This window comes from Streptomyces camelliae (genome assembly GCF_027625935.1).
In the GTDB taxonomy this organism is placed as follows: Bacteria; Actinomycetota; Actinomycetes; order Streptomycetales; family Streptomycetaceae; genus Streptomyces; species Streptomyces camelliae.
Genome location: NZ_CP115300.1, coordinates 7,742,478 through 7,797,921, shown reverse-complemented (window position 1 = coordinate 7,797,921; position 55,444 = coordinate 7,742,478). Strand labels below are relative to the sequence as shown.

Annotated in this window: 58 protein-coding genes (1 of these 58 running past the window's edge); 37 read left to right on the top strand and 21 right to left on the bottom strand. The window is 71.9% G+C overall.

What is annotated here, in order from left to right:
* Nucleotides 1-94: 94 nt before the first annotated feature.
* Genes O1G22_RS35770 through O1G22_RS35760 form a run of 3 tightly spaced genes read left to right on the top strand, consistent with a single transcriptional unit; the run spans nt 95 to nt 2,958 of the window.
* Nucleotides 95-1,207 carry a type III polyketide synthase gene (locus tag O1G22_RS35770; protein WP_270086631.1) on the top strand — a complete coding sequence of 371 codons (1,113 nt, stop codon included), beginning with the start codon at nt 95-97 and terminating at the stop codon, nt 1,205-1,207.
* Nucleotides 1,208-1,214: 7 nt separating this feature from the next.
* Entirely contained in the window at nt 1,215-2,429 is a 1,215-nt protein-coding gene (locus O1G22_RS35765; RefSeq protein WP_225098916.1) for a cytochrome P450, read from the top strand.
* Between the two features lie 7 nt (nt 2,430-2,436).
* Nucleotides 2,437-2,958: a cupin domain-containing protein gene (locus O1G22_RS35760; protein WP_270085081.1), complete on the top strand. Its 522-nt coding sequence runs from the start codon at nt 2,437-2,439 to the stop codon at nt 2,956-2,958.
* Here O1G22_RS35760 and O1G22_RS35755 read toward each other — a convergent pair.
* Complete coding sequence (locus O1G22_RS35755; RefSeq protein WP_270085080.1) at nt 2,955-4,184, bottom strand: acyl-CoA dehydrogenase family protein; 1,230 nt, start codon at nt 4,182-4,184, stop codon at nt 2,955-2,957. The genes O1G22_RS35760 and O1G22_RS35755 overlap by 4 nt on opposite strands.
* A 170-nt stretch (nt 4,185-4,354) precedes the next feature.
* On the opposite strand from O1G22_RS35755, the gene O1G22_RS35750 reads away from it, so the two are divergent.
* Nucleotides 4,355-4,999 (top strand): TetR/AcrR family transcriptional regulator, encoded by a 645-nt coding sequence (locus O1G22_RS35750; protein WP_270085079.1) that lies wholly within the window; start codon nt 4,355-4,357, stop codon nt 4,997-4,999.
* 4 nt (nt 5,000-5,003) lie between these two features.
* Here O1G22_RS35750 and def read toward each other — a convergent pair whose 3' ends face one another.
* Entirely contained in the window at nt 5,004-5,549 is a 546-nt protein-coding gene (def, locus tag O1G22_RS35745; protein WP_270085078.1) for a peptide deformylase, read from the bottom strand.
* Between the two features lie 149 nt (nt 5,550-5,698).
* On the opposite strand from def, the gene O1G22_RS35740 reads away from it, so the two are divergent.
* The 11 genes from O1G22_RS35740 to O1G22_RS35690 all read left to right on the top strand — a co-directional run bounded on the left by O1G22_RS35740 (nt 5,699) and on the right by O1G22_RS35690 (nt 17,718).
* Entirely contained in the window at nt 5,699-6,937 is a 1,239-nt protein-coding gene (locus tag O1G22_RS35740; RefSeq protein ID WP_225098911.1) for a MurT ligase domain-containing protein, read from the top strand.
* Between the two features lie 29 nt (nt 6,938-6,966).
* Complete coding sequence (locus O1G22_RS35735) at nt 6,967-7,695, top strand: type 1 glutamine amidotransferase (protein ID WP_225098910.1); 729 nt, start codon at nt 6,967-6,969, stop codon at nt 7,693-7,695.
* Between the two features lie 212 nt (nt 7,696-7,907).
* Entirely contained in the window at nt 7,908-8,933 is a 1,026-nt protein-coding gene (locus O1G22_RS35730) for a 6-phosphofructokinase (protein ID WP_225098909.1), read from the top strand.
* Between the two features lie 102 nt (nt 8,934-9,035).
* Entirely contained in the window at nt 9,036-9,986 is a 951-nt protein-coding gene (locus O1G22_RS35725; RefSeq protein WP_270085077.1) for a cytochrome c oxidase assembly protein, read from the top strand.
* Between the two features lie 70 nt (nt 9,987-10,056).
* On the top strand, nt 10,057-10,257 hold the full coding sequence (locus tag O1G22_RS35720; RefSeq protein ID WP_270085076.1) for a hypothetical protein: 201 nt from the start codon (nt 10,057-10,059) through the stop codon (nt 10,255-10,257).
* Nucleotides 10,258-10,295: 38 nt separating this feature from the next.
* The gene (locus O1G22_RS35715) at nt 10,296-10,781 is read left to right on the top strand and encodes an Lrp/AsnC family transcriptional regulator (protein WP_225098906.1); all 486 of its coding nucleotides are present in this window, start codon (nt 10,296-10,298) and stop codon (nt 10,779-10,781) included.
* 157 nt (nt 10,782-10,938) lie between these two features.
* Nucleotides 10,939-11,748: a dimethylargininase gene (gene ddaH / locus O1G22_RS35710; protein WP_270085075.1), complete on the top strand. Its 810-nt coding sequence runs from the start codon at nt 10,939-10,941 to the stop codon at nt 11,746-11,748.
* A complete protein-coding gene (gene rocD, locus O1G22_RS35705; protein ID WP_270085074.1) occupies nt 11,748-12,980 on the top strand; it encodes an ornithine--oxo-acid transaminase in 1,233 nt (410 codons plus the stop codon). The genes ddaH and rocD overlap by 1 nt, the downstream gene beginning before the upstream one ends.
* Before the next feature lie 143 nt (nt 12,981-13,123).
* On the top strand, nt 13,124-15,580 hold the full coding sequence (locus O1G22_RS35700) for a SpoIIE family protein phosphatase (RefSeq protein WP_270085073.1): 2,457 nt from the start codon (nt 13,124-13,126) through the stop codon (nt 15,578-15,580).
* Between the two features lie 96 nt (nt 15,581-15,676).
* Entirely contained in the window at nt 15,677-16,906 is a 1,230-nt protein-coding gene (locus tag O1G22_RS35695) for a PP2C family protein-serine/threonine phosphatase (protein WP_270085072.1), read from the top strand.
* 86 nt (nt 16,907-16,992) lie between these two features.
* Nucleotides 16,993-17,718, top strand: a complete 726-nt coding sequence (locus O1G22_RS35690; RefSeq protein WP_270085071.1) for a lysophospholipid acyltransferase family protein — start codon at nt 16,993-16,995, stop codon at nt 17,716-17,718.
* Between the two features lie 66 nt (nt 17,719-17,784).
* Here O1G22_RS35690 and O1G22_RS35685 read toward each other — a convergent pair whose 3' ends face one another.
* The 8 genes from O1G22_RS35685 to O1G22_RS35650 all read right to left on the bottom strand — a co-directional run bounded on the left by O1G22_RS35685 (nt 17,785) and on the right by O1G22_RS35650 (nt 24,537).
* Nucleotides 17,785-19,383 carry an alpha/beta hydrolase gene (locus O1G22_RS35685; RefSeq protein WP_270085070.1) on the bottom strand — a complete coding sequence of 533 codons (1,599 nt, stop codon included), beginning with the start codon at nt 19,381-19,383 and terminating at the stop codon, nt 17,785-17,787.
* A 143-nt stretch (nt 19,384-19,526) separates the two neighbouring features.
* Nucleotides 19,527-20,285 (bottom strand): urease accessory protein UreD, encoded by a 759-nt coding sequence (locus tag O1G22_RS35680; RefSeq protein WP_428986527.1) that lies wholly within the window; start codon nt 20,283-20,285, stop codon nt 19,527-19,529.
* The gene (gene ureG / locus O1G22_RS35675) at nt 20,282-20,959 is read right to left on the bottom strand and encodes an urease accessory protein UreG (protein ID WP_270085068.1); all 678 of its coding nucleotides are present in this window, start codon (nt 20,957-20,959) and stop codon (nt 20,282-20,284) included. Before ureG ends, O1G22_RS35680 begins: the two co-directional genes overlap by 4 nt.
* A gap of 42 nt (nt 20,960-21,001) precedes the next feature.
* Nucleotides 21,002-21,676, bottom strand: a complete 675-nt coding sequence (locus O1G22_RS35670) for an urease accessory protein UreF (protein ID WP_270085067.1) — start codon at nt 21,674-21,676, stop codon at nt 21,002-21,004.
* A complete protein-coding gene (locus O1G22_RS35665) occupies nt 21,676-23,397 on the bottom strand; it encodes an urease subunit alpha (RefSeq protein WP_270085066.1) in 1,722 nt (573 codons plus the stop codon). The genes O1G22_RS35670 and O1G22_RS35665 overlap by 1 nt, the downstream gene beginning before the upstream one ends.
* On the bottom strand, nt 23,390-23,701 hold the full coding sequence (locus O1G22_RS35660; protein WP_270085065.1) for an urease subunit beta: 312 nt from the start codon (nt 23,699-23,701) through the stop codon (nt 23,390-23,392). The genes O1G22_RS35665 and O1G22_RS35660 overlap by 8 nt, the downstream gene beginning before the upstream one ends.
* Nucleotides 23,702-23,712: 11 nt before the next feature.
* Complete coding sequence (locus tag O1G22_RS35655; RefSeq protein WP_225098894.1) at nt 23,713-24,015, bottom strand: urease subunit gamma; 303 nt, start codon at nt 24,013-24,015, stop codon at nt 23,713-23,715.
* 234 nt (nt 24,016-24,249) lie between these two features.
* Entirely contained in the window at nt 24,250-24,537 is a 288-nt protein-coding gene (locus O1G22_RS35650) for a type II toxin-antitoxin system Phd/YefM family antitoxin (protein WP_225098893.1), read from the bottom strand.
* Nucleotides 24,538-24,625: 88 nt separating this feature from the next.
* Here O1G22_RS35650 and O1G22_RS35645 point away from each other — a divergent pair, with 88 nt between their 5' ends.
* The 3 genes from O1G22_RS35645 (at nt 24,626) to O1G22_RS35635 (ending at nt 26,637) form a co-directional block, all read left to right on the top strand.
* Nucleotides 24,626-25,270, top strand: coding sequence for an ATP-dependent Clp protease proteolytic subunit (locus O1G22_RS35645; RefSeq protein ID WP_270085064.1), 645 nt, complete (start codon nt 24,626-24,628; stop codon nt 25,268-25,270).
* 7 nt (nt 25,271-25,277) lie between these two features.
* The gene (locus O1G22_RS35640) at nt 25,278-25,583 is read left to right on the top strand and encodes a hypothetical protein (RefSeq protein WP_225098891.1); all 306 of its coding nucleotides are present in this window, start codon (nt 25,278-25,280) and stop codon (nt 25,581-25,583) included.
* Between the two features lie 580 nt (nt 25,584-26,163).
* A complete protein-coding gene (locus O1G22_RS35635; protein WP_270085063.1) occupies nt 26,164-26,637 on the top strand; it encodes a C40 family peptidase in 474 nt (157 codons plus the stop codon).
* Nucleotides 26,638-26,685: 48 nt separating this feature from the next.
* Here the strand turns inward: O1G22_RS35635 and O1G22_RS35630 are convergent, their stop codons facing one another.
* Nucleotides 26,686-27,123, bottom strand: coding sequence for an ATP-binding protein (locus tag O1G22_RS35630; RefSeq protein ID WP_225098889.1), 438 nt, complete (start codon nt 27,121-27,123; stop codon nt 26,686-26,688).
* Nucleotides 27,124-27,336: 213 nt separating this feature from the next.
* Here O1G22_RS35630 and O1G22_RS35625 point away from each other — a divergent pair, with 213 nt between their 5' ends.
* Both O1G22_RS35625 and O1G22_RS35620 read left to right on the top strand, forming a co-directional pair.
* Nucleotides 27,337-28,197, top strand: coding sequence for a helix-turn-helix domain-containing protein (locus O1G22_RS35625; protein WP_270085062.1), 861 nt, complete (start codon nt 27,337-27,339; stop codon nt 28,195-28,197).
* 15 nt (nt 28,198-28,212) lie between these two features.
* Nucleotides 28,213-28,434 carry a DUF397 domain-containing protein gene (locus tag O1G22_RS35620; protein ID WP_270085061.1) on the top strand — a complete coding sequence of 74 codons (222 nt, stop codon included), beginning with the start codon at nt 28,213-28,215 and terminating at the stop codon, nt 28,432-28,434.
* Between the two features lie 35 nt (nt 28,435-28,469).
* Here the strand turns inward: O1G22_RS35620 and O1G22_RS35615 are convergent, their stop codons facing one another.
* Nucleotides 28,470-29,597, bottom strand: a complete 1,128-nt coding sequence (locus O1G22_RS35615; RefSeq protein ID WP_270085060.1) for an 8-amino-7-oxononanoate synthase — start codon at nt 29,595-29,597, stop codon at nt 28,470-28,472.
* A 147-nt stretch (nt 29,598-29,744) separates the two neighbouring features.
* Here O1G22_RS35615 and bioB point away from each other — a divergent pair, with 147 nt between their 5' ends.
* The 4 genes from bioB to O1G22_RS35595 are packed head-to-tail and all read left to right on the top strand — an operon-like array spanning nt 29,745 to nt 33,713.
* The gene (gene bioB, locus O1G22_RS35610) at nt 29,745-30,962 is read left to right on the top strand and encodes a biotin synthase BioB (RefSeq protein ID WP_270085059.1); all 1,218 of its coding nucleotides are present in this window, start codon (nt 29,745-29,747) and stop codon (nt 30,960-30,962) included.
* Nucleotides 30,955-32,244, top strand: coding sequence for an adenosylmethionine--8-amino-7-oxononanoate transaminase (locus O1G22_RS35605; protein ID WP_270085058.1), 1,290 nt, complete (start codon nt 30,955-30,957; stop codon nt 32,242-32,244). Before bioB ends, O1G22_RS35605 begins: the two co-directional genes overlap by 8 nt.
* A 1-nt stretch (nt 32,245) precedes the next feature.
* Entirely contained in the window at nt 32,246-32,962 is a 717-nt protein-coding gene (bioD, locus tag O1G22_RS35600) for a dethiobiotin synthase (protein WP_270085057.1), read from the top strand.
* A 58-nt stretch (nt 32,963-33,020) separates the two neighbouring features.
* A complete protein-coding gene (locus tag O1G22_RS35595; protein ID WP_270085056.1) occupies nt 33,021-33,713 on the top strand; it encodes a class I SAM-dependent methyltransferase in 693 nt (230 codons plus the stop codon).
* A gap of 25 nt (nt 33,714-33,738) precedes the next feature.
* On the opposite strand, the gene O1G22_RS35590 is transcribed toward O1G22_RS35595, so the two are convergent.
* A complete protein-coding gene (locus O1G22_RS35590) occupies nt 33,739-34,113 on the bottom strand; it encodes a fic family toxin-antitoxin system, toxin component (RefSeq protein WP_225098881.1) in 375 nt (124 codons plus the stop codon).
* Between the two features lie 4 nt (nt 34,114-34,117).
* On the bottom strand, nt 34,118-34,363 hold the full coding sequence (locus tag O1G22_RS35585) for a toxin-antitoxin system HicB family antitoxin (RefSeq protein WP_270085055.1): 246 nt from the start codon (nt 34,361-34,363) through the stop codon (nt 34,118-34,120).
* A gap of 118 nt (nt 34,364-34,481) precedes the next feature.
* On the opposite strand from O1G22_RS35585, the gene O1G22_RS35580 reads away from it, so the two are divergent.
* The 8 genes from O1G22_RS35580 to O1G22_RS35545 all read left to right on the top strand — a co-directional run bounded on the left by O1G22_RS35580 (nt 34,482) and on the right by O1G22_RS35545 (nt 43,865).
* The gene (locus O1G22_RS35580; RefSeq protein WP_270085054.1) at nt 34,482-35,327 is read left to right on the top strand and encodes an ABC transporter ATP-binding protein; all 846 of its coding nucleotides are present in this window, start codon (nt 34,482-34,484) and stop codon (nt 35,325-35,327) included.
* Between the two features lie 4 nt (nt 35,328-35,331).
* Complete coding sequence (locus O1G22_RS35575; protein ID WP_270085053.1) at nt 35,332-37,899, top strand: ABC transporter permease; 2,568 nt, start codon at nt 35,332-35,334, stop codon at nt 37,897-37,899.
* A gap of 165 nt (nt 37,900-38,064) precedes the next feature.
* Nucleotides 38,065-38,952: an LLM class F420-dependent oxidoreductase gene (locus tag O1G22_RS35570; protein ID WP_270085052.1), complete on the top strand. Its 888-nt coding sequence runs from the start codon at nt 38,065-38,067 to the stop codon at nt 38,950-38,952.
* Between the two features lie 45 nt (nt 38,953-38,997).
* Nucleotides 38,998-39,423, top strand: coding sequence for a GNAT family N-acetyltransferase (locus O1G22_RS35565; protein WP_270085051.1), 426 nt, complete (start codon nt 38,998-39,000; stop codon nt 39,421-39,423).
* Nucleotides 39,424-39,582: 159 nt separating this feature from the next.
* Nucleotides 39,583-40,926 carry a hemolysin family protein gene (locus O1G22_RS35560; protein WP_270085050.1) on the top strand — a complete coding sequence of 448 codons (1,344 nt, stop codon included), beginning with the start codon at nt 39,583-39,585 and terminating at the stop codon, nt 40,924-40,926.
* The gene (locus O1G22_RS35555; protein WP_270085049.1) at nt 40,923-41,936 is read left to right on the top strand and encodes a hemolysin family protein; all 1,014 of its coding nucleotides are present in this window, start codon (nt 40,923-40,925) and stop codon (nt 41,934-41,936) included. Before O1G22_RS35560 ends, O1G22_RS35555 begins: the two co-directional genes overlap by 4 nt.
* Before the next feature lie 547 nt (nt 41,937-42,483).
* Nucleotides 42,484-42,762 (top strand): hypothetical protein, encoded by a 279-nt coding sequence (locus O1G22_RS35550; protein ID WP_270085048.1) that lies wholly within the window; start codon nt 42,484-42,486, stop codon nt 42,760-42,762.
* Between the two features lie 254 nt (nt 42,763-43,016).
* Nucleotides 43,017-43,865, top strand: a complete 849-nt coding sequence (locus O1G22_RS35545) for an SGNH/GDSL hydrolase family protein (RefSeq protein WP_270085047.1) — start codon at nt 43,017-43,019, stop codon at nt 43,863-43,865.
* Nucleotides 43,866-44,515: 650 nt separating this feature from the next.
* On the opposite strand, the gene O1G22_RS35540 is transcribed toward O1G22_RS35545, so the two are convergent.
* The 3 genes from O1G22_RS35540 to O1G22_RS35530 form a co-directional block, all read right to left on the bottom strand.
* Nucleotides 44,516-45,208: a hypothetical protein gene (locus O1G22_RS35540; RefSeq protein WP_270085046.1), complete on the bottom strand. Its 693-nt coding sequence runs from the start codon at nt 45,206-45,208 to the stop codon at nt 44,516-44,518.
* Nucleotides 45,208-45,816: a hypothetical protein gene (locus O1G22_RS35535; RefSeq protein ID WP_270085045.1), complete on the bottom strand. Its 609-nt coding sequence runs from the start codon at nt 45,814-45,816 to the stop codon at nt 45,208-45,210. Before O1G22_RS35535 ends, O1G22_RS35540 begins: the two co-directional genes overlap by 1 nt.
* A 364-nt stretch (nt 45,817-46,180) precedes the next feature.
* The gene (locus O1G22_RS35530) at nt 46,181-46,354 is read right to left on the bottom strand and encodes a hypothetical protein (protein WP_270085044.1); all 174 of its coding nucleotides are present in this window, start codon (nt 46,352-46,354) and stop codon (nt 46,181-46,183) included.
* A 655-nt stretch (nt 46,355-47,009) separates the two neighbouring features.
* On the opposite strand from O1G22_RS35530, the gene purB reads away from it, so the two are divergent.
* Nucleotides 47,010-48,461, top strand: coding sequence for an adenylosuccinate lyase (purB, locus tag O1G22_RS35525; protein ID WP_270086630.1), 1,452 nt, complete (start codon nt 47,010-47,012; stop codon nt 48,459-48,461).
* A 44-nt stretch (nt 48,462-48,505) separates the two neighbouring features.
* Nucleotides 48,506-49,003, top strand: coding sequence for a G/U mismatch-specific DNA glycosylase (mug, locus tag O1G22_RS35520; protein ID WP_270085043.1), 498 nt, complete (start codon nt 48,506-48,508; stop codon nt 49,001-49,003).
* A 405-nt stretch (nt 49,004-49,408) separates the two neighbouring features.
* On the opposite strand, the gene O1G22_RS35515 is transcribed toward mug, so the two are convergent.
* The 3 genes from O1G22_RS35515 to O1G22_RS35505 are packed head-to-tail and all read right to left on the bottom strand — an operon-like array spanning nt 49,409 to nt 51,527.
* Nucleotides 49,409-49,852, bottom strand: a complete 444-nt coding sequence (locus O1G22_RS35515; protein ID WP_270085042.1) for a hypothetical protein — start codon at nt 49,850-49,852, stop codon at nt 49,409-49,411.
* A gap of 41 nt (nt 49,853-49,893) precedes the next feature.
* Nucleotides 49,894-50,604, bottom strand: coding sequence for an ABC transporter permease (locus O1G22_RS35510; RefSeq protein ID WP_270085041.1), 711 nt, complete (start codon nt 50,602-50,604; stop codon nt 49,894-49,896).
* 2 nt (nt 50,605-50,606) lie between these two features.
* Nucleotides 50,607-51,527 carry an ATP-binding cassette domain-containing protein gene (locus tag O1G22_RS35505; protein WP_270085040.1) on the bottom strand — a complete coding sequence of 307 codons (921 nt, stop codon included), beginning with the start codon at nt 51,525-51,527 and terminating at the stop codon, nt 50,607-50,609.
* A 117-nt stretch (nt 51,528-51,644) separates the two neighbouring features.
* Here O1G22_RS35505 and O1G22_RS35500 point away from each other — a divergent pair, with 117 nt between their 5' ends.
* The 3 genes from O1G22_RS35500 (at nt 51,645) to O1G22_RS35490 (ending at nt 54,730) form a co-directional block, all read left to right on the top strand.
* The gene (locus O1G22_RS35500; RefSeq protein WP_270086629.1) at nt 51,645-52,802 is read left to right on the top strand and encodes a sensor histidine kinase; all 1,158 of its coding nucleotides are present in this window, start codon (nt 51,645-51,647) and stop codon (nt 52,800-52,802) included.
* Nucleotides 52,803-52,816: 14 nt separating this feature from the next.
* Nucleotides 52,817-53,473 (top strand): response regulator, encoded by a 657-nt coding sequence (locus tag O1G22_RS35495; protein ID WP_270085039.1) that lies wholly within the window; start codon nt 52,817-52,819, stop codon nt 53,471-53,473.
* 102 nt (nt 53,474-53,575) lie between these two features.
* On the top strand, nt 53,576-54,730 hold the full coding sequence (locus O1G22_RS35490; RefSeq protein WP_270085038.1) for an ROK family transcriptional regulator: 1,155 nt from the start codon (nt 53,576-53,578) through the stop codon (nt 54,728-54,730).
* Between the two features lie 187 nt (nt 54,731-54,917).
* Here the strand turns inward: O1G22_RS35490 and O1G22_RS35485 are convergent, their stop codons facing one another.
* Nucleotides 54,918-55,444 carry the 3' portion of a GntR family transcriptional regulator gene (locus O1G22_RS35485; RefSeq protein ID WP_270085037.1) on the bottom strand. 235 nt of this gene lie beyond the right edge of the window, so the window shows 527 of its 762 coding nt (coding positions 236-762); its start codon lies off the right edge, out of view — the gene reads right to left on this strand; it ends in the stop codon at nt 54,918-54,920.

The window sequence follows — 55,444 nt, the reverse complement described above, 5'->3', positions numbered from 1 at the left end:
CCGACAGGGTGTCCCCGGTCTGGAGTAGTCCGGCGAGAGATCGCCGCCCTGACGGGTGATCGTGGGTGGACCACCTCCTGAGGTGAACCACCTTCTGACCGGCGGGCGAAGGCCTTCCGGACGGCGAAAGCAGGCACGGTTCATGGCGACTTTGTGCAGACCGGCGGTGTCGGTTCCGGAACACGTGATCACGATGGAGGAGACGCTGGAGCTGGCGCGCTCCCGCCACGCGGATCATCCACAACTGCCGCTCGCGCTACGGCTGATCGCGAACACGGGCGTCAAGACCCGGCACATCGTGCAGCCCATCGAGGAGACCCTCAAGCACCCCGGCTTCGAGGAGCGCAACAAGCTCTACGAGGCCGAGGCGAAGGCCCGGGTCCCCGCGGTGATCCAGCGGGCGCTCGACGACGCGGAACTCCTCACCACCGACATCGACGTGATCATCTACGTCTCGTGCACGGGCTTCATGATGCCCTCGCTCACGGCGTGGCTGATCAACGAAATGGACTTCGACCCCACCACACGACAGCTGCCCATAGCCCAGCTGGGCTGCGCGGCCGGCGGCGCGGCGATCAACCGCGCCCACGACTTCTGCTCGGCCTACCCCGACAGCAACGCGCTCATCGTGGCCTGCGAGTTCTGCTCGCTGTGCTACCAGCCCACCGACCTGGGCGTCGGCTCGCTGCTCTCCAACGGCCTGTTCGGTGACGGCATAGCCGCCGCCGTGGTCCGCGGCACGGGCGGCACCGGCATCGAGCTGGAGCGCAACGGCTCGTACCTGATCCCGAAGACCGAAGAGTGGATCATGTACGACGTCCGTGCGACCGGCTTCCACTTCCTGCTCGACAAGCGGGTGCCGGCCACCATGGAGCCGCTCGCCCCGGCGCTGCAGGACCTCGCGGGCCTGCACGGCTGGGACGCGTCCGACCTGGACTTCTACATCGTCCACGCGGGCGGGCCGCGCATCCTCGACGACCTGAGCAAGTTCCTCCAGGTCGACCCGCACGCGTTCCGGTTCAGCCGGGCCACCCTCACCGAGTACGGCAACATCGCCTCCGGCGTCGTGCTGGACGCGCTGCGCCGGATGTTCGACGAGGGCGGCGCCGAGCACCGGGCACGCGGGCTGCTCGCCGGGTTCGGACCCGGCATCACCGCGGAAATGGCGCTGGGCCGCTGGCGCGGCTCCGACCGAGAAACGGCATGAGTACGGCATGACGGAAGAGACGCTCACCGAGACCCTGCCCCCGATCCGGCACTGGCCGGCGCTCGATCTGACCGGGACGGACTTCGACCCGGTGCTGAGAGAGCTGATGAGCGAGGGACCGGTCACCCGCATCCAGTTGCCCAACGGCGAGGGCTGGGCGTGGCTGGTGACCCGGTACGACGACGTACGCATGGTGACCAACGACGCCCGCTTCAGCCGCGAGGCCGTCATGGACAAGCCGGTCACCCGGCTGGCCCCGCACTTCATCCCGGACCCGGGAGCGGTCGGCTTCCTCGACCCGCCCGACCACACCCGGCTGCGCCGCTCGGTGGCGCCCGCGTTCACCACCAAGGGCGTGGAGCGGGTCCGGGAGAAGGCCCGGGCCATGCTGGACGAGCTGATCGACGAACTCCTCCAGGACGGCCCGCCGGCCGATCTCACGGCCACGATCCTCAGCCCGTTCCCGATCGCGGTGATCTGCGAGATGATGGGCGTCCCGGCCGCCGACCGGCACGTCATGCACACCTGGACGCAGCTCATCCTGTCCTCCTCGAACGGCAAGGAGGTCAGCGAGAAGGCCAAGCGGGAGATGGCCGCCTACTTCTCCGACCTGATCGGGCTGCGCGAGAACAGCACGGGCGAGGATGTCACCTCGCTGCTCGGCGCCGCGGTCGGCCGGGGTGAGATCACCCTGGAGGAGGCGGTCGGGCTGGCCGGGCTGCTCCAGATCGGCGGCGAGGCGGTCACCAACAACAGCGGCCAGATGTTCTATCTGCTGCTGACCCGCCCCGACCTGGTGGACCGGCTGCGCGCGGAGCCGGAGATCCGCCCGAAGGCGATCGACGAGCTCCTGCGCTGGATCCCGCACCGCAACGCGGTCGGCCTGTCCCGCATCGCCCTGGTGGACGTGGAGATCCGGGGCGTGCGGATCCGCGCGGGCGACGCGGTGTACAACTCCTACCTGGCCGCCAACCGCGACCCGGACGTCTTCCCCGACCCGGAGACGATCGACTTCTCGCGCAGTCCCAACCCCCATGTCTCCTTCGGTTTCGGCCCGCACTTCTGCCCCGGCAACATGCTGGCCCGGCTGGAGGAGGAACTCATGGTGGACGCCCTGCTGGACCGGATTCCGGGCCTCAGACTGGCCGTCCCGCCGGAGCAGGTGCCCTTCAAGAAGGGCGCGCTGATCCGGGGTCCCGAGGCCGTACCGGTGACCTGGTGAGCGGGCGATGACCGGGACCGAGGGACTCCTCGTACCGCCGGGCCACGGCCGTGTCGTCGAGACACCGGCCCAGCGGGTGACGTTCAAGGTCACCGGCATGCACTCGCGGATGGCCTCCACCTTCGAGGTGGAGGTCCCGCCGGGTTTCGACGTGGGTGCGCATGTGCACACGCGCAGCGAGGAGCTGTTCTACGTCCTGGAGGGCGAGCTCGACGTCCTCGCCTTCGAGCCGCTCGTCCGCACACCCGACAACTGGCAGAAGTGGCAGTCGAGTTCGGGCAACAGGGTGGTCCGGGCGACCCAGGGTACGGTGATCGTCGTACCGCCCGGTTGCCCCCATGCGTTCGCGAACCCGACGGACACGCCGGCGAAGATGTTCTTCCAGGCGAGTCCGCCGCCGGATCACGAACGCTACTTCGAGGAGCTGCTGGAGATCCTGGGGAACGGGGGCCCGCCGGACCAGGAGGCGATCGAGGCGCTGCGGGCCACGTACGACATCGAGCAGCTGACGCCGCTCAAGCACCGTTAGCGCAGAGGCATGCCCGAGAGGGTGCGGGCGATGACCAGGCGCTGGATCTCACTCGTGCCCTCGAAGATGGTGTAGATGGCCGCGTCCCGGTGCATGCGCTCGACGGGGTATTCACGGGTGTAACCGTTGCCGCCGAGGATCTGGATGGCCTGGGCGGTGACCTTCTTGGCCGTCTCGCTGGCGAACAGCTTCGACATGGAGCCCTCGGCGGCGGTGAACGGCTTGCCGTTGACCGCCATCCAGGAGGCGCGCCAGACCAGCAGCCGGGCCGCGTCGATCTGGGTCCGCATGTCGGCGAGCTGGAAGGCGACGCCCTGGTTGTCGATGATCGGCCGGCCGAACTGCTCGCGGGTCTTCGCGTAGTCCAGGGCGACCTCGTACGCGGCGCGCGCCGTGCCGACCGCCATCGCGCCGACGGCCGGGCGGGACGCCTCGAACGTCGCCATCGCCGCGTTCTTCACACGCTCCCCTCCGCCGGCCTTCGCCCTCTCGCGGGCGCGGGCGAGGCGCTCGTCCAGCTTCTCCTTGCCGCCGAGCAGGCAGGAGCCGGGGACCCGGACGTTGTCGAGGATGACCTCGGCGGTGTGCGAGGCGCGGATGCCGTGCTTCTTGAACTTCTGGCCCTGCGCGAGACCGGGGGTGCCCGGCGGGACGATGAAGGAGGCGTGGCCCTTGGAGCCCAGCTCCGGGTCGACGACGGCGACGACGACATGGACGTTGGCAATGCCACCGTTGGTCGCCCAGGTCTTCGTGCCGTTGATCACCCACTCGTCCTTCGTCTCGTCGTACACGGCACGCGTGCGCATGGAGGCGACGTCGGAACCGGCGTCGGGCTCGGAGGAGCAGAACGCGGCGACCTTGACATCGTTCTGGTCGCCGTACATCTGCGGGATCCAGGTGCCGATCTGCTCCTCGGTTCCGTTGGCGAGCACGCCCACGGCGGCGAGGCCCGTGCCCACAATGGAGAGGGCGATGCCCGCGTCGCCCCAGAACAGCTCCTCCATCGCCATCGGGATACCGAGCCCGGTGGGGTCGAAGTACTGCTGCGCGTAGAAGTCGAGGGAGTAGATGCCCACCTTCGCGGCCTCCTGGATGACCGGCCAGGGAGTCTCCTCGCGCTCGTCCCACTCGGCGGCCGCGGGGCGGATCACGTCGGCGGCGAAGCCATGGAGCCAGTCCCGGACTTCCCTTTGTTCGTCGTTCAGCTCCATGGTGAACTCGGCCATGTCCCCTCCAGCGGCGGCAGTGCGATGTTACTAGCGGTAACCCGAGTCTGTTACCCACGGGTAGGAAAAGTCAACCGGCGATGACGCCTCGGCATCCCGTTCGATGTCAGGGGCACAGTCAGTGTTAGTTTGCGCAGGCGTCACCGAATCAGCACGGGTGGGGAGAAGACATGGACACCACACAGCGGACCGAGCAGCAGCGGTCCGCCGACCGCCGACGGCGCGAGCTGCTGGAGGCCGCGGACCGGGTGGTGCTCCGGGACGGCCCGCAGGCGTCGATGAACGCGATCGCGGCCGAGGCCGGGATCACCAAGCCGATCCTGTACCGCCACTTCGGCGACAAGGGCGGGCTGTACGCGGCCCTCGCCAAGCGGCACACGGACGCGCTGCTCGCTTCCCTGCGGGCGGCGCTGGACGCTCCCGCGGACCGGCGCGAGCGGGTCGAGTCCACGCTGGACACCTACCTCGCCGCGATCGAGGCGCGTCCTCAGGTGTACCGGTTCCTGATGCACCCGGCGGAGGGCAGCACGGGCGGCGACCAGGGCTTCGACGTCGGCAAGCACTCCGCTCCGCTGCTGCGGCGGATGGGCGAGGAGCTGGCCCAGGTCATCGAGGAGCGGGTGGACCTCGGTCCGGACAGCCAGCAGCTCGCGCGGGTGTGGGGGCACGGGATCGTCGGGATGATGCACGCGGCCGGGGACTGGTGGTTGGGGGAACGGCCCTGCGCCCGGGCCGAGTTGGTGCGGTCTTTGGCGGACCTGCTGTGGGGCCGTCTGGCGGCGGCCGGGGACAGGATCGGCGGTCCCGGGTTCTAGGCGGTCAGGCCTGCCCGCTCCAGGAAGCCCGGGAGATCTGCCGCAGCAGTCTGCGCTTGCGCCACCCCGTCACCTGATCCGCGTACACCCGGCCCTCCAGGTGGTCGCACTCGTGCTGCAGGCACCGCGCGAAGAACCCCGTGCCGTGCACGGTGACCGGCTCCCCCGTCGCCGTGACACCCTCGACCACCGCGTGGTCATACCGCTGCGTCCCCGCCTCCAGCCCCGGCAGGGACAGGCAGCCCTCGGGGCCGCGGATCACGACACCGTCCGTCTCCACCAGGCGGGGGTTCACGATGTGACCCAGGTGACGTACGTCATCGTCGTCGGGGCAGTCGTACACGAACACCCGCAGCGGCACTCCCACCTGATTCGCCGCCAGACCGACCCCCTGCGCCGCGTACATCGTGGCGAACAGATCCTCCACGAGGTCCGCCAGCTCGGCGCCGAATTCGGTGACTTCCCGGCATTGCTCGCGCAGCGCCGCGTCGCCGAGCAGGGTGAGGGGCCGGACTCGCCCGCGGGCGCCCGGAATGGAACCGTGTCGCATGGCCGCAAGGGTACGGTTCGTTCGACCCACGCCCTCGCCCAGGTGTGGGCGCGATTCGGGTGTGCGAAGGGATCTCGATAGGCTGAGGTCCACACCACGCTGCCGGATGGCCCCAGGCGCGGCGCGTACGCAAGGAGGATCGAGAACTGATGGCAGGCAACTCGGACCCGCTCACGCCGCGGGCCAAGCTGGCCGTGACCGCGGGCAAGGCGGTCGCTGCGGCATCGCGCGCCGCGGGACGCGGCAGCGGGTCGGTGATCGGTGGCCGGGTCGCGCTGAGACTCGACCCCGACCTGCTCGCCCGGCTCGCCCAGAACCTGGACGTCGTCCTGGTCTCCGCCACCAACGGCAAGACCACGACGACCCGGCTGATCGCCGAGGCACTGCGCGCCGCCGGCCCGGTCGTGTCCAACGCGCTCGGCGCCAACATGCCGGCCGGCATCACCTCCGCGCTCGCGGGCGGCTCGGACGCGAAGTTCGCGGTCATCGAGGTCGACGAGAAGTACCTGGCCGGGGTGGCCCGGGACACCGACCCGAAGTGCATCGCCCTGCTCAACCTCTCCCGCGACCAGCTCGACCGCGCCGCCGAGACCCGGATGCTCGCCGAGAACTGGCGCGAGGGCCTCGCCGGCTCCAAGGCCGTCGTCGTCGCCAACTGCGACGACCCGCTGGTGGTGTGGGCCGCCTCCTCCTCCCCGAACGTGGTCTGGGTCGCCGCCGGGCAGATGTGGAAGGACGACGCCTGGTCCTGCCCGTCCTGCGGTGGCGTGATGCAGCGCCCCGGCGACGACTGGTACTGCGGCGAGTGCGGGTTCCGCCGGCCCCAGCCGACCTGGGCGCTGTCCGGGGACCACGTCCTCGACCCGCACGGCTCCGCGTGGCCGATCCATCTGCAGCTCCCGGGGCGCGCCAACAAGGCGAACGCGGCCAGCTCCGCCGCCGTGGCCGCCGTCTTCGGGGTGCCGCCGCAGGTCGCCCTGGAGCGGATGTACCAGGTGCAGGCCGTGGCCGGCCGCTACGACGTCGTGCAGTTCCTGAACCGTGATCTGCGGCTGCTGCTGGCCAAGAACCCGGCCGGCTGGCTGGAGACGTTCTCCCTGATCGACCAGCCGCCCGCGCCGGTCATCCTCTCCGTGAACGCCCGCGGGGCCGACGGCACCGACACCTCCTGGCTGTGGGACGTCGACTACACCCGGCTCACCGGCCACCCGATCTTCGTGATCGGCGATCGCAAGCTGGACCTCGCCGTCCGTCTGGAGGTCGCGAACCAGCACTTCCAGGTCTGCGACACCCTCGACCAGGCCGTGCAGATGTGCCCGCCCGGCCGGATCGAGGTCATCGCGAACTACACCGCTTTCCAGGACCTGCGCCGCCGCGTCGGCAACTGATCTTCTGATCCTCGAAGGGCGATCACCTCATGAGCGACAACCAACTGCGGCTGGTGTGGGTCTACCCGGACCTGCTGAGCACCTACGGCGACCAGGGCAACGCGCTCGTCGTGGAGCGCCGGGCCCGGCAGCGCGGCCTGGACGTGGCCCGCCTGGACGTGCGCAGCGACCAGCCGATCCCGACCTCCGGCGACATCTACCTGATCGGCGGCGGCGAGGACCGCCCGCAGCGGCTCGCGGCCGAGCGGCTGCGCCGGGACGGACATCTGTACCAGGCCGTGCAGAACGGCGCGATCGTCTTCTCGGTGTGCGCCGGCTACCAGATCCTCGGCCACGAGTTCATCAACGACCTCGGCCAGCGCGAGCCGGGCCTCGGTCTGCTCGACGTGGTGTCGGTGCGCGGCGAGGGCGAGCGGTGCGTCGGTGACGTGCTCGCCGACATCGACCCGCAGCTCGGCCTGCCCCAGCTGACCGGCTTCGAGAACCACCAGGGTGTCACCCACGTCGGCCCGAACGCCCGCCCGTTCGCCCGGGTGCAGATCGGCAAGGGCAACGGCACCGGGGACGGCACGGAGGGCGCGTACAACGGGACCGTCTTCGGTACGTACATGCACGGCCCGGTCCTCGCCCGCAACCCGCTGATCGCCGACCTGCTGCTGAAGCTGGCGCTCGACGTCAACGCGCTGCCGCCGATCGACGACCGCTGGTACGAGGCTCTGCGGGGCGAGCGCATCGCGGCCGCTCAGCAGCCTGCGTAAGGCTCCTTCCAGGGACACTGGAGGGCCTTTCCAGCGCCTGTCGGCACGATGGTTCCGAGCCCGCCTGACGGACCGTCCGCTCATATGCGCGGGCGCGTCCAGCAGGCGGACGCCTGCTACGGAGCGACCCCCTCACGCCGGTAGGGTGGCCGGGAATCCGCCGGACAACGTGGTCCGGTCACCCGGCCCACGTTGAGAAGGTATTTCGGGCTATGCGCATTGGTGTCCTCACGTCCGGCGGCGACTGCCCCGGCCTGAACGCCGTCATCCGGTCCGTCGTGCACCGTGCCGTCGCCGACCACGGCGACGAGGTCATCGGTTTCCGGGACGGCTGGAAAGGCCTCCTGGAGTGCGACTATCTGAAGCTCGACCTCGATGCCGTGGGCGGCATCCTGGCACGCGGCGGCACCATCCTCGGCTCCTCCCGGGTCCGCCCGGAGCACTTGCGCGACGGGGTGGAGCGGGCCAAGGGCCATGTCCAGGAGCTCGGCCTGGACGCGATCATCCCGATCGGCGGTGAGGGCACGCTGAAGGCGGCCCGGCTGCTGTCGGACAACGGGCTGCCGATCGTGGGCGTGCCCAAGACCATCGACAACGACATCGCCGTCACCGATGTCACCTTCGGCTTCGACACGGCCGTGACCGTGGCGACGGAGGCCCTGGACCGGCTGAAGACCACCGCCGAGTCGCACCAGCGGGTGCTGATCGTGGAGGTCATGGGCCGGCACACCGGCTGGATCGCGCTGCACTCCGGCATGGCGGCCGGCGCCCACGCCGTCGTCGTACCGGAACGGCCCTTCGACATCGAGGAGTTGACGAAGAAGGTCGGCGAGCGGTTCGCGGCGGGCAAGCGGTTCGCCATCGTGGTCGCAGCCGAGGGCGCCAAGCCGAAGACCGGCACGATGGAGTTCGACGAGGGCGGCAAGGACATCTACGGCCACGAGCGCTTCGCCGGCATCGCCCGGCAGCTGTCGATCGAGCTGGAGCAGCGGCTCGGCAAGGAGGCGCGGCCGGTCATCCTCGGGCACGTCCAGCGGGGCGGCACGCCGACCGCGTACGACCGGGTCCTCGCCACGCGCTTCGGCTGGCACGCGGTGGAGGCCGTGCACCGGGGCGAGTTCGGCCGGATGACGGCGCTGCGCGGGACCGACATCGTGATGGTGTCGCTGGCGGAGGCCGTGGAGACGCTGAAGACCGTTCCGGTGGAGCGGTACGACGAGGCGGAGTGCGTGCTGTAGTTCGCCTGCGGACAACCTGCCCCCGGTCACGGCCGTGACCGGGGGCAGTTCTACTCTGGGGGCGGACAACTCGCACAACCCCCACGAAACAGGAGCCGCCGGATGGATCACAGCGGGCACGGCATGATGATGGATCTGCCGCCGTTCACGCTGGGGCGGGGGCTGGAGTGGTCCACCGACCCGTTCTTCCTCATCGCGTGCCTGCTCGGGCTCGGGCTGTACGGATGGGGTGTCGTACGGCTGCGGCGGCGCGGGGACGCGTGGCCGGCCGGCCGTACGGTGTCGTACGCCGTCGGTGTGCTGACCGTCGCGGTGGTGATGTGCACCAAGCTCAACGACTACGGCATGGTCATGTTCAGCGTGCACATGGTGCAGCACATGATCATCAGCATGCTGTCGCCCATCCTGATCCTGCTCGGCGCCCCGGTCACGCTGGCGCTGCGCGCGCTGCCCGTCGCCGGCAAGGGCCGCAAGGGGCCGCGCGAGCTGCTGCTGGCGCTGCTGCACAGCCGCTACATGCGGATCGTCACGCACCCGGCGTTCACGATCCCGATGTTCATCGCGAGCCTGTACGTGCTGTACTTCACCCCGCTGTTCGACTTCCTGATGGGGTCGAAGGCCGGGCACATCGCGATGATGGTGCACTTCTTCGCCGTGGGCATGGTGTTCTTCTGGCCGATCATGGGCGTCGACCCGGGCCCGCACCGGCCCGGGTACGTGATGCGCATGCTGGAGCTGTTCGCGGGCATGCCGTTCCACGCGTTCTTCGGCATCGCGCTGATGATGGCGTCGGCGCCGATGGTGAGCACCTTCGAGCACCCGCCCGCCTCGCTCGGCATCGACGCGCTGTCCGACCAGAACGCCGCGGGCGGTATCGCCTGGGCGTTCAGCGAGGTCCCGTCCGTGCTGGTGCTGATCGCGCTGCTGTTCCAGTGGTATCGCTCCGAGCAGCGGCAGGCCAGGCGCACGGACCGGGCCGCGGACCGGGACGGCGACAAGGAGCTGGAGGCGTACAACGCCTACCTGGCCTCGCTGAACGCGCGCAAGGGCTAGGCGGAGCCATCCCCTCCGGGCGGGATCCGGGGCACCATGGTCGAGGACGGACCATGAGGAGGGTGTCGCGATGCCCGGTTCCACGAACGGTACGAACGGCTCGACGAACGGCTCCACCAGCGGCTCCACCAAGGCGATGGGGGCGCTCACGGTCGGCGGGCTCGTCGCCGTGACCGCCTACACGGTCGCGCTCGGCAGCAACGGCTGGCTGTGGTTCGGCTGGGTGGTGCTGGGTCTGCTGACCCTCGCCATGGTCATCACGCCGTCCTAGGCCGTCTCGCGGCGGGCGTGGCTGATTACAGTGCCCGCATGAACAGCAGGACCGCCTCCTTCGACGATCTCGACCGCAAGATCATCACCGCGCTGATGGCGAACGCCCGGACCAGCTTCGCCGAGATCGGCGCGGACGTAGGGCTGTCGTCCACCGCCGTCAAACGACGCGTGGACCGGCTGCGCGAGACCGGGGTGATCACCGGGTTCACGGCCACGGTCAAGCCGTCGGCGCTGGGCTGGCGCACGGAGGCGTACGTCGAGGTGTACTGCGAGGGCGCGGCCCCGCCCCGGCGGCTCGCGGAGGTCGTACGGAACCATCCGGAGATCACGGCGGCCATGACGGTCACCGGCGGCGCGGACGCGCTGCTGCATGTCCGGGCCCGGGACGTGGAGCACTTCGAGGAGGTGCTGGAGCGCATCCGCACCGAGCCGTTCATCCGGAAGACGATCAGCGTGATGGTGCTGTCCCACCTCCTCCCGGAGAGCCCGGAAGCGGGCGCCACCCAGCCGGCCCCGGAATGAGGCGCGCGGAAGTATGCGCAGCACTTGTGCGTGAAGGCGGGCGACGACGCATCGATGCTGCACATGCACGCAGCTTTTCGCACTTGTCGGCCGTGGATCTCCGTTCCTACCGTTGTGTCACCCGTCAGTGACACACAGGAACCGGAGGAAACCCTCTGTGCCCGAAAGCCGTGTGCCGCGTTCCCGGCGCTTTCTCGTCTGTGAACCCAGACATTTCGCCGTCAGTTACGCGATCAATCCCTGGATGCATCCCGACCGACCGGTCGACGTGGATCTCGCCCAGGAGCAGTGGCAGGCGCTGATCCGCGCCTACCGCACCCACGGCCACACCGTCGAGTCGGTCGAGCCGGTGCCCGGCCTGCCCGACATGGTCTTCGCCGCCAACGCGGCCTTCGTCGTCGGCGGCCGGGTCTTCGGCTCGCTGTTCCACGCACCCGAGCGCCGCCCCGAGTCGGTGCACTACGACACCTGGTTCAAGACGGCGGGCTACGACGTGTACCGCCCGGAGGCGGTGACCGAGGGCGAGGGGGACCTGGTGTGGACGGGCCGGTACGTGCTCGCCGGCACCGGGTTCCGCACCACCCGCGAGGCGCACCAGGAGGCGCAGGAGTTCCTCGGCCACCCGGTGATCGGCCTGACTCTGGTGGACCCGTACTTCTACCACCTGGACACCGCGCTGTTCGTCCTCGACGACGACAACATCTGCTACTACCCCGAGGCGTTCTCGGCGGGGAGCCGCGAGGTGCTGCGCCGCCTGTATCCGGACGCGGTGCTCGCCGGCCGCGACGACGCGATGGCGTTCGGCCTGAACTCCGTGTCCGACGGCCGCAATGTCTTCATCGCCCCGCAGGCCGAGGCGCTCGCAGACAGCCTCGCCGGCCACGGTTACGTCCCCGTCCCCGTCGACCTTTCGGAGTTCCACAAGGCCGGCGGTGGCATCAAGTGCTGCACCCAGGAGATCCGCTGATGACCGCGCCCACCCGTGTGTCCGCGCCGACGCGTACGTCCGCCGACCTGATCCGCGCCGAGGAACCGGTCCTCGCGCAGAACTACCACCCGCTGCCCGTGGTCGTCGCCCGGGCCGAGGGCGCCTGGGTCGAGGACGTCGAGGGCCGGCGTTACCTCGACATGCTCGCCGGTTACTCGGCGCTGAACTTCGGCCACCGTCACCCGGCGCTGATCGAGGCCGCGCACCGCCAGCTGGACCAGCTCACGCTGACCTCCCGCGCCTTCCACAACGACCGGCTCGCCGAGTTCGCCGAGCGGCTCGCGGCGCTGACCGGGCTGGACATGGTGCTGCCGATGAACACGGGCGCGGAGGCCGTGGAGAGCGCCGTGAAGGTGGCCCGCAAATGGGCGTACGACGTCAAGGGCGTCCCGGACGGACAGGCGACGATCGTCGTCGCGGCGGAGAACTTCCACGGCCGTACGACGACCATCGTCAGCTTCTCCACCGACGAGACGGCCCGCGGCGGCTTCGGCCCGTTCACGCCCGGCTTCCGGATCGTGCCGTACGACGACCTGGCCGCGCTGGAGGAGGCGGTCGACGACACGACGGCTGCGGTGCTGATCGAGCCCATCCAGGGCGAGGCCGGCGTCGTCATCCCCTCCGCCGGCTATCTCGCCGGGGTGCGCGAGCTGACCCGGCGCAAGGGCTGCCTGTTCATCGCCGACGAGATCCAGTCGGGCCTCGGCCGCACCGGCCGCACCCTCGCCGTCGAGCACGAGGACGTCGTGCCGGACGTGCTGACGCTCGGCAAGGCGCTCGGCGGCGGCATCGTGCCGGTGTCGGCGGTGGTGGCCCGGCGCGAGGTGCTGGGCGTGCTGCACCCGGGCGAGCACGGCTCCACCTTCGGCGGCAACCCGCTCGCGGCGGCCGTCGGCACGGCCGTGATCGGCCTGCTGGAGACCGGCGAGTTCCAGCGGCGGGCCGCCGAGCTGGGCGTGGTCCTGCGCGACGGACTGGCCGAGCTGGCCGGCGGTGGCGTGGTCGGCTTCCGGGCGCGCGGGCTGTGGGCGGGCGTCGACATCGACCCGGCGATCGGCACCGGCCGTGAGATCAGCGAGCGGCTGATGCGGGAGGGGATCCTGGTCAAGGACACCCACGGCTCCACCATCCGGCTGGCGCCCCCGCTGACCGTCACCGCGGAGGAGCTGCGCTCGGCGCTGGCGGCGCTGGCCAAGGTGCTGGGTTCGTGACCTGAGGGGCGGAGGGCGGGGCCTGTCATGCTCCGGCCCCGCCCGCCGTCCCACGCGGCCCACTGCCCGTCCCGCCCGGCGCCCCGAGGGTGAAGATTGAGCCAGGAAGGGGTAGACCACTCTCAGCGACAGAGAGGCCGACCGTGGGCACTCACGAGAAGCGGGACGCTGCCCGGCAGCGGTTCGACGTGGCCGATGCCGCGCCCCTGCTGCTCGACGCGCGGGGCGTGGTGACGAGTTGGACCCGCGATGCCCAGCGGCTGCTGGCGTACCCGGCGGCCGAGGTGGTGGGCACCGAGGTGACCGGTCTGCTGTCCGCCGAGGACGCCACGCGGGTGCCCGAACTGGCCGCGCGGTGCCGCAGGGACGGCGGCTGGGCGGGGCTGCTGACCGCGCGGCGCAAGGACGGGCAGCCGGTCCGGGTGATGGTGCGGGTCACTCCCGCGATGGAACCCGGCGGCGCGCCGCACTGGCTGGTTCTGCTCTCCGACGTCTCCGGGGCACGCGGCTGGGACATGAGCCGTGCGGTGCTGGAGCAGATGGTGACCGACTCCCCCGTCGGCATCGCCATCGTGGACACGGATCTGCGGTGCGTGTGGTCGAACGCGGCCCTGGAGCGGTACGGCGGCGGCTCCCCGCGGGAGCGGCTGGGGCGGCGGCTGGCGGAGATCCAGCCGGGCATCGACTTCGGCGGCATCGAGACCCAGATGCGGCGCGTGCTGGAGACCGGCCGGCCGGTGGTCGGGTACGAGCATGTGGGCCAGGTGCGGTCCGCGCCGCACCGGGAGACGGCGCACATGATGTCGTTCACCCGCCTGGACGACGACCAGGGCCACCCGATGGGCGTGTACTACACCGTCGTCGACATCACCGACCGGCACCGGGCCCGGCAGCGCCTCGCCCTGCTCGACCGGGCCGGCGAGCAGATCGGCCGCAGCCTGGACATCGTGCGCACCGCGCAGGAACTGGCCGACGTGGCCGTGCAGGACTTCGCCGACTTCGTCAGCGTGGACCTGCTGGAGTCCGTGCTGCGGGGCGCGGAGCCCGAGCAGCCGGGCGACACGGACCGGGTGCCGCTGCGGCGCGCCGGGCAACAGTCGGTGAACCCGGGGGTCCCGGAGTCCGTCGTCGGGATCGGCGAGGTGGCCACCTATTTCGCCGGCTCGCCCCCGATCCGCTGTCTGACCACGGGCCGCTCCTGGCGCGAGGCACGGCTCGATCCGCTGGCCAGGGAGTGGGCCACGGACATCCCGGACGGCCGGGCGGCGACCTTCCTGGACCTGGGCCTGCACAGCGTGCTGATCGTGCCCGTCAGCGCGCGGGGCGTCACGATGGGGGTCACGACCTTCTTCCGGGGCCACCGGCAGGACCCGTTCGACGAGGACGACCTGAGTCTCGCCGAGGACCTGGTGTCCCGGGCGGCGGTGTGCGTGGACAACGCCCGCCGCTACACCCGCGAACGGGACGCAGCCCTGGTCCTGCAGCGCAGCCTGCTGCCGCAGCGACTGCCCGAGCAGGCTGCGGTGGAGGTGGCCGCCTGCTACCGGCCGGCCGACGAGCTGACCGGCCTCGGCGGCGACTGGTACGACCTGATCCCGCTGTCCGGTGCGCGCGTCGCCCTCGTCGTGGGCGAGGTGCCGGGGCACGGGATCGACGCCGCCGCGGCCATGGGGCGGCTGCGCACCGCCGTACGCACCCTCGCGGCGCTCGATCTGCCGCCCGAGGAGGTCCTCGCCCATCTCGACGACCTGGTGGCGCGCACGGCCGACGAGGAAGGCCTGCCGCTTGCGGACACGACGGCCGGCGGCGCGGAGTCGGTGGGCTCGGGGTGTCTGTACGTCGTCTACGACCCCGTCGCCGGGCAGTGCGCGATGGCCGCCGCAGGCCATCCGGCGCCCGCCGTCGTCCTGCCCGACGGCGCCGTCAGCTTCGTCGATCTGCCGCAGGGGCCGCCGCTCGGGGTGGGCGGTGCCCCCTTCGAGGCGGTCGAGCTGTCCCTGGCCGAGGGCAGCACGCTGGCCCTGCACACCGACGGCCTGCTGGCCCACGCGTACGACAACGGAACGGCCGACGCTGACCGCGGCCGGCTGCGCCGCGCCCTGGAGCGGTACGGCTCCTCGCTCGATCAGGCCTGCCGGACCGTGATCGACGCCCTGGTCCCGGCCCGGCCGCACGACGACGTGGCCCTCCTGCTGGCCCGCACCAGGCTGCTCGGCACGGACCGGGTCGCCGACTGGGAGCTGCCCCCCGACCCGGCCGCGGTCTCCGACGCCCGCAAGGACGCCGCCCGGCAACTGGACGAGTGGGGCCTGGAGGAACTGGCGTTCACGACCGAACTGGTCGTGAGCGAGCTGGTCACCAACGCCATCCGGCACGCCGAGGGCCCCATCCGGCTCCGGCTGATCAGGAACCGGACCCTGATCTGCGAGGTCAGCGACGGCAGTGCCACCGCGCCCCATCTGCGCCATCCGCGCGTCACGGACGAGGGCGGCCGCGGGCTGCTGCTGGTCTCCCAGTTCTCCCAGCGCTGGGGAACCCGCTTCGTACCCGGCGGAAAGGTCATCTGGGCCGAGCAGTCCCTGACGGAGCCGCCGGTCTGACGTGCGCGGCACGCGGGGACGTCGTATGACAGAGAACAACGGCTGGCAGAGGAAGACGGCGGGAACCGGCGTGATTCCGGCGGATGGGTGGCAGCCATGGACGACACGGCCATCGACTACGCGGCAGTGTTCCAGGCGCTGCCGGGCATGGTGGCGCTGCTGACGCCCGGTCTGGTCTTCGCGGATGCCAACACGGAGTTCCTGAAGGCGGCCCGGCGCACCCGCGATCAGGTGGTGGGGCGCTATCTCTTCGACGTCTTCCCGGACAATCCGAACGACCCCGGCGCGTCGGGCATGCGCAATCTGGCCGCTTCGCTGACGCGGGTCGCGGCCACCGGCGAGCGCGACGCCATGGCCCTGCAGCGCTACGACGTCGAGAACCCCGACCGGCCCGGGGAGTGGGAGGAGCGCTACTGGAGCCCGGTCAACGCCCCGGTGTTCGGCCCGGAGGGGAAGGTGAGGCTGCTGGTGCACCGGGTGGAGGAGGTCACCGAGCTGATCCGGGCCCGCGGCGGTCCCACCGGGGGCCGGACCCGGGTCCTGGAGGCCGAGCTGTACACGCGCGCCCGCGAACTGCAGGAGCTCAACGAGCGGCTGCGCCGGGCCCACGCCCGCGAGCGCGAGGTGGCCCTCGCCCTGCAGGAGGCCATGCTGCCCGCCTGCCGGCAGGTCGGCCACCATCGTGTCGCCGTGCGGTACCGGCCCGCGGTCGGCGCGCTGAACGTGTGCGGGGACTGGTACGACCTCGTCGACCTGGTCGGCGGCAACCGCATCGGGGTGTCCGTGGGCGACGTGGTCGGCCACGGCCTGGCGGCCGCCGGGGTCATGGGCCAGCTGCGCAGCGCGCTGAGCGCCGCCTCCCGGGTGGCCATGGGGCCGGGCGAGGCCCTGAACATCCTGGGGCGGTACGCGAGCGTCGTCGACGGCGCCGAATCGGCCACCGCCGTCACGACGTTCATCGACTTCGACGACCACACGATCAGCTACAGCAGCGCCGGACATCCGCCGCCCGTCCTCGTCCACCCCGACGGCCGCACGGAGTTCCTCGACCAGGCCACCGACCCGCCGCTCGACGCCTGCCCCGACCCGATACCCCGCCCCCAGGCCATGACGGACTTCGCCGAGGGCGCCACCCTCGTCCTCTACACCGACGGCCTGGTCGAGCGTCGCGGTGAGGACATCGACGCCGGTCTGGCCCGCCTCGCCGACTCCCTCGCACGCCACCGCGAGGAGGACCCCGAGAGTCTCGCGGACGCCGTTCTGCTGGAGCTGCTGCCGCCCGGGGGCGCCACCGACGACACGGCACTGGTCATCGTGCGGTTGTGACGGACGCGCGGACGGGCATGAGGGAGGTGCGAGGCGGTTACGTATGACTCACATATGACTGCGCCTGGCGGAGTGAGGGGCGAGCCGTGTTCTACTACCTGCTCAAGTACGTGCTGCTGGGCCCCCTGCTGAGACTGGTCTTCCGGCCCCGCATCGAAGGCCTGGAGCACGTGCCGGCATCGGGCCCGGCCATCGTCGCGGGGAACCATCTGTCCTTCTCCGACCACTTCCTGATGCCGGCGATCCTCAAGCGCCGGATCACGTTCCTGGCGAAGGCGGAGTACTTCACCGGCCCGGGGCTCAAGGGCCGGCTGACCGCGTTCTTCTTCCGCAGCGCCGGCCAGATCCCGGTGGACCGCTCGGGCAAGGAGGCCGGCCAGGCGGCGATCCGCGAGGGGCTCAAGGTGCTGGGCAAGGACGAGTTGCTCGGCATCTACCCGGAGGGGACGCGGTCGCACGACGGGCGGCTGTACAAGGGCAAGGTCGGTGTCGCCGTGATGGCGCTGACGGCCGGCGTGCCGGTCGTGCCCTGCGCGATGATCGGCACGTTCGAGGCCCAGCCGCCCGGCAAGGTCATCCCGAACGTCCACCCCGTCACCATCCGCTTCGGCAAGCCCCTCGACTTCTCCCGCTACGCCGGCATGGAACAGCAGAAGGCGATCCTGCGGGCCGTCACCGACGAGATCATGTACGCGATCCTGACGCTCTCCGAGCAGGAGTACGTCGACGAGTACGCGGCCGTCGTCAAGGTCCGGCAGACCGCGGAGACGGGCGGAAAGGGGCGCAAGTTCCCGCGGGCGCCGCTCAGTTGACGGCCGTTGCACGAGTGAGGGGCGGCCGGAAGATCCCGGCCGCCCCTGGTCACCGTACGGAACCGGTCACGGCTTGGGCGTGGCGTGCGGGCCGCAGGTCACGTCCGCGCCGTCCAGCTTGCCGTCGATCAGGTAGGCGTCGACACGCTGGTTGATGCAGGGGTTGACCAGGCTGGTCACACCGTGGGAGCCCGCGTCCTTCTCGGTGATCAGACGGGAGCCCGCGAAGCGCCGGTGCAGCGTGACGGCGCCCTCGTACGGGGTGGCGGCGTCCCGGGTGGACTGCACGATCAGCACCTGCGGCAGCCCCTTGTGGGTCGTGACGTCGACCGGGTTCTGCTGCTTGACCGGCCAGGTGGCACACGGCAGGTTCATCCACGCGTTGGCCCAGGTCATGAACGGGTACTGCGTGTTCAGCCGGGTGTTGTCCCGGTCCCACTTCTTCCAGCTGGTGGGCCACTTGGCGTCGGTGCACTCGACGGCCGTGTAGACGGCGTTGCTGTTCTCCGCGGAGATGTTGCCCGCGGTGTTCGACAGGTCGGGGGCGGCCGCGTCGACCAGTGCCTTGGTGTCACCGGCGACGTACTTGCTGAACACCGTCGCGACCGGCACCCACGAGGAGTCGTAGTACGGGGCGCTCTGGAAGAAGGAGATCAGCTCGGCCGGGCCGACGACCCCGCCGATGGGGCTCTTCTTGGCGGTGGCGCGCAGCTGGAGCCACTCGGCCTGGACGGCGGCGCGGGTGGTGCCGAGGTGGAAGGCGGCGTCGTTCGCGGCGATCCAGTCCTCCCAGTCCTTCCAGCGGCCCTCGAAGGCGATGTCCTGGTTCAGGTTGGCCTGGTACCAGATGTTCTCGCGGGCCGGGTCGACCACGCTGTCCACGATCATGCGGCGCAGGTGGCCCGGGAAGAGGGTGCCGTAGACGGCGCCGAGGTAGGTGCCGTAGGAGACACCGAGGTAGTTGAGCTTCTTCTCACCCAGGGCCGCGCGGATGACGTCCAGGTCGCGGGCGGTGTTGGGCGTGGTCATCTGCTGGAGCATCGCAGGGCCGGTGCGCTCCAGGCAGCCGTCCGCGTACTGGCGGGCCAGCTTGCGCTGGGCCAGCTTGTCCGCCTCGGAGTCCGGCACCGGATCCATCTTCGGCGCCTTGACGAACTCCTGCGGGTCCTCGCAGGAGATGGGCGCGGAGTGGCCGACGCCGCGCGGGTCGAAGCCGACGAAGTCGTAGGCCTTGGCCACGTTCGCCCACAAGGGGTTCTTGGTGGTGACGCGGCGCGGGAACCGCATACCCGAGCCGCCGGGGCCGCCCGGGTTGTAGACGAGCGCGCCCTGGCGCTCGGCCTTGGTCCCCGTGTTGCCGATGCGGTCGACGGCGAGCTTGATCTGCTTGCCGTACGGGTGGGCGTAGTCGACGGGCACACTGACCCAGCCGCACTGGATGGGCTTCTCCAGCCCCCAGTCGGCCGGGCAGTCCTGCCAGTCGATGCCCGCCTCGGCCGCGCGGGCGGCGGCGATCGCGGCGCCCTTGGCCTCCCGGTCCTGGCTGGGCCGGCCGGCGGCGCTGGCCGCGGGCGCGGACACGGCGCCGGCGATCAGGGTGGCGGTGACGAGTGCTCCGGCCGAACCGAGCGCCAGCAGGCGGCTCTTCGGTCTGTTGTCCCTCAAGTGGGCCCCTCCCCCTACATGCAGGATCACTGCGAGTGGTCAGTTCGAGGGATCCTCTCGGCTGTGAGCAGCCTGAGAACAGGGGGGCGTCGGTCATCTTTACCAATCCGATAACCGGATGATCATGTTCGAGCCGCGAACTGTCAGTCGAACCTGGCCAGTGCCTCGTCCAGGAGTCGTCGCAGGCGCAGGGCGTCCGGGGCCACCGCGCTGAGCAGTGCTGCCGGGCCCGCCAGCGGTATCAGCGCGGCACACTCCCCCAAGGCCTGCGCCCGGACCGGTTCCTGCGCGAACTCCGGCCGTACGACGACCAGTTGCCCCACCGCGCGCTGCCCCGCAAGCACGGCCGGACCGTCCCAGCCGCCCGGCGCCCCGGGTCCGCAGGCCAGCTCCTGGTCCAGCACCGTCCGGCCCGCGATCCGTACCGTCAGGCGGCTGGTGAGCCGACCGGGTTCTTCGCCGGAGCGGCCCAGCACCTGTTCCTCGCGCAGCACCAGACGTGCGCCTGCGGTGAGTTCGGCGTGGGTGGTGACGTACAGGTCGCTGCCGCCGGCCGAGATCAACTGCTCGGGCAGCCAGCGCAGTTCGGCGTCGTCGGCCACGTCGAGCCGGACGTCGTAGCGGGCCTCGGCCTTGGTCTGGCCCGGCAGGGCGATGGTGGCGGCGGCCGATCCGACGTGCAGCCGGGCGCCCTCCGCGACGCTCGCCGTGAGCGCGAGGCGGTCGCCGCCGAGCGGGCCGCTCATCGCGCCGACGACCAGCACCCTGGCCTCGCCGCCGGCGGCCCGGGTGCGGCGCAGGGCCAGTGGCCCCTCGCCGTCCAGCACGGGCAGCGCGGTGCCGCCGCGACCGTCGGGCCGGGCGACGATCCGCGCGTGCGCCCGGACGCCGGTGGCGGTCACGCCGTCCACGTGGCGAGCCGCTCCCGCACCCAGGCGGCGACGTCGGCGGCCCCGCGCTCCGCGCGCAACGACTGGAAGACCACCGGGAGTTCGGCCCGCTGCGCCTTGGCGTCGGCGGCCATCCGGGTCAGGTCGGAGCCGACGTACGGGGCGAGGTCGGTCTTGTTGACGACGAGCAGGTCGGCGGTGGTGACGCCGGGGCCGCCCTTGCGCGGGATGTCGTCGCCGCCGGCCACGTCGATCACGAAGATCTGCGCGTCCACGAGCCCCTTGGAGAAGGTCGCGGTGAGATTGTCGCCGCCGGACTCGACGAGGATCAGGTCCAGCGGTCCGACCGCGTCCTCCAGGTCCTCCACGGCTTCGAGGTTGGCGGAGATGTCGTCGCGGATCGCGGTGTGCGGGCAGGCGCCGGTCTCCACGGCGGTGATCCGCTCGGGCGGCAGCACGGCCTCACGGAGCAGGAACTCGGCGTCCTCGCGGGTGTAGATGTCGTTGGTGACGACGGCGAGGGACAGCTCGTCGCGCAGCGCCCGGCACAGCGCGGCGACGGTCGCGGTCTTCCCGGACCCGACGGGCCCGCCGAGCCCGATGCGCAGGGCGCGGCGCGAGCCGTCGGGCCGGTGCGCGTCCGCGCTGACGGCGGCGGGGCCGGAGTGGGTGTGATCGAGGTGCATGTACGGCTCCGTTGTTCCGTGTGCCTGGTACGGGTGGGAAAGTCAGGAAGCGAAGAGGCGGACGGGCCAGCCGGCGTGCCATTCCGCCCCCACCTCCAGCAGCGGTGCCGATGCGGCGGGCAGCGCGTCGGTTCCCTCCTCGGTCACCCTCCTCGCCGCCTCCACCGCCCGGTCGGCGACCCGGTCCAGCTCGGGGGCCAGCCTCGCCAGGACGCCCGTCGCGTCGAACGGGTCCAGGCTGAGCAGTCGTACCGTGGCCGTGGCCGGTCCGCTGACGCTCTCGTAGAGCGCGCAGTGGGCCGCGTCCCGCGGGGCGAGTCCGGCGGCCCGTGCGGCGAGTCCGAGCACGACCGGCTGGTGGGCGCCCTTGGGGAACTGCCGTGCCAACGCATCGAGTTCGGGGGACGGCCAGCTCGCCCGGGCGGCCCGCAGCAGTTGCCGGCCGAGCCGGCGGGCAGCGGCGCGCAGGGCGGGGGACGGGGTGCGGGCGTCCGCCGCCGCGTCCAGCTCACTGGGGTCGGTGCCGAGTGCGGCGGCGGCCGCCAGCGCGGCCGCGACCAGCCCGGCGGTGTGCAGCCGGCCCCGGCAGAAGTCCTCCAGGCTCGCGGCGGAGGTGATCCGGCCCGCCTTGACGGCGGCCTCCGCCCCGCCGGAGTGCGCGTGCCCTCCGGCGGGGAAGCGGCCGTCGGCCAGGACGAGCAGTGCGGCCCTGCTCATCAGAAGAGGAAGTAACGCTGGGCCATGGGCAGTTCGGCGGCCGGTGTCGCCTCGACCAGTTCGCCGTCGATGTGCACGGCGAAGCTGTCGGGGTCGATCCGGACGTCGGGCCGGGCGTCGTTCTCGCGCATGTCGGCCTTGGTGACCTGGCGCGTGGACGCGATCGGCACGAAGCGCTTGCCGAGCCGCAGCCGCTCCGGGAGGCCGTCCTCGATCGCCAACTGGGCCACGAAATTGACCGAGTTGGCGGCGGGGGCGCGGCCGATCGCGCCGTACATCGGGCGGGGCAGGATCGGCTGCGGGGTGGGGATGGAGGCGTTGGCGTCGCCCATCTGCGCGTACGCGATCTGCCCGCCCTTGATGACGAGATGCGGCTTGACCCCGAAGAACGCCGGTTCCCACAGCACGAGGTCGGCGAGCTTGCCGGTCTCGACGGAGCCGATCTCGGCGGCGAGGCCCTGGGCGAGCGCCGGGTTGATCGTGTACTTGGCGACATAGCGCCGTACCCGGCGGTTGTCCGCGCGCCCGTCACCCGGAAGCGCCCCACGCCTGCGCTTCATCACATGGGCCGTCTGCCAGGTGCGCAGGATCACCTCGCCCACCCGGCCCATCGCCTGGGAGTCGGAGGAGATGATCGAGATCGCGCCGAGGTCGTGGAGGATGTCCTCCGCGCCGATGGTGGACGGCCGGATCCGGGACTCGGCGAACGCCAGGTCCTCCGGGACGGCGGGGTTGAGGTGGTGGCAGACCATCAGCATGTCGAGGTGTTCCTCGGCGGTGTTGACGGTGAACGGCCGGGTCGGGTTGGTCGAGCTGGGCAGCACGTTGGGCTGCGAGACCACGCTCATGATGTCCGGTGCGTGCCCGCCGCCGGCGCCCTCGGTGTGGTACGAGTGGATGCCCCGGCCCGCGATCGCGGCGAGGGTGTCACCGACGAAGCCGGCCTCGTTCAGCGTGTCCGTGTGGATGGCGACCTGGATGCCGGTGCGGTCCGCCACGGTGAGCGCGGCGTCGATGACGGCCGGGGTGGAGCCCCAGTCCTCGTGCAGCTTCAGGCCGGCCGCGCCGCCGCGGATCTGGGAGAGCATCGCCTCGTGCGAGACGGTGTTGCCCTTGCCGAGGAACCCGACGTTGACCGGGTAGGCCTCCATCGCCTCGAACATCCGGGCGAGGTGCCAGGGTCCGGGCGTGACAGTGGTCGCCTTGGAGCCCTCGGCCGGGCCGGTGCCGCCGCCGACCAGGGTGGTGATCCCGGAGGCCAGCGCCTCGTCGGCGATCTGCGGGCAGATGAAGTGGACGTGGGCGTCGATGGCGCCGGCGGTGAGGATCCGCCCGTTGCCCGCGATGATCTCGGTCTCGGGGCCGATGACCAGGTCCGGGTGCACCCCGTCCATGGTGTCGGGGTTGCCCGCCTTGCCGATCGCGGTGATCCGGCCGTCGCGGATGCCGACATCGGCCTTGACGACGCCCCAGTGGTCGACGATGACGACCCCGGTGAGCACGGTGTCGGGGGTGCCCTCGGCGCGGGTGGCGCGGGACTGGCCCATGGACTCGCGGATGACCTTGCCGCCGCCGAAGACCGCCTCGTCGCCGGAGATTCCGGGTCCGCCGGAGCGGTCCTCCTCGATCTCGATCAGCAGATCGGTGTCGGCGAGCCGGATACGGTCACCGGTGGTCGGGCCGAACAGGTCGGCGTAGGCACCGCGGGAGAGCTCAGGCATCGAGGGCACCTCCGGTCTCCCCGCGCAGCCCCGGCACGATCCGGGCGCCGGTGAGGGGGACGAGTTCGACGTCGACGGGGATGCCGGGCTCGAAGCGCACGGCGGTGCCGGCGGCGATGCTCAGCCGCTTGCCGCGCGCCGCGGCGCGGTCGAACTCCAGACCGGGGTTGGCCTCGGCGAAGTGGTAGTGGGAGCCGACCTGGACGGGCCGGTCGGCGGCGTTGAGGACGGTCAGCCGGGTGACCTCACGGCCCTCGTTGTAGACGATCGGGCCCTCGGCGAACAGGATCTCTCCGGGAATCACGGCAGCCCCCGTCAGATGATCGGTTCGTGGACGGTGACGAGCTTGGTGCCGTCCGGGAAGGTGGCCTCCACCTGGACGTCGTGGATCATCTCGGGGACGCCTTCCATGACGTCGTCCCGGGTGAGCAGCTTGCGGCCGGAGGACATCAGCTCGGCGACCGTACGGCCGTCACGCGCGCCTTCGAGGATGTGCGACGTGATGAGCGCGACCGCCTCCGGGTGGTTGAGCCTCAGCCCGCGGGCCCGGCGCTTCTCGGCGACGTCGGCCGCCACGTGGATGAGCAGCCTCTCTTGCTCGTGCGGGGTCAGTTGCACGTCCCACCTCACAGTCCTCGCTCCGGACCGTGCGGGGTCCGGTTGCCGCAGCCACCACGACGGGGTCAGGTCTAACAGACGGACATTTCCCAAGATCAAGGAGAATCCGGGCAGAAAAACCCCTGGTGGCGTGGATCGGCAGGCTAGTTCGTCGGCGTTTCAACGACGTTAACCAGACCTTGATCCACCGATGACTGCACGATGGGACGGGCCTTACCGGTTCACCCGCACGGGTCAGGACACCCCGGGTCCGCGATGCTCGGCGGCGATCCCGAACCGGCGCTGTTCACGCGGAGCGGAACCGGCCTCGCGGACGCCCGAGACAGAGCTGATGATCTGCTCCTCGGCCGCACCGGCCGCCTCGTCCAGCGCGTCCAGCCGCTCCAGATCGGCGGCCGAGACCAGCGCGACCAGCGGCTTTCCATGCCGCGTCACGACGACGCGCTCACCGCCGTACACCACCCGGTTGATCAGGTCGGCGAGCTCAGCCCTGGCTTGTGTCACCGGAATCTCGTAGGCCATACCCCCATTCTAACGTCACGTACATCCTGTACATTTTTTACAGAAGCAGCGCCGCATCGTCGGCCGCGCCACGAGAAGGGGTATGTCCATGTCCCGGCAATTCGCCGCCCACGCCCGCTATGTCCTGCCGGAATTCACCGAGCGCACCAGCAGCGGCGCGCGCACCCTCGATCCCTACGGCAAGCTCTTCGAGGACCGGATCGTCTTCCTCGGCACCCCGCTCGACGACACGGCGGCCAACGACGTGATGGCGCAGCTCATGTACCTCGAACACGCGGCCCCCGAGCGGGACATCACGCTGTACATCAACTCCCCCGGCGGCACCTTCCATGCGATGACGGCGCTCTACGACACGCTGCGCTACGTCAGCTGCGACGTGGCCACCTACTGCCTGGGCCAGGCCGCCTCCTACGCGGCGCTGCTGCTCGCGGCCGGCACCCCGGGCAAGCGGTTCGCGCTGCCCGGCGCGCGCATGGTGATCGCGCAGCCCCAGCTGGCCGCGCCGGTGCAGGGTCAGCCCAGCGACCTCTTCATCCAGGCCGAGGAGTTGGGCCGAATGCGGGCGCTGGCGGAGGAGATGCTCGTCCGGCACACCGGGCGCACGGCGGAGCAGGTGCACGCCGACCTGGAACGGGACTTGGTGCTGGACGCCCCGGCGGCACTGGCCTACGGTCTGGTGGACGGCATCGTGCCCAGCCGGCGGAGCACGCCCGGCGCACCGGACGCGAGGTGAGCCGACGATGCTTCCGGAGCTGCCGCCGCTGCCCGCGCTGACGCGTGCCGAGGGCGATCTGATCGACCGTTACCTGGAGGCGGTCGACCTGCTGGGCAGGATCAACCCGGCCCTCGACGGCGACACCTACCGGGGTCTGCGCGCGGCCCAGGCCCTGGTGCGCAAGGCCGCAGAGCTGCGGGACGCCCTCGCGTTGATGCATCAGCGGGGCGAGGCGGAGCTGCACGGGGACACGCTGGCACGGGCGTTGCGGGTGCTGGACGGTGAACGCCGTACTGCGCGCGTCGCGCTCCCGCCGGAAGGCGTCCGCTGATCCGGACGCCCGAACGGGCCGACGGGCAGCGGTGTCGACACGTGACCGTTCGCGCGGGACACAAACGGCCCGAACGACGTACCGCCGACCGGTGTATATCCGGATCATTTCCGCGGTCTTCCGACTTGCGCAGGGCGCCCGGCCGACGATCACGCGCAGGCATTTCGTCCCAGGTCGGGGCCTACGTACGAGAACTGACGGTGACTCGAACACAGCACTGTCCACCCGAACGGGCGAGTGGTGAGTAACGCCACAAATCCCCGGATCCATTGGGATTTTCGGACAGCGGTGAGCCAAGATCCCTGACTGACGACAAGCCCCCGCCACCGCGGCGGGGCGATCCGGGCGGACGCCGAATCCTGCCGCCGCCCCGGATGACCGGTCGACAGGAGTGGATCGGCAGGAGTGGAGGACCCAAGCAAGACGGGTCGCCGGAGCGGATGTTCGTCTGTGCGTCACTGGCAGACGGACTGAGGTTCCGGGCAGCCCTTGGGGTGAAGCCGCGGCAACGCGGCCGGGCACCTTCGCCAGCCCGAATCCGACAGGTCATCCTTCACAGGCGGCTGACGAAGGGTTGCGCATGACTGCGCTCAATCGTGTCCCGTCGCTCATGGCCCGGGCCGGCACGGCCTCGGCACTCACCCTGGCCGCCGTCGGCGGCTCGATCGTGGTCCCGGGTCTCGCCACCGACGCCTCGGCCGCGAGCCTCGCGGCGAAAGCACTCCAGGTCGCGGCCTCCAAGAAGGGTGCCCCGTACGCGTGGGGGGCCACCGGACCGCGCCGCTTCGACTGCTCCGGGCTGACGCTCTACTCGTTCAAGAAGGCGGGCAAGACCCTGCCACGTACCGCAGCCGGGCAGTACAACAAGACGCGCCACATCTCGGCCGGCAACCGCCGGGTCGGTGACCTGGTGTTCTTCCACTACGGCTCGAACGTCTACCACGTCGGCATCTACGCCGGACAGGGAAAGATCTGGCACGCTCCGAAGACCGGGGACGTGGTGCGGCTCCAGAAGATCTGGACCAAGAGCGTCTGGTACGGCCGGGTCAGCTGATCCATCGTCAGGGGCGGAGCGGCTCCAGCAGAGGGGCCGCTCCGTCCCTCAGGGGTGCTGCCCCGCGGGAACCATCCACGGCAGTTCGATGGAGACCGTCTTGCCGCCCTCACGGGTCGGGCGGATACGGAGTTTGCCGCCGTATTCGGCGGTGAGCCAGCGGATGATGACCATGCCGCGGCCATTGTCCTGCTGGACTGCGGCGGGCAGTCTCTTCGGGAAACGCGGATGACTGTCCGTGACGCCGATGCGCAGATGTTCGTCACGGTCCAGCGCGATGTCGACCGTGAAGGTGGGTGACTGACCGAAGGTGTGCTGTACGGCGTTGGTGGCGAGTTCGGAGACGATGAGCCGCACGGTGTCGGCCGCTTCGGTGTCCGACGGCAGACCCCATTCCGCGAGGGTCCCCACGACGTACGAACGGGCGGCGGAGACCGAGGCGGGATCGCTCGGCAGAGTGACGGATGCTTCCAGATGGTCTGCCATGGCGACGTCGTCCCTTTCCCCCGGGACCGCAGTCCGACAAGGAGCGGATGGTTCGAGTACGGTCCCGGACTGGTGCTTCCTCGTCAGCCTGCCATCACCGGACCGGTCACGGGGAGCGATCCACCAAGATATGCATATATCTGTCGCCCAAAGCGGTGAACTCTACGACGCGAGACCGTATTCGGGCGGCCCGGAAGGAGTAAGGAGGAGCCCATGCAGAACGGTCCGGCGGTGCGGCGCCGCAAACTGGGCGCCGAACTGCGCATGCTGCGTACCGGTGCTGGGCTCACGAGCGGTGAGGCGGCCCGGCTCGTCGGCTGGCACCAGTCGAAGGTGAGCCGGATCGAGACCGGTGCCAGCGGGGTGAAACCGGCCGATGTGCGCTCGCTGCTGGACGCCTACGGGGTGCGGGACGGGCATCTGCGCGAGTTGCTGCTGATGCTGGCGGGCTCCGAGGGGGCGGGCGACCGGCACCGCTGGTGGCACGCCTACCGCGGGGTGCTGCCGCCCACGTACCGGGATTTCATCAGTCTGGAGTCGCAGGCGAGCGCGATGCGCACTCTGGAGACCACGGTGGTGCCGGGACTGCTCCAGACGCCCGAGTACGCCCGCGCGGTGACCCGGGCGGCCGTGCCCGATCTGGACGAGGAGCGCCTGGACACGCTGGTGGAGGTGCGGCTGGCCCGGCAGGACGTGCTGCGCTCGGACCCGCCGCTGACGCTGTGCGCGGTACTGGACGAGGCGGTGTTGCGGCGCGAGGTCGGCGGCCCCGAGGTGATGGCCCGGCAGCTGGAGCGGCTGCTGGAGGCCGCCCGGCTGCCCCAAGTCCGGCTCCAGGTACTGCCGTTCGGCGCCGGCGCCCATGTGGGCCTCACCGGACCTTTTGTTATTTTCTCATTTCCGAGCACTTCTGATCTGGATGTGGTTGTTCTAGACCAGTTGACGAGTAGCCTCTACCTGGAGCGGAAAGAAGACCTCATGGCCTACTCCGAGGCCTTCACGACCCTTCAGTTCCACGCCCTTTCCCCCGAGGAATCGTTGGACTACATCGCCGGGATAGGTGACGGCGCGTAAGGAGGCACACCCCCCATGTCAACACTGCCTCGGAACGTCCCTGCCAGTACCGACCTGCACGACGTGCGCTGGCTGCGCAGCAGCTACAGCACGGGAGCCAACAACTGTGTGGAGACGGCGCGGCCGTGCTCCGGTCCCTGGACCGGACTGCTCGCCGTACGGGACTCCAAGAGCCCGGCCGGACCCGCACTGCTCTTCTCGGCCGACAGCTGGGCGGAGTTCCTCACTGCCATCTGACCGCAGCCGGTGAAGCACGGCCGTGTCACGCCGACTCATGGTCGCGTTTCGCCGATCACCCGTACAGCGCGTTCGATCTCGGCCCCGGACAGGTCCGCGCGGGCGGTCAGTCTCAGCCGCGAGATGCCGTCGGGCACGGAAGGAGGACGGAAGCAGCCCACGGCCAGCCCTGCCGTACGGCAGTCGGCCGCCCAGCGCACCGCCTGCTCCGGGGACGGAGCTCGCACGGAGACCACCGCGGCGTCCGGACGCACCGCCTCCAGACCCGCGGCGGTCAGCCGTGCGTGCAGTTCCGCGGCCACCTCACGGGCTCGCGCCGCGCGCTCCGGCTCCCGCACGAGCAGCCGCAGCGCCGCCAGGGCCGCACCGGCCGCCGCCGGGGCCAGGCCCGTGTCGAAGATGAAGGTCCGGGCCGCGTTGACCAGATGGTCGATCACCCTCGCCGGTCCCAGCACCACCCCGCCCTGACTGCCCAGCGACTTGGACAGGGTGGCCGTGACCACCACGTCCGCGGCGCCCGCGAGCCCGGCCGCGTAGGGCGCTCCCCGGCCGCCCTCGCCCAGCACCCCGAGCCCGTGCGCGTCGTCCACGACCAGCCCGGCCCCGTGCTCCCGGCACGCCTCGGCCAGCGCGGTCAGCGGAGCCGCGTCGCCGTCCACGGAGAACACCGTGTCGGAGACGACGATCGCCTCGCCCGCGTGCGTGGTCAGCGCCTTGCGCACCGCCTCCGGGTCCGCGTGCCCCACCACCTGCCGCTCACCGCGGGCGAGCCGGCAGCCGTCGATGAGGGAGGCGTGGTTGCCCGCGTCGGAGACGATCAGCGAGCCGTGCGGGCCGAGCGTGGTGACCGCGGCCAGGTTGGCCGCGTAGCCGGAGGAGAAGACCAGGGCCGCCTCCACGCCGCAGAAGGCGGCCAGCTCGCGCTCCAGCTCGGTGTGCAGTTCGGTGGTGCCGGTGACCAGCCGGGAGCCGGTGGACCCGCCGCCCCAGGTCCGCGCCGCCCCGGCCGCGCCCTCGATGACCTCGGGGTGGTGGGCGAGGCCCAGGTAGTCGTTGCTCGCCAGATCCAGCAGGGCTGAGTCGGCGGGGCGCGGGCGCAGGGTCCGTACGAGTCCGGCGCGGCGGCGCGCCTCGGCCTGGTCGTCGATCCAGCCGAACGCCATGGGTCCTCCGGGGCTTTTGTAGGTAGCGGACAGACCCTAGCGGGACGGCCAGCCGCCCAGGGTGTGGCAATACCCACACGGTGAACTGTCTGTGTTGTGCAAACTCTCCTTGGCCCGGGACGGTCCCGTAGGACAGGATCGGACCTCATGGACCTGCTGAACACGCTGGTGGACAAGGGGCTTCGGCGCGAGCTGCCGACCCGCGAGGAAGCGCTCGCCGTACTGGCCACCTCCGACGACGACGTACTCGATGTGGTGGCCGCGGCCGGAAAGGTGCGCCGGCACTGGTTCGGGCGCCGGGTGAAACTCAACTATCTGGTGAACCTGAAGTCGGGTCTGTGTCCGGAGGACTGCTCCTACTGCTCCCAGCGGCTCGGCTCCGACACCGGCATCCTGAAGTACACCTGGCTCAAGCCCGACGAGGCCTCCAGGGCCGCGGCGGCCGGGCTGGCCGGCGGTGCCAAGCGGGTCTGTCTGGTGGCGTCCGGGCGCGGTCCGACCGACCGTGACGTGGAGCGGGTCGCCGGCACCATCAAGGCGATCAAGGATCAGAACGAGGGCGTCGAGGTGTGCGCCTGCCTCGGGCTGCTCTCCGACGGCCAGGCCGAGCGGCTGCGCGAGGCGGGCGCGGACGCCTACAACCACAACCTCAACACGTCCGAGGGGACGTACGCGGACATCACCACCACCCACACCTACGCCGACCGGGTGGACACGGTGAACAAGGCTCACGCCGCCGGTCTGTCCGCCTGCTCCGGCCTGATCGCGGGCATGGGCGAGAGCGACGAGGACCTGGTCGACGTGGTCTTCTCGCTGCGCGAGCTGGACCCCGACTCGGTCCCGGTCAACTTCCTGATCCCGGTCGAGGGCACCCCGCTGGCCAAGGAGTGGAACCTCACCCCGCAGCGCTGCCTGAGGATCCTGGCGATGGTCCGCTTCGTGTGCCCGGACGTCGAGGTGCGCATCGCGGGCGGCCGCGAGGTCCATCTGCGCACGATGCAGCCCCTCGCCCTGCACCTGGCCAACTCCATCTTCCTCGGCGACTACCTGACCACCGAGGGCCAGGCCGGCAAGGCCGACCTGGAGATGATCGCGGACGCCGGGTTCGAGGTGGAGGGCGCCGGCGAGGTGACCCTGCCCGAGCACCGCGCGACGGCGGCCACCGGCGGCTGCGCAGCGCACGAGAGCGCCGGGTGCGGCTCGCACGAGGGTGCCGGATGCGGGTCCGTCTGCGGCTCGCACGAGGGTGCGGACGGGTGCGGTACGGCGGCCACGGCCGCGGCGCCCGCCGCGCACGAGGCCCGCACCGACCTCGTCGCCGTCCGCCGCCGGGGTGCCGGAACGGACCTCGCGCCCAATGCCTGACCTGCCCGGCCCGAGCGTGCCCGACCTGCTGGAGCTGGACCGGCGGCACGTGTGGCATCCGTACGGACCGATGCCCGGGCGTGTCGAACCGCTCGTCGTGGAGTCGGCGAGCGGGGTCCGGCTGCGGCTCGCGGACGGCTCGGGCGAGCTGGTGGACGGCATGTCGTCCTGGTGGTCGGCGATCCACGGCTACAACCACCCGGTCCTCAACGAGGCGGCCCGGCGGCAGCTCGGCCGGATGAGCCATGTGATGTTCGGCGGGCTCACGCACGAGCCCGCCGTACGGCTCGCAAAGCTCCTTGTCGACATGTCGCCCGAGGGCCTGGAGCATGTCTTCCTGGCCGACTCCGGCTCGGTGTCGGTCGAGGTCGCCGCGAAGATGTGCCTCCAGTACTGGCGTTCGCTCGGCCGCCCGGGCAAGCGGCGCCTGCTGACCTGGCGCGGCGGCTACCACGGCGACACCTGGCAGCCGATGTCGGTGTGCGACCCCGAGGGCGGGATGCACGAGCTGTGGTCCGGCGTGCTGCCGCGCCAGGTGTTCGCCGACGCGCCCCCGGTGGAGTACGAGGAGTCGTACGCGGACCGGCTGCGTGAGCTGATCGCACGCCACGCGGACGAACTGGCCGCGGTGATCGTGGAGCCGGTGGTGCAGGGCGCGGGCGGGATGCGCTTCCACTCCCCCGCCTATCTGCGGGTGCTGCGCGAGGCGTGCGACGCGCACGACGTGCTGCTGGTGTTCGACGAGATCGCCACCGGGTTCGGCCGGACCGGTGCGCTGTTCGCGGCGGACCACGCGGCCGTCACCCCGGATGTGATGTGCGTGGGCAAGGCGCTGACCGGCGGCTATCTGACGATGGCGGCGACGCTGTGCACCGCGCGGGTCGCCGACGGCATCTCGCGGGGCGAGGTGCCGGTGCTCGCGCACGGCCCGACGTTCATGGGCAACCCGCTCGCGGCCGCCGTCGCCTGCGCCTCGGTCGAACTGCTGCTGGGGCAGGACTGGCTGTCGGAGGTCAAGCGGATCGAGTCGGGTCTGCGGGAAGGACTGGCGCCGGCCTCGGAACTGCCGGGGGTGAAGGACGTCCGTGTCCTGGGCGCCATCGGGGTCGTCCAGCTCGACCACGAGGTGGACATGAAGGCCGCGACGGACGCCGCGGTGCGGGAGGGTGTGTGGCTGCGGCCCTTCCGCGACCTGGTCTACACGATGCCGCCGTACGTCGCCTCGGACGAGGACGTGGCACGGATCGCGCGCGCGGTGTGCGCCGCGGCGCGGGAGGGTTGAGATGCCGGTACTGGTGATCACGGGGACGGGCACGGAGGTCGGCAAGACCGTCACCACCGCCGCCGTCGCCGCCGCGGCGCTCGCGGCGGGGCGCTCGGTGGCCGTGCTGAAGGCCGCGCAGACGGGCGTACGGCCGGACGAGCGCGGGGACGCCGACGAGGTCGCGCGGCTCGCGGGTCCGCTCACGGCGACCGAAATGGCCCGCTTTCCCGAACCGTTGGCGCCTGGTACGGCGGCCCGGCGGGCCGGGATGGCACCGGTGCGGCCGCGGGAGGTGGCCGACCGGGCGGCCAAGCTGGCCACCGAGCACGATCTGGTGCTGGTCGAGGGCGCGGGCGGGCTGCTCGTCCGTTTCGACGCGGCCGGCGGCACGCTGGCCGACGTGGCCCGGCTGCTGGACGCACCCGTGCTGGTCGTGGCCTCGGCCGGGCTCGGCACCCTGAACACCACGGAGCTGACGGCCCGCGAACTGCGGCGCCGGGAGCTGGAGTTGGCGGGCGTGGTCATCGGCAGCTGGCCCGGCTCCCCCGACCTCGCCGCCCGCTGCAACGTGGCCGACCTGCCGGAGGTGGCGGGGGCTCCGCTGCTGGGGGCGATTCCCGCCGGGGCGGGAGCGGTGCCGCCCGACGACTTCCGGATTGCCGCGCCGGGTTGGCTCGCGCCCCGGCTGGACGGGGTGTGGGACGCGGAGGCGTTCCGGGTGCGCGTAGCGCCGTAGGGGTGCCCTCGTGCTTCCCGGGGGACAATCCCCCTGAGAACGTCCTCCGGGAGGTGCCATGCGACTGACGTCGGCCGGGTCTGCCAAGGTGGCCCCGAGTCCCGTCCACCACCCGCTGTTCGCCCGGTTCTACGCCCGCTGCAGCGTGAACGCCGAGACCCGGCTCGGTCTGGCCGGGGTGCGGACGCGGCTGCTCGCCGGGCTGTCCGGGCGGGTGATCGAGATCGGCGCGGGGAACGGGCTGAACTTCGCGCACTACCCCGCCGCCGTCGCCGAGGTCGTCGCGCTCGAACCGGAGCCGCTGCTCAGGCAGTTGGCCCGGCAGGCCGCGCTGCGTGCCGAGGTGCCGGTCGACGTCGTACCGGGCGCGGCGGAGGCGCTGCCCGTCAAGAGCGAAGCCTTCGACGCGGCCGTGCTGTCGCTGGTGCTGTGCAGCGTGCGGGACGTGGCGCGGACGCTGGCCGAGGTACGGCGGGTGCTGCGGCCCGGCGGCGAGGTCCGGTTCTTCGAGCACGGGCAGGGCGGCGGCCGGGCGATGACGCTGACCCAGCAGGCCCTGGACCGCACCGTGTGGCCCGCCCTGTTCGGCGGCTGTCATGTGGCCCGCGAGCCGGTCGCCGCGCTGCGCGAGGCCGGGTTCGAACTCGGGCCGTACCGGCAGCTGTCGCTGCCGGAGAAGGGCCCGAAGCTGCCGACCTCGTACGGGGTGCTGGGCGTCGCCTGGCGGCCGGGGGAGCCGGAGGCCCGCTGACCGGACACCTGTCGTACGGCCCTCGTCAGATACTCCAGCGCCGCAGCTCCCGCGCGATGTCGTCCACGTCGGCGCCGCCGTCCTTCACCAGCCGGGCGAGGTCGCGCACCTGTTCCGCCGTGGTGACGACCTTGGCACCGCTCGCGACCAGGTAGGCGTAGGCGACAGCGGAGGCGAACAGCGCGTTGGAGCGTTCCAGCGCCGGTACGTGGATCAGCAGCTGGAGCAGGGACGCGGCGCGGGCATGCGGGTCGTCGTAGACGGGCACGCCGAATATCTCGGCCCTGTGCCGGGCGACGGCGGCGATCAGCGCGCCCCAGTCGGTGACCTGCGGGTCCCCGGGGGTGCGCTGTTCGGCGAGCATGAGCAGCCAGGCGAGGTCGATGCTGAGCTCGTTCAAGGGATCAGCGGCCGTCCCCGGTGCCGGTACCGGTGCCTCGGGGTTCGGTGAACTCCTCGGCGAACACGGTCTCGTACTGCTTCATGAAGTCGGCGGCGGCCTCCACGAACGTCCGGCCGGCCTCCCCGGTGTCCTGTCTGACCAGCTCTTCGATATAGCGGTTGACGCTGATGCCACGGGCCAGGGCGCGTTCGCGGGCCGCGCGGGCGGTGCCTTCGTCCACGCGCACGTTCAGCTGGGTCTTCGCCATGCTTCGACGCTAGCGCCGAGACGCTAGCAAGGGCAAGGGCGCGCGGAATCAGTGCGCCCGGTCGGCCTGTCCCCTACGCTCGCCCGGGACGGGCGGTTCCGGCGAACGGGAGGCGGTCTTGTCCACACCTGCTGCGCAGCACGCGTCGGGCCGCATGCCGGACGGCGGGATCGCGGCCCGCGCCCGGGGGCTGACCAAGGCCTACGGCTCCGGCGAGGCGGCCGTGCTCGCCCTGGACTCGGTGGACGTGGACATCGCGCGCGGCCGGTTCACCGCCGTGATGGGCCCCTCGGGCTCCGGCAAGTCCACGCTCATGCACTGTCTGGCGGGGCTCGACACCGTGTCGGCCGGCCGGGTGTGGCTGGGCGACACCGAGATCACCGGGCTGAAGGAACGGGAGCTGACCCGGCTGCGGCGGGACCGGATCGGGTTCATGTTCCAGTCGTTCAACCTCATCCCGACGCTCACGGCCGCCGAGAACATCACGCTGCCGATGGCCATCGCGGGCCGCGGACCCGACAAAGAATGGCTGGACCAGGTGATCGACACGCTCGGCCTGCGGGACCGGCTGAAGCACCGGCCCGCGCAGCTCTCCGGCGGTCAGCAGCAGCGGGTCGCGTGCGCGCGGGCGCTGGTCTCCCGGCCGGAGCTGATCTTCGCCGACGAGCCGACCGGCAACCTGGACTCGCGGGCCGGCCTGGAGGTGCTGGGCTTCCTGCGCGGTGCGGTGGACGAACTCGGGCAGTCGGTCGTCATGGTCACCCACGACCCCGGCGCCGCCGCCCACTCCGACCTGGTGCTCTTCCTCGCGGACGGGCGGATCGTGGACGAGATGGCAGAGCCGACGGCGGAGGCCGTACTCGACCGCATGCGCGTTTTCCCTGAGGGGAACCCCCAGACCCCCGGTTTCGACGTCGCCCGGGACAGGCTCGACGACGACAGCGCCGCCGCCCAGGAGGACTGACCCGGTGCTCAAGGCGACCCTGAGGAGTTTCCTCGCGCACAAGGGGCGGCTCGCCCTGTCCGCGCTGGCGGTGATCCTGTCCGTGGCGTTCGTCGCGGGCAGCCTGATCTTCTCCGACACCGTCACCCGTACCTTCGACCGGCTCTTCGCCTCCACGGCCGCGGATGTGACCGTACAGCCGAAGCAGGGCCTGAAGTCCCGGGTGCCCGGCGGCACCGTGCAGACCGTGCCCGCCGCGCTGCGGGACCGGGTGGCGCGGGTGCCCGGGGTCACGGCGGCCCGTGCGGACGTCAAGGTGCAGAACGTCGTCGTGGTCGACGGCCACGACAAGTCCGTCGGACCGACCACCGGCGCCCCCACCATCGCCACCGCCTGGTACGTCACCCGGCACAGCTCTGTGGAGCTGACCTCCGGCCACGCACCGAGGGGTGCGGGCGAGGCGCTGCTGGACGCGGACACCGCCGGCAAGAAGCACGTGCGGATCGGCGACACGCTGACGGTGCAGGCGCAGCCGGGTACGTTCCGGGTGCGGGTCGTCGGGATCGCCACGTTCACCACGACCAACCCGGGCGCGGCCCTGGTCTTCCTGGACCCGGCGGTGGCGGGCCGGGAGCTGCTCGGCTCCCAGGCGCTGGCGACGAGTGTCTCGGCGGACGCGGCGAAGGGCGTGCCGGACGCCGAACTCAAGCGGCGTGTCGGCCGGGCGATCGGCACCGGCACCTACGACCTGAAGACGGCGGGCGAGCAGGCCAAGTCGGCGGCGGCCGCGCTCGGCCCGTTCCTGGACGTGATCAAGTACGTGATGCTCGGTTTCGCCGGGGTCGCGTTGCTCGTCGGTGTGTTCCTCATCGTCAACACCTTCTCCATGCTGATCGCCCAACGCACCCGTGAGCTGGGCCTGTTGCGGGCGCTCGGTGCGGACCGGCGGCAGGTGCGGCGCTCGGTGCTGACCGAGGCGCTGCTGCTCGGGCTGGTCGGTTCGACGCTCGGCCTCGGTGCCGGGATCGGGCTGGCGCTGGGGCTGATCCGGCTGATGAGCGCGTTCGGGATGAACCTGAAGGCCACGGAGATGGTCCTCGGCTGGGAGACGCCCGTCGCCGCGTACGTCGTCGGTCTGGGCGTCACCTTCGTGGCCGCGTATCTGCCCGCGCGGCGGGCGGCGGCGGTGTCGCCGATGGCGGCCCTGGTGGACGCCGAGGTCGCCGGTGTCGGCAAGCCGCTCGCGGTGCGGGCGGTCGTCGGCGCGGTGCTGGGGGCGGCCGGGGCGGCGGCGCTGGGCGGGTGCGCGGCGGCCACGAGGACGGCGCAGGCGGCCTCACTGCTGGGCGTCGGCGTGGTACTGACGCTGATCGCGACCGTGGTCGCCGGGCCGCTGCTGGTGCGGCCGGTGATCCGGGTGCTGGGTGCGGCCTTCCCCGCGCTGTTCGGCCCGGTCGGACGGATGAGCCAGCGCAACGCCCTGCGCAATCCCCGCCGTACCGGCGCCACGGCGGCCGCGCTCATGGTGGGCCTGGCCCTGGTCGGCGGGATGTCGGTGGCGAGCGCCTCGATGTCGGCGTCGTTCGACCGGCAGATCGACCGGACGCTCGGTGCCGACTTCATCATCCAGAACGCCAACTTCACGCCGTTCACGAAGGAGGTGCGGGACACCGCCGCCGGCACGCACGGCGTCGGGCTCGTGGTGCGCCGGCGGCTCACCCCGGTCGCCGTACGGCTGCCGGACGGGGACCGGGTCGAGACGTCCGCCGTCGGGTACGGGCCGGGGCTCGACGACGTCGTGCACATCACGTACGCGCGAGGAGGCTCGGCGGCCGCGCTGGCGGACGGTCACCTCGCCATGGACGCCGGTTTCGCCAAGGACCACGGGGTGCGGATGGGCAGCGTGCTCCCGGTGGAGTTCCCCGGCAGCCGGCACACGCAGCTGACCGTCGCGGCGCTGACCGACCAGGACACGGCGGAGGGCTTCGGCTCCCAGGGCGGCCTGTACTTCGGCCTCGGCACGTTCGAGAGGTACGTGCCCAGCGGCCAGGACTCCGTGCTCTACGTCGACGCGGCCGCCGGCACGAAACCGCAGGACCTGCGCCCCCGGCTGGAGCGGGCGCTGAAGCCCTTCCCCCAGGTGCAGGTGCGCAACCAGACCGACTACAAGCAACTGATCCACGATCAGATCGCCGTCCTGCTGTATCTGGTGTACGCCTTGCTGGCGCTGGCGATCGTCATCGCCGTGCTCGGTGTGGTCAACACCCTCGCTCTGTCGGTGGTGGAGCGCACCCGGGAGATCGGGCTGCTGCGCGCGATCGGGCTGGGGCGACGGCAGTTGCGGCGGATGATCCGGCTGGAGTCGGTGGTGATCGCGGTGTTCGGCGCGGTCCTCGGCCTGGGGCTGGGCCTGGTGTGGGGCGTGTGCATGCAGCGGGTACTGGCCCTGCGCGGCCTGAAGGAACTGGCCATTCCCTGGACCACGATCGTCGCGGTCGTACTCGGTTCGGCGGTGGTCGGCGTGGTGGCAGCGCTGCTGCCGGCGCTGCGGGCGTCCCGGATGAACGTGCTGGCGGCGATCGCCCACGAGTGACGGCCCCACGGGCGGCACCTGCCCCCCGAGTGGCTCCCGGGCGATGGTCACGCCTGCCCACTGACGGTGATCGCTCACGGCTGACGGCCGTCTCCGCCCAGGCGGGCCGTCGGCGTGATGGAATCGCGGGAGGAGGCTCAAGTCGTCTGCTGTCGGGGAGAGTTCATGTCGCGTCCGTTCCGCTTCGGGGTCACCCTGTTCACGCCCGCGTCCGCCGCCGAGTGGCGGGCGAGGTGCCGTCGGGCCGAGGAGCTGGGGTACGACGTGCTCCTCGTCCCGGATCACCTCGGCATGGTCGCGCCGTTCCCGGCGCTGGTCGCGGCGGCCGAGGCGACGCAGCGGCCCCGGCTCGGCACGTTCGTGCTCAACGCGGGCTTCTGGAATCCGGCGCTGCTGGCCCGCGAGGCGGCGACCACCGACGCGCTCACCGGCGGGCGCCTGGAACTCGGGCTCGGCACCGGGTACGTGCCGGCCGAGCACGAGGAGGCCGGGCTGCCGTACGGCTCGGCGCGCGAGCGGGTGGACCATCTCGCGCACACGGCCGGCGAGGTGGCCCGGCTGCTGGGCTCGGCCGAGTTCCAGCCCCGGCCCGCCCAGTCCCGGGTGCCGCTGCTGATCGGCGCCAACGGCGACCGGATGCTGCGGCTGACCGCCGAGCACGCGGACATCGCGGCCTTCACCGGAGCCCGGCCGGCCGCCACGCCCGGGAAGCTGGAGCCCCTCACCGCCGAGGAGCTGGACGAGCGGGTGACCCGCTACCGGGACCTGGCGGCGGGCCGGGCCGAGCAGGCGGAGCTGAACCTGCTCCTGCAGCTGGTGGCGGTCACCGACGACCCCGAGCCCGTGCTGAAGCCCCTGCTGGAACGGCAGCCGCAGCTGTCCCTGGAGCAGGCGCTGTCCCTGCCCATCGTGCTGGCCGGCCCGCTGGACGACCTCGTGGCACGGCTGCGGGCGCAGCGCGAGCGGTTCGGGTTCTCGTACCTGACCGTCCTGGAGCCGTCCATGGAGGCGTTCGCGCCGGTGATGGAGCGGCTGCGCGCGGAGTCCGCATAGTGGAAATCGGCGTGCGGGCGCGGTGTGCGTGATCCGATGCCTCCCATGACCGAACTGCGCATACGCCCCGCCCTCCCGCACGACCTCGACACCGTGCTCGCCTTCTGGAAGACGGCCGCCGAGGGCACCAGCATCAGTGACGACCGGGAGGGGGTGGAGCGTCTGGTCGCCCGTGACCCCGAGGCGCTCATCCTCGCCGAGCTGAACGGCGAGCTGGTGGGCACGGTGATCGCCGGCTTCGACGGCTGGCGCTGCCATCTGTACCGGCTCGCGGTGCGTCCCGAGCGGCGCCGGCAGGGCATCGGCTCGGCGCTGCTGACCGCCGCCGAGGAGCGCTTCGTACGGCTCGGCGGCCGGCGCGCGGACGCGATGGTGCTGGTCCGCAACGAGACCGCGCACCACGCGTGGAGTGCGGCCGGATACGAGACGCAGGAGCAGTGGCGGCGCTGGGTGAAGCCGCTCGCCGACTGAGCCGGACAGCATGCTTTGCTCATCCTTTACCATTGAGGGAGCAGTCAGCACTCGATCCTCGATGAAAGGTTGTGAGCGTCCGCCCATGGGCGAGCCTCCCAGTCCGCGACACCGCGCGTTCCGTCCTGCCCTGTCCGATGCTGGGACGAGGGTGACCCGATGACCGAAGTGCTGCTCCTCCTCGTGGCGATCCTGCTGTCACTCGCCTGCGGTGCCTTCGTGGCGGCGGAGTTCTCGCTGACCACGGTGGAGCGCGGCGAGCTGGAGCGGGCCGCCGAGCGCGGCGAGCGGGGCGCGGCCGGTGCCCTGAAGGCCGTACGGAGCCTGACCTTCCAGCTGTCCGGCGCCCAGCTCGGCATCACGGTGACGAACCTGGTCGTCGGCATGCTCGCCGAGCCGTCCATCGCCAAGCTGCTCGCCGGACCGTTCCGCGCGATGGGCCTGTCGGGCGGTACGGCGAGTTCGGTCGCGCTCGTGCTCGGTACGGCGCTGTCGACGGTGTTCCTGATGGTCGTCGGCGAGCTGGTGCCGAAGAACTGGGCGATCTCCTCACCCCTGGCCGTGGCCAGGCGGGTGGGCAACGCGCAGCGCTGGTTCAGCGCGGCCTTCCGGCCCTTCATCACGCACCTGAACAACACGGCCAACCATGTCGTACGCCGGCTGGGCATAGAGCCGGCCGAGGAGCTGGCCTCCGCGCGCGGCCCGCAGGAACTGGCGGCGCTCGCCCGGCACTCCGCCAAGGAGGGCGCGCTGGAGCCGGACACCGCCGAGCTGTTCGTGCGCACGCTGAACCTGGCCGACCTCACGGCCGAGAACGTGATGACCCCGCGTGTGCAGGTCATCGCCCTGGAGGCGCAGGCGACCTGCGAGGACGTGGCGAACGCGACCCGGGCCACCGGTCTGTCCCGGTTCCCCGTCTACCGGGGCACCCTGGACTCGGTCGTCGGCACCGCCCACATCAAGGATGTGCTGGCCGTCCCCGCCGACCAGCGGCGCCACCGCAGGGTCTTCCAGGTGATGCGCGAGCCGCTGCTCGTGCCCGAGTCCCTGACCGTGGACCGGCTGCTGGACCGGCTCGGCGGCCGGCGCACGATGGCGGTCGTCATCGACGAGTACGGCGGCACGGCGGGCGTGGCCACGCTGGAGGACATCGTGGAGGAGGTCGTCGGCGAGGTGCGGGACGAGCACGACCCGCACGAGACGCCCGACCTCGCTGCGGCCGGCGCGGACGAGCACGGCCGGGCCCTGTACTCGGCCGACGGCGCCGCCCGCACCGACCAGCTCGCGCGTGTGGGACTGCGCGTGCCCGAGGGACCGTACGAGACCCTGGCCGGTCTGGTCGCCACCCGGCTGGGCCGGATACCGCGGACCGGTGACTCGGTCGAGGTCGCCGGCTGGCGGCTGGACGTGGTGGACGCCTCCGGCCGCCGGGCGGCCCGGGTGCTGCTGCGCGCGCCGCTGGACGACGAACGCAGCCACGAGAGCCCGAAGGAGGCGCGATGACCGCCGTACAGCTGCTGATCGGGCTGGCGACGCTCGTCGTCAACGCCTTCTTCGTCGGCGCCGAGTTCGCGCTGATCTCCGTGCGCCGCTCGCAGATCGAGCCGCTGGCCCAGGAGGGCGACCGGCGGGCGAAGAGCGTGCTGTGGGGTCTGGAGCACGTCTCCGCGCTGCTGGCCGCCGCCCAGCTGGGCATCACGCTGTGCACGCTGGTCCTCGGTGTGGTCGCCGAGCCGGCGATCGCGCATCTGCTGGAGCCGGTGTTCCACGCGGTCGGGGTATCCGTGAGCGCGGGCCACGCGGTGTCCTTCGTGATCGCGCTGACCCTGGCGACGTATCTGCACATGCTGCTGGGCGAGATGGTCCCGAAGAACATCTCCCTGGCGGAGCCGGTGCGCAGCGCGCTGCTGCTCGGCCCGCCGCTGGTGGCGCTGTCCCGGGCGCTGCGGCCGGTGATCTTCACGATCAACGCGTTCGCCAACGGGCTGCTGAAGCTGCTGCGGGTGGAGGCGAAGGGCGAGGTCGCGGCGACCTTCACGGACGCCGAGCTGGCCGAGATCGTCAAGGACGCCGGCGAGGCCGGTCTGCTCGACGGCCGGGCCCAGGAGCGGCTGCACGACGCCCTGGAGCTGGGCAGCCGGCCGGTGCGGGACGTCGTGGTGCCGCTGGAGAAGGTCGTCTACGCGCGCGTGGGGGTCACCCCGGAGGAGCTGGAGCGGCTGACGGCCGAGTCGGGCTTCTCCCGGTTCCCGGTGGTCGACGTGGGCCGGCGGATCGTGGGCTACCTGCACGTCAAGGACGCCTTGGACGCCTCTCCCCGGGACATCCCGTTCCGCCTCCGGGACATGCGCTCCATCGCCCGTGTCCGCGAAAGCACCCCCCTGGACGACGTCCTCACAGCGATGCGCGGCAGCCGCACCCACCTGGCAGCGGTCCTCGGCGACGACGGCCGCCTGGCCGGCCTGGTGACCATGGAGGACGTACTGCGAGAACTCTTCGGCCAGCCGGCCTGAACCTCCCGCACATCCGGCGCCGAGGGCCGTGTCCGCACCGGGCGAGCGTATTCGGCGCCGAACCGGCGGGCGGCCGGCGGATACGTCCGGACCGGGCGGTCACGTACGGCGTCGGCCCCTGGCGGGCGGACAAGGCTGATCCCGGCGCGAGGGCAGGGTTCTGTCCCGGCGCGAGGACACGGCTGGCCCGGGCGGTCACGTACGGCGCCGGCCCCTGGCGAGTGGACAAGGCTGATCCCGGCCGAAAGGGCTGGACCGGGCGGGGAGGGTGAGGCTGGTCCCGGCGGACGGTAGAGCTGTGGCCCTGGCGGGCGGGTATGGCTGGGCCCGGCGCAGGTAGGGCCTTGGCCCCGGCAGACCATTACGGCTGGACCCGGCGGGCGGGCAGGTAGCGCTGTGGACCCGGGCGGGCGGTTATGGCTGGACCCAGCGGACAGGTAGGACCCTGGCCCTGGCAGGCCAATATGGCTGGACCTAGCAGGAGGGCACAGCACCGGACCCGGCGAGCAGCACCAGCCGGGCCTGGCGGACAGGACCGGCCAGGACTGTGGCCCTGGCGCACGGATACGGCTGGACCCGGCGGGCGGGTACGACTCTGGCCCCGGCAGGCCGATACGGCTGGACCCAGCAGGAGGGCACAGCACCGGACCCGGCGAGCAGCACCAGCCGGGCCTGGCGGACAGGACCGGCCAGGACTGTGGCCCTGGCGCACGGATACGGCTGGACCCGGCGGGCGGGTACGACTCTGGCCCCGGCAGGCCGATACGGCTGGACCCAGCAGGAGGGCACAGCACCGGACCCGGCGAGCGGCACCGACCAGGTCTGACGTGCGGGATCGGCCGGTCGGCCCTGACCCGGTCCGATCCGGCCTGCGTCGGCCCCCGGGCCCTGGTCCCCGGTCCTCGGTCCTCGGTCCTCGGTCCCGCAGGATTCAAGCCCCCGGTGCCTGGCCGGTCCGATTCGCCCCCGCTCGATCCGCCCGGTCCCGTCGGCCCGGTCGGCCCGGTCGGCTCGGGCCCGGGCTGGTTTCCGGGGGTGACCGACCGGCGGGTATGGCGGCGGGATAGCATCGCTGACGCCATGCAGACGAATCCCGCATCTCCGCCATACAGCAGCCTGGTCGCGGTCGGCGACTCCTTCACCGAGGGCATGTCGGACCTGCTGCCCGACGGTTCCTACCGGGGCTGGGCCGATGTGCTCGCCGCGCGGATGGCCGCCCGGACACCGAGCTTCCGGTACGCCAACCTGGCCGTGCGCGGCAAGCTGATCGGGCAGATCGTCGACGAGCAGGTGGACCGGGCGGCGGCCATGAACGCCGACGTGGTCACGCTGGTCGGCGGCCTCAACGACACCCTGCGGCCCAAGTGCGACATGGGCCGGGTGAAGGGCCTGCTGACCGAGGCCGTGGAACGCCTCGCACCGTCCTGCCGGCAGCTCGTGCTGATGCGCAGCCCCGGCCGCCAGGGCCCGGTGCTGGAGCGCTTCCGGCCGCGTATGGAGGAGCTGTTCGCCTGTGTGGAGGAGCTGGCCGCGAAGCACGGCGCGGTCGTCGTCGACCTGTACGGCGCGCCCGCGCTGGGCGATCCCCGGCTGTGGGACGTGGACCGGCTGCATCTGACGGCGGAGGGGCACCGCAGGGTCGCCGAGGCGGTGTGGCAGACGCTCGGGTACGAGCCGGAGGACACCGAGTGGCGGGTGCCGATGGCGGCCACACCCCCGCCCGGCTGGGTCACGCGCCGGGTCGCGGACGCCCGGTTCGCCCGGCAGCATCTGCTGCCCTGGATCGGCCGCCGCCTGACCGGCCGCTCCTCCGGAGACGGCCGGACAGGCGCCCACTTTAGCGCTGAGCTGGGCAAAGCCTTCTGGGTCACCCCCGCGGACCACACAAACCCCGGCCCTGTGACGGACTGGCGACGGGTGGGGCCCTGATATGTAGGGCGGTTTGTCAAGGCGTGCAGGGGTGACCTGCCCCCGAGGTAGTGGATGGGGGCTGGTGGGGGTCCGGGTGGGGTGCGTGTCAGCCCGGCCCACCACCGGGCCACGCCCGGGCTTGTGAGCGTGGGGGTGGTTTACGGGTCCATCGTGGCCAGGTTTCAGCAATGGGCCGGCAGGATGCGCGAGGAGGACATCCAGGTCGGCAGGGCGCACAGGTAGCCCGCGAGGACAACGAAGCCGCCGGCCAGGAGGCCGATGAGGGGTAGGCAGGCCGGTTCCGCGCTCAGTACTGGTGGCTCGGGTACTCGATGGAGCCGGCGTCGACGCCCTGATACCACGTCGCTTTGTCAGGTCGACGCCGGAGGAGGACTTCGACGCGATGGCGTTGGGCACGTCGTTCCACCTCGACGGGCAGGACACGGCGACGGCCGCGGACGCGATGAAGCGGTACTGCGGGCTGCTGGGCGCGCAGGAGAGGGAAGGGAAAACGCCGGCGCAGTGGCCGGCGACAAAGGAGCTGGCGAAGGACGACGCGGAGATGGTGATCGAGGACGGCATCTCCCGGTTCTGCCCGAAGCGCGTCAAGATTCTGAAGTCGGCCGTCGAGGGCAGCTATCTCTCGCCCTCCAGGGCGGACTCCAGCACTAGCGCCGCTTGCGCTTCTTCTTGCTCCGGTTGTCGGCGCTCGGCTTGGCACGGCTCGGCCGGCCGGGCGCCGTCGGGTTCGCCGCGGCCTCACGCAGGCCGATCCGGCGAGTCTGCCAGACAGTCAGCTCCCACAACCCGATCGCGACGCCGACTCCCACGACGCCGACGGGGAGGGAGCTGAAGTCGGCATCGGCGGGCTGCGGGGCCAGCCAGCCGCTCGGGTCGACCAGCAGGTCCTCGGTGGTGCCCGCGTCCTCCGTGCCGTTGCAGCCCATGCCGACGATGTCGGCGTGGGCCATCGGCCTGCCGTCGGTCCGCTTCAGCCTGCAGTGGTAGATCGGGCCGGTCTTGCCCTTGGTGGTGTACACCGAGGTGATCCGCACCTCGGTACGCTGCCCCTGGCTCTGCATCAGCGCGGCCTGGAAGACCAGCCCAGAGCCGAGCTCGACGGCCAGTCCGATGATCAGCCCGGCGAAGAACACCCACCCCTTGGTCGCGGTCGCCATCAGCACCGCGATCGCGAGGGCCACGGTCAGCACTCCGAGGATCAGCGCCGCCGGAAACCAGTCCGGGCTGGTGCCGAGCACGCCGATGCCCACCATCAGCAGGGGGACGAGCGCGGCTGTGCGGGCGAGCCGGCGCACCACGTGCGGCGGCCAGGCCACGTTCTTCCGCGACCCGGGCGCCATCAGCGGCCCTCGAACCGGCGCAGCCCGACCCGCCGGGACAGCCAGACCAGCAGCTCGAAGAGCACCAGTACCACCGGCAGGGCCCACGCGGCGATGTCGATCCCGCTGTAGTCCGTCTCGGCCAGCTCCGGCGCCGTCCAGCCGTGCGGGTCGACGAGCACGTCCTCGGTCTGCCCGACCTCCATCGGCCCGTCGCAGGAGTCGTTGCCCAGCTCGGCGTGCTTGAGCGGCTTGCCGTCCACCCGCCCCAGAAGGCAGGTGTATTCCGGCCCGTGCTTGCCCTGGTACGTCTTCACCGAGGTGACCCGCACCTCCACCCGCTGCCCTTGGTGCGCCATCACCTCTGCCTGCAGCACCGGCCCCGGCCCGGACAGCGCGGCGATCCCCACGATCACCCCGCCGACGATCAACCACCCGTTCGGCGCTGCGGTGATCATCAGCGAGAGAGTCGCGATCAGCGCGAAGGTCCCGAGCACCAGTCCGAGCCCGCTCCAGTCCGGATTGGCGGCCAGCAACGACAGCCCGACGATCATCGGCGGACCGAAAAACGCCATCGTGGTCAGCCGGCGGACCTGCCGGGACGAGGTGGCGGTGGCTATTCGAGGCACGGCGTCAGTGTGACGAACGGGGTCGTCAGGCTGAAGAGCGGGGTCCGTGACTACAGTCGTCGCTCTCGATGAGCACCTGCGATCCGAGCGATGTGGCATGCCTGGTGCACCGGGCACCGGCCCTGGCATGCCGAATGACCTCTAAATGTGGTGTCTCGGGACCTTGGTTACGCGAAGTCCTCGCAGGTGAGCCGCTGCGGGATGTCCGCGAGTGGTTCGGGTGGCTGGTCGGAGACGATCCGGTAGTCGCTTCCGGCGATCCGGCCGAGGGGCGGTCGGCCGCCGAGCGCGGCGTGCGATGAGATGACACACCTACTGCCCCACCGTAGGTCGGCGCCGTCCCAGTCCCGGCCGCCGGGACCGGTCAGTAGACGGCGAACCCCATCAGCACCAAACCCCAGGGCGCGAAGATCACTGGAACTGATATGAGCCAGCCCATCCTCCAGGAGGTCCTGGACCCGATGAAGACGCAGAACAGCGCCATCAGGATTGTGTAGATCAGGAAGGCGTATGCGATGACCACCGCGCCCGAACCCACCGTGCCTCCTCGTGAGATCTGCCGCGCGGATGACGGCAGTTCCCTCTCGACTCCCGGACTGCCATTTGAACATGTTCAAATCCTGTTGGGTCAAACGTTTCGGGAAGATGGCGTACGCAAGGTGGCGTGGGCAGCCGGCCGGTGCCGCGAGGCAGGGCCGCCGCGGCCGTAGGTGCATCGGCGTCTCGTGCTGCCACCCCTTGTACGTGCGCCGGGGCTGCTGCACTTACGGGCCCACGAGCCGTTGCGGATCGGGGCGTGGTGGACGGTGGCTCGCGACGCATCCCGCCCGGTTCCGGTCCATTCGACGTCGTACACGACAGGAGGAGCGAGAGCGAGACCCGATGCCGTCCCGGTTGCTGCCGGTAGGCAACGCCAAGGGCCGCGGAACGAGTGCCTGGGGAAACGGCACAGCCTCGATCGTCTTGACACCGAGGCCCATTCGACACGCCGGCAACATCACACGAAAAGAGCCTGGTCGACGACGTTCGCCGGTTCGCTATCGTGCCACCCGGCGATGGCCGCCCGGACAAGCGCCCGAAGCTGCTGCCGTACGAGGGCCAGGCGTAGCCTCCGCGCACGACGTGACGGGCCTCTCGTAGCTTCCGCCGAACCGGGGCCTGGCGCTGGCCTGCACAAACCACCAGTAGAATCCATACACGTGACTTCTGCCGCGCCCGCCAAGCCCCGCATCCCGAACGTCCTCGCCGGACGCTACGCCTCCGCCGAGCTCGCCACGCTCTGGTCCCCCGAACAGAAGGTGAAGCTGGAGCGGCAGCTCTGGCTCGCCGTGCTGCGGGCCCAGAAGGACCTCGGCATCGAGGTGCCGGACGAGGCGATCGCCGACTACGAGCGCGTCCTCGACACCGTCGACCTGGCCTCGATCTCCGAGCGCGAGAAAGTCACCCGGCACGATGTGAAGGCGCGGATCGAGGAGTTCAACGACCTCGCCGGGCACGAGCACGTGCACAAGGGCATGACCTCCCGTGACCTCACCGAGAACGTGGAGCAGCTGCAGATCCGGCTCTCGCTGGAGCTGATGCGCGACCGTACGGTGGCGGTCCTCGCGCGCCTCGGCAAGCTGGCCGGCGAGTACGCCGAGCTGGTCATGGCCGGCCGCTCGCACAACGTGGCCGCGCAGGCCACCACCCTCGGCAAGCGTTTCGCCACCGCCGCCGACGAGCTGCTCGTCGCCTACGGCCGCGTCGAGGAGCTGCTCGGCCGCTACCCGCTGCGCGGCATCAAGGGCCCGGTCGGCACCGCGCAGGACATGCTGGACCTGCTGGGCGGCGACGCGGCGAAGCTCGCCGAGCTGGAGAACCGGATCGCCGGGCACCTGGGCTTCGCGCAGGCGTTCACCTCGGTCGGCCAGGTCTACCCGCGCTCGCTGGACTACGAGGTCGTCACCGCCCTGGTGCAGCTGGCGGCGGCGCCGTCCTCGCTGGCCAAGACGATCCGGCTGATGGCCGGGCACGAGCTGGTCACCGAGGGCTTCAAGCCGGGCCAGGTCGGCTCCTCGGCCATGCCGCACAAGATGAACACCCGCTCCTGCGAGCGCGTCAACGGCCTGATGGTCATCCTGCGCGGCTACGCCTCGATGACCGGCGAGCTGGCGGGCGACCAGTGGAACGAGGGCGACGTGTCCTGCTCGGTGGTGCGCCGGGTCGCGCTGCCGGACGCGTTCTTCGCCCTCGACGGCCTGCTGGAGACCTTCCTGACGGTCCTGGACGAGTTCGGCGCCTTCCCGGCGGTCATCGCCCGTGAGCTGGACCGCTACCTGCCGTTCCTCGCCACCACCAAGGTGCTCATGGGCGCCGTGCGCGCCGGGGTCGGTCGTGAGGTCGCGCACGAGGCGATCAAGGAGAACGCCGTCGCCACCGCGCTCGCGATGCGCGAGCAGGGCGCCGAGCGCAACGACCTGCTCGACAAGCTCGCCGCCGACGGCCGTCTTCCGCTCGACCGTGAGCAGCTCTCGGCGCTGATGGCCGACAAGCTGTCCTTCACCGGTGCCGCCGCCGACCAGGTCGGTGTCGTCGTCGGCCGGATCGAGGAGATCGTGAAGCAGCACCCGGAGGCGGCCGGATACACCCCCGGGGCGATCCTCTGACCCGCTTCAGCCGGGAGGAACTGGAGGCCGCCCGCGACCGTCTCGTGCCGGACGTCGTCGCGGACGGCCTCGACATCCTCTTCTGTGGCATCAACCCAGGCTTGCTCACGGCGGCGACCGGTCACCATTTCGCCCGCCCGGGCAACCGCTTCTGGCCGGTGCTGCACCTGTCCGGCTTCACGCCGAGGCTGCTGAAGCCGGCGGAGCAGGGCGAGCTGCTGTCGTACGGGCTGGGCATCACGAACGTGGTGGCGCGGGCGACCGCGCGGGCAGACGAGCTGACCGCCGAGGAGTACGTCGAGGGCGGGCGGCTGCTCACCGCGAAGGTGGCGCGGCTGGCGCCGAGGTGGCTGGCCGTGGTCGGGGTGACCGCGTACCGGGCGGCCTTCGGTGAGCGCACGGCTCAAGTGGGACCGCAGGAGCGGACGTTCGGGGAGACCCGGGTGTGGGTGCTGCCCAATCCGAGCGGGCTGAACGCGCACTGGACGGCGCAGACCATGGCGGAGGAGTTCGCCCGGCTGCGGGCCGCCGCACGCGCCTGACGGTCACGGTCGCGGGCCCAGCGTCACGGCCACGCGCCCAGCGTCCTGGCCCCAGGCCCAGCATCACGGCCGCGCAGGCCAAGCCCCACAGCCGCGGACCCAGAGGTCACGACTGGAGACCCAGCGTCACGGTCACGGGCCCAACGGTCACGGCTGGAGACCCAGCGTCACGGCCACGCGCCCAGCGTCCTGGCCCCAGGCCCAGCATCACGGCCGCGCAGGCCCAGCATCACGGCCGCGCAGGCCAAGCCCCACAGCCGCGGACCCAGAGGTCACGGCCGGATACCCAGCGTCACGGTCACGGGCCCAGTGTCACGGCCGCAGGCCCAGCGTCACGGTCGGGGACTGCTCGACGGTGGCCGGGCGAAGGAGCCGGACCCGCTGCCGGCACCGCGCGGCCGGCGGTCACGGCGGAGGGGTCTCCGTGACCGTGGCCAGGAGGCGAATCTCGTCCGCGTCGTCCCGGTCGGCGACGCCGAGGGCGACCCAGCGGCCGGTCCCCGTCGCCTGCCACACGTCCAGTTCGTCGGTGAGCAGGCTGAGGCCGGCCCAGGGCTCCGGTATCTCCTCGCCCCGGCCCGCGCGCAACCGCACCGTCAGCTGACCCCAGGGAGCCTGCCGGCCCCAGCGCTCGTGCAGCCGCTCCGCTATGGCCTCCCGGTACGCCTGCAGGTCCTCCGCGGCCCGCTGCCGCTCCCCCGCGTCGCCCAGCGCTGTCCCATGGCTCGTCGCTAACTCCACGGTCCGGTGACCGGCGCCTGCCGGAACCGGCTCCGCGCGGCCGTCCTGCGGCGGGGACTCCCCCGCGCACAGCGACTCGATGACGGTCAGGCACTCCGCGATGTCCATGTGCTCCAGTAAAGCGGGCGGCACTGACAATTGGCGGGCCGTCAGGCGTCCCCTCGGTCGAGGCGCCAGGCGCCCGCGAGCAGCGCGGCCGTCGCCCACAGCGCGGTCACCGCGAGCCCGGTCCACGGGCCGAGGGCGCCGTCCCAGGTGCTGTGCAGGGCCACTTGACCGGCGCGGTCGGGCAGGAAGTCGGCGACGCCGGCGGACAGGTCGCCGACGACGAAGGACACGATCAGCACGAACGGGATCAGGACGGACAACGTGGCCACACCGCTGCGCAGCAGGGCCGCGAGTCCGGCTGCGAACAGCGCCATCAGCGTCAGCTGGAGGCAGCAGCCGGCGGCGCCGCGCAGCCCCTCGGTCCACGAGGGCCCGGAGGCGCCGAGAACCGCTTTGCCGACGAGCAGGGTGACCAGCCCGGTCAGGAGGCCTGCTGCCAGCACGGGCATGGCGATCGCCGTGGCCTTGGCGGCGAACCACCGCCGCCGGCCGGGCACCGCCGACAGTGTCAGCCGCAGCGCGCCGCCCCGGAACTCCGTCGCGACGGCCGTCGTCCCGAAGGCGATCGCGGCGATCTGGCCGAGGTTCACGCCGAAGAACACCGAGTACAGCGGGTCCGGGTCGGCGTCACCTGCCGCTCCGACGGCCGAGAACGCGGTGGTGACGAGGAGGATCGCGGCCAGAGCGCCGAGGAGCGAGGGCAGGGTACGGGTCTTGATCCACTCGGCGTGCAGCACGGGTGCGAACGGCATGGTCAGGCCTCCTGGGACAGTGCGGTGAACTCGGCCTCGGCCGCGGTCAGATCGAGGTAGGCCTCCTCCAGGGTGGCCTCCTGTGCGGCGAGTTCCAGGACGGGGATGCCGGCCTCGGCCAGGAGCCGGCCGAGGTCGTCCACGCGCGCGTGCCGCACGGTCCGGGTCCCGTCCGCGTCCCGGGCGGCGTCGAGGCCGTGGCGGGCGAGAAGGTCGTCCAGCGCGGCGGGGTCGGTGGTGCGGACGCGGACGTGGGGCCGTACGCGCGCGTGGATGAAGTCCTGGACCGGTGTGTCGGCCAGCAGCCGGCCCCGGCCGAGGATCACGAGGTGGTCGGCGAAGGCGGCGGTCTCGCCCATCAGATGGCTGGAGACCAGGATCGTACGGCCCTCGGCCGCGAGTCGGCGCAGCAGCGTCCGGATCCACACGATGCCCTCGGGGTCCAGGCCGTTGGCGGGCTCGTCGAGCAGGATCACCTCGGGATCCCCGAGCAGGGCGGCGGCGATGCCGAGCCGCTGGCGCATGCCGAGGGAGTACGTCCGTACTCGGCGCCCCGCCACCGTGGCCAGCCCGGTCTGCTCCAGCACGGCGTCGACACGGCGGTCCGGGATGCGGTTGCTCGTGGCCAGGGCGCGCAGATGGTCGCGGGCGGTGCGGGAGCCGTGCGCGGCGCGTGCGTCGAGCAACGCGCCCACCGTGCGCAGGGGTTCCCGCAGTCCGGCGTAGGCCCGGCCGCCGATCGTGGCGGTGCCCGAGGTGGGCCGGTCGAGGCCGAGGACGAGGCGCATGGTGGTGGACTTGCCGGCGCCGTTGGGGCCGAGGAAGCCGGTCACGCGGCCGGGGCGCACGCTGAAGCCGAGCCGGTCCACGGCCCGCCGTCCGCCGTACTCCTTGGTGAGGTCGCGTACGTCGATGCTGGTCATGGCATCAGCCTTGCCGTGCGGGGGACGCCGGGGCCTCCCCCGCCGGTGGAGATCCTCTCCCCCGTGCGGGGGAGGCCCGTTGTCAGTGCCGGCTGCGACGATGTCCGCATGGTCCACATGGTCCGCTTCCTGCGCCCGCTGCTGCGCGGGACGACGTACACGCGCCTGCTGCATCTGTGGGTGCCGATGCTGATCGTCAGCGTGTGGCTCTTCATCGACATGTCGACTCCCTGGGTGCCCGCGCTGGTCCTCGCCCCGGTCGGCCTGCTGCCCGCGGTGCGGCACGGCGAGGGCGTGCAGGCGCGGCTGCTGCTCACGCCGGGCGAGGCGGAGCCGGGCATCTCCGAGGCACCGTCGGCGACCTGGCGGGACCGGCTGCGCACAGTGCTGTGGCTGGAACTGCGGATGCTCCTGGGCGCGGTGGCGATGTTCGCCACGGTGTGGCTGCCGGCCACCGCCTTCGAACTGGCCCGCTGCGCCTGGGGTCATGCGCCGTCGCCCGAGTTGCCGCTGCTGGACGCCCTGCCGCCGCACCCCGCCTGGGCCCTGCTCACGCCGCTTCCTCTGCTTGCCCTGTACGGCGCGGTCGTCGGGCTCGGCGAGCTGATCACGGCCTGCGCGCGCCGCCTGCTGGGGCCGTCGGCGGCCGAGCGGCTGGCAGCGCTGGAGGAGCGCACCGAGCAGCTGCTGGAACGCACGCGTATCGCCCGGGAGTTGCACGACTCGATCGGGCACGCCCTGACGGTGGCGGTGGTGCAGGCCGGAGCGGCACGGGCGGCGGGCGATCCGGGGTTCACCGAGCGCGCGCTGGACGCCATCGAGGAGACCGGCCGGGCGGCCCTGGAGGACCTGGAGCGGGTGCTGGGCGTGCTGCGGGAGAGCGAGCGGCCGGTGAGCGCCCGGCCGACCCTGGCCGATGCCGGCCGGCTGCTGGAGTCGGCGCGCGCCTCCGGGGCGAAGGTCGACGCCGAGGTGACCGGTCCGCTCGCGGCCCTGCCGGGGCCGGTGTCCCGGGAGGGATACCGCATCCTGCAGGAGGCGCTCACCAATGTGCTGCGGCACGCGGGAGCCGTGCCCGTGCGGGTCCGGGTCGCGGTGAGCGACGGCCTGCTGGCCCTGGAGGTCCGCAATCCGCTGCCGGCCCCGATACCCGGCCCCGGCCGGGGCAGCGGCCTGCGCGGCATACGCGAGCGGGCCGCCCTCCTCGGGGGCAGCGCCCGTACCGGCCCGGACGAGGGCGACTGGCAGGTGCGGGCGGAGCTGCCGCTGAGGTGATCTACGCTGGCCGGATGCCGGTCACCGTACTCCTCGTCGACGACGAACCGCTCGTCCGCGCGGGGCTGCGGGCCGTACTGGCGGCGCAGCCCGACATCGAGGTGGTGGGTGAGGCGGCCGACGGGGCCGCGGTGATCCCGCTGGTGCGGCAACTGCGGCCGGACGTGGTCGCCATGGACGTACGGATGCCGCTGCTGGACGGGATCGAGGCCACGCGCGCGGTGCTGCGCACGGTGGCCGATCCGCCGAAGATCCTCGTGGTGACCACCTTCGAGGACGACGAGTACGTGTACGAGGCGCTGCGCGCGGGCGCCGACGGGTTCCTGCTGAAACGGGCCCGGCCGGCCGAGATCGTGCACGCGGTACGGCTGGTGGCGGAGGGCGAGTCCCTGCTCTTCCCGGCGTCCGTACGGCGCCTCGCCGCCCGGTACGGCGACGGCGGGCGCCCGGCGCGGGCCGCGCTGGAGCGGGCCCGGCTGACGGAGCGGGAGGCGGAGGTGCTGCGGCTGATGGCGCGCGGCCTGTCGAACGCGGAGATCGCCGCCCGGCTGGTCGTGGGCACGGAGACGGTGAAGTCGCATGTGAGCGGTGTCCTGGCGAAGCTCGGTGCGCGCGACCGGACCCAGGCGGTAATCGCGGCCTACGAATCGGGGTTCGTGGCACCGGGCTGAGCCGTGCCGGCGGCCCTGGTGCGTGCACCCCCGGCACTCGCCGGGGTGCGTCCGGCCGAGTACGATCCGCCCAACACCCCCCGCGAGCTGGAAGGACGGACGGTGGCGCAGCTGACCGGCGGCGATCCCTCGCTGCTGCGAAGGATCAATTCCGCGGTGGTGCTGCACGCGCTGCGCGCCACGGACTGCGCGACGCTCACCGAGATCACCCGGGTCACCGGACTGTCCCGGCCGACCGTCGAGGGCGTCGTCGAAGGGCTCATCGAGGGCGGGCTGGTCGTGGAGACGGCCGCCGACGAGGGCACCGCGCGCCGTCAGGGGCGGCCCGCGCGCCGGTTCCGGTTCCGGGCCGAGGCGGGGCATCTGCTGGGCCTGGAGATCGGGCCGCACCGGGTCGCCGCGCTGCTGTCCGACCTGGACGGGCGGGTGCTGGGCGCGCAGGCCAAGGAGGTCGACGAGACGGCTCCGGCGGACGAGCGGCTGGACCGGCTGCGCGGCACGGTCGCCGAACTGCTGCGCCGGGCCGGCGTCGCGCGTGGCTCGCTGCGGGCGGTCGGCGTGGGCACGCCGGGCATCGTGGAGACCGACGGCACGGTACGGCTGGGCACGGCGCTGCCCGAGTGGACCGGGCTGAAATTGGGCGAGCGGCTGAGCCGATCCTTCAAGTGCCCGGTGCTGGTGGAGAACGACGCCAACGCGGCGGCCGTCGCCGAGCACTGGAAGGGCGTGGCGACCGGCTCCGACGACGTGGTGTTCGTGCTGGCGGGGCTGAGTCCGGGCGCGGGTTCGCTGATCGGCGGGCGGCTGCACCGGGGGTACGGCGGGGCGGCCGGGGAGATCGGCGCGCTGCATCTGCTGGGCCGGGAGGCGACCCCGGAGACGCTGCTGTCCACCACCGACGAGCCGTTGCACCCGCTGGACGAGCAGGCGGTCGCCGAGGTGTTCGCGCTGGCCCGCAAGGGCGACCAGCGGGCGCGGGCGGCTGTCGAGCGGTTCATCCAGCGGCTTGTGCACGACGTGGCCGCGCTGGTGCTGGCGCTCGATCCCGAGCTGGTCGTGATCGGCGGCTGGGCGGCCGGTCTGGACGGCGTCCTGGAGCCGCTGCGCCGCGAACTGGCCCGCTATTGCCTGCGGCCGCCTCAGGTGGCCTTGTCCTTGCTGGGCGAGGCTGCTGTGGCGACGGGGGCGCTGCGCTTGGCTTTGGCGCATGTGGAGGAGCAGCTGTTTGCTGTGGACGGCTCGGTGACGCGGCGTTGAGCTTCGCCGTGGTGGTGCGGGTCGTCGTGCCGGCGCGGCGCCGTCGTGGCCGTTCGCGCCCACGCGGCGGAGCCGCATATCAGATGCAGCCCCGCGCCCCTTGGGGAGTTGGCCGCGCCCGGCGCTTCCGAGATGCCCGGGCTGAGGCAATCCCCGCGCCCCAGCCGGAACTGGGGCGCGCGGGTGGTCAGGAAGCCCTGCGCTCCGGGTCGTGGTGTATCTCCACGCCCGCCGCGTCCCCGAAGGTCAGCCGGCAGGTGTCGGCGCGGTAGGTCGCGACGGACAGGGCGGCGGTGCGGCCCTCGGCGACGAAGCGGGTGGTGACGACCAGGACGGGTGAGCCGGGGAGGCGGTCGAGTTCCTTGGCGTCGTCCGCACGGGCGGAGCCCAGTTCGACGGAGCGGTCCTGCCCCTCCAGGGCCAGGTGCTGGAGTTCGCGCAGCACCGCACGCGCGCGTGCCGGGCCGGACGGGGTGTCGATCGCGGTGAGGTCGGGTACCGACGCCGCCGGGATGTAGAGCAGTTCGGTGGCGACCCGCTGGCCGTGGGACATCCGGGTCCGGCGCACCGTGTGGACGGGCTCGTCCGCACCGGTCTCCAGGGCCGTGGCGACAGCCGCGGGCGGGGCCGACCGTTCGATGTCGACGGTCTGCCAGGCGTCCCCGGCGGCGCCCGGCCAGGCGTGCTGCTCGGTCCCGACGGCCACGCCGACGC

Coding starts and splice junctions, on each gene's coding strand:
- O1G22_RS35730 (WP_225098909.1), top strand. CDS start 7,908: ATGCGCATTGGTGTCCTCACGTCCGGCGGCGACTGCCCCGGCCTGAAC.
- O1G22_RS35545 (WP_270085047.1), top strand. CDS start 43,017: ATGCAGACGAATCCCGCATCTCCGCCATACAGCAGCCTGGTCGCGGTC.
- O1G22_RS35540 (WP_270085046.1), bottom strand. CDS start 45,208: ATGGCGCCCGGGTCGCGGAAGAACGTGGCCTGGCCGCCGCACGTGGTG.
- O1G22_RS35620 (WP_270085061.1), top strand. CDS start 28,213: ATGTCAACACTGCCTCGGAACGTCCCTGCCAGTACCGACCTGCACGAC.
- O1G22_RS35570 (WP_270085052.1), top strand. CDS start 38,065: ATGTCGCGTCCGTTCCGCTTCGGGGTCACCCTGTTCACGCCCGCGTCC.
- O1G22_RS35755 (WP_270085080.1), bottom strand. CDS start 4,184: ATGGCCGAGTTCACCATGGAGCTGAACGACGAACAAAGGGAAGTCCGG.
- O1G22_RS35640 (WP_225098891.1), top strand. CDS start 25,278: ATGCTTCCGGAGCTGCCGCCGCTGCCCGCGCTGACGCGTGCCGAGGGC.
- O1G22_RS35605 (WP_270085058.1), top strand. CDS start 30,955: ATGCCTGACCTGCCCGGCCCGAGCGTGCCCGACCTGCTGGAGCTGGAC.
- O1G22_RS35765 (WP_225098916.1), top strand. CDS start 1,215: ATGACGGAAGAGACGCTCACCGAGACCCTGCCCCCGATCCGGCACTGG.
- O1G22_RS35695 (WP_270085072.1), top strand. CDS start 15,677: ATGGACGACACGGCCATCGACTACGCGGCAGTGTTCCAGGCGCTGCCG.
- ureG (WP_270085068.1), bottom strand. CDS start 20,959: ATGCACCTCGATCACACCCACTCCGGCCCCGCCGCCGTCAGCGCGGAC.
- O1G22_RS35615 (WP_270085060.1), bottom strand. CDS start 29,597: ATGGCGTTCGGCTGGATCGACGACCAGGCCGAGGCGCGCCGCCGCGCC.
- O1G22_RS35505 (WP_270085040.1), bottom strand. CDS start 51,527: ATGACCAGCATCGACGTACGCGACCTCACCAAGGAGTACGGCGGACGG.
- O1G22_RS35495 (WP_270085039.1), top strand. CDS start 52,817: ATGCCGGTCACCGTACTCCTCGTCGACGACGAACCGCTCGTCCGCGCG.
- O1G22_RS35665 (WP_270085066.1), bottom strand. CDS start 23,397: ATGCCTGAGCTCTCCCGCGGTGCCTACGCCGACCTGTTCGGCCCGACC.
- O1G22_RS35740 (WP_225098911.1), top strand. CDS start 5,699: ATGGCAGGCAACTCGGACCCGCTCACGCCGCGGGCCAAGCTGGCCGTG.
- O1G22_RS35645 (WP_270085064.1), top strand. CDS start 24,626: ATGTCCCGGCAATTCGCCGCCCACGCCCGCTATGTCCTGCCGGAATTC.
- def (WP_270085078.1), bottom strand. CDS start 5,549: ATGCGACACGGTTCCATTCCGGGCGCCCGCGGGCGAGTCCGGCCCCTC.
- O1G22_RS35750 (WP_270085079.1), top strand. CDS start 4,355: ATGGACACCACACAGCGGACCGAGCAGCAGCGGTCCGCCGACCGCCGA.
- O1G22_RS35635 (WP_270085063.1), top strand. CDS start 26,164: ATGACTGCGCTCAATCGTGTCCCGTCGCTCATGGCCCGGGCCGGCACG.
- O1G22_RS35670 (WP_270085067.1), bottom strand. CDS start 21,676: ATGAGCAGGGCCGCACTGCTCGTCCTGGCCGACGGCCGCTTCCCCGCC.
- O1G22_RS35625 (WP_270085062.1), top strand. CDS start 27,337: ATGCAGAACGGTCCGGCGGTGCGGCGCCGCAAACTGGGCGCCGAACTG.
- rocD (WP_270085074.1), top strand. CDS start 11,748: ATGACCGCGCCCACCCGTGTGTCCGCGCCGACGCGTACGTCCGCCGAC.
- bioB (WP_270085059.1), top strand. CDS start 29,745: ATGGACCTGCTGAACACGCTGGTGGACAAGGGGCTTCGGCGCGAGCTG.
- O1G22_RS35630 (WP_225098889.1), bottom strand. CDS start 27,123: ATGGCAGACCATCTGGAAGCATCCGTCACTCTGCCGAGCGATCCCGCC.
- O1G22_RS35585 (WP_270085055.1), bottom strand. CDS start 34,363: ATGGCGAAGACCCAGCTGAACGTGCGCGTGGACGAAGGCACCGCCCGC.
- O1G22_RS35555 (WP_270085049.1), top strand. CDS start 40,923: ATGACCGCCGTACAGCTGCTGATCGGGCTGGCGACGCTCGTCGTCAAC.
- O1G22_RS35650 (WP_225098893.1), bottom strand. CDS start 24,537: ATGGCCTACGAGATTCCGGTGACACAAGCCAGGGCTGAGCTCGCCGAC.
- O1G22_RS35560 (WP_270085050.1), top strand. CDS start 39,583: ATGACCGAAGTGCTGCTCCTCCTCGTGGCGATCCTGCTGTCACTCGCC.
- O1G22_RS35715 (WP_225098906.1), top strand. CDS start 10,296: ATGAACAGCAGGACCGCCTCCTTCGACGATCTCGACCGCAAGATCATC.
- O1G22_RS35500 (WP_270086629.1), top strand. CDS start 51,645: ATGGTCCGCTTCCTGCGCCCGCTGCTGCGCGGGACGACGTACACGCGC.
- O1G22_RS35510 (WP_270085041.1), bottom strand. CDS start 50,604: ATGCCGTTCGCACCCGTGCTGCACGCCGAGTGGATCAAGACCCGTACC.
- O1G22_RS35720 (WP_270085076.1), top strand. CDS start 10,057: ATGCCCGGTTCCACGAACGGTACGAACGGCTCGACGAACGGCTCCACC.
- O1G22_RS35515 (WP_270085042.1), bottom strand. CDS start 49,852: ATGGACATCGCGGAGTGCCTGACCGTCATCGAGTCGCTGTGCGCGGGG.
- O1G22_RS35565 (WP_270085051.1), top strand. CDS start 38,998: ATGACCGAACTGCGCATACGCCCCGCCCTCCCGCACGACCTCGACACC.
- O1G22_RS35725 (WP_270085077.1), top strand. CDS start 9,036: ATGGATCACAGCGGGCACGGCATGATGATGGATCTGCCGCCGTTCACG.
- O1G22_RS35735 (WP_225098910.1), top strand. CDS start 6,967: ATGAGCGACAACCAACTGCGGCTGGTGTGGGTCTACCCGGACCTGCTG.
- O1G22_RS35760 (WP_270085081.1), top strand. CDS start 2,437: ATGACCGGGACCGAGGGACTCCTCGTACCGCCGGGCCACGGCCGTGTC.
- bioD (WP_270085057.1), top strand. CDS start 32,246: ATGCCGGTACTGGTGATCACGGGGACGGGCACGGAGGTCGGCAAGACC.
- O1G22_RS35595 (WP_270085056.1), top strand. CDS start 33,021: ATGCGACTGACGTCGGCCGGGTCTGCCAAGGTGGCCCCGAGTCCCGTC.